54 protein-coding genes, 1 pseudogene and 1 riboswitch (1 of these 56 cut by a window edge) are annotated in these 56,107 nt (G+C 71.6%); of the genes and pseudogenes, 14 read left to right on the top strand and 41 right to left on the bottom strand.

Going from position 1 to position 56,107, the window contains the following annotated elements; translation table 11 throughout:
• The 13 genes from OM076_RS30050 to rpmE form a co-directional block, all read right to left on the bottom strand.
• Positions 1-1,048, bottom strand: the 5' portion of a protein-coding gene (locus OM076_RS30050) for a response regulator (RefSeq protein ID WP_270043825.1). The gene continues 893 nt to the left of window position 1, outside the view; the window shows 1,048 of its 1,941 coding nt (coding positions 1-1,048); it begins with the start codon at positions 1,046-1,048; the stop codon falls past the left edge of the window.
• Between the two features lie 22 nt (positions 1,049-1,070).
• Complete coding sequence (gene glyA, locus OM076_RS30045) at positions 1,071-2,354, bottom strand: serine hydroxymethyltransferase (protein WP_270043824.1); 1,284 nt, start codon at positions 2,352-2,354, stop codon at positions 1,071-1,073.
• 19 nt (positions 2,355-2,373) lie between these two features.
• The gene (locus tag OM076_RS30040) at positions 2,374-3,387 is read right to left on the bottom strand and encodes a YncE family protein (protein ID WP_270043823.1); all 1,014 of its coding nucleotides are present in this window, start codon (positions 3,385-3,387) and stop codon (positions 2,374-2,376) included.
• 97 nt (positions 3,388-3,484) lie between these two features.
• Positions 3,485-4,258 carry a Sua5/YciO/YrdC/YwlC family protein gene (locus OM076_RS30035; RefSeq protein WP_270043822.1) on the bottom strand — a complete coding sequence of 258 codons (774 nt, stop codon included), beginning with the start codon at positions 4,256-4,258 and terminating at the stop codon, positions 3,485-3,487.
• Positions 4,258-5,559, bottom strand: a complete 1,302-nt coding sequence (locus OM076_RS30030; protein WP_270043821.1) for an AAA family ATPase — start codon at positions 5,557-5,559, stop codon at positions 4,258-4,260. Before OM076_RS30030 ends, OM076_RS30035 begins: the two co-directional genes overlap by 1 nt.
• A 23-nt stretch (positions 5,560-5,582) precedes the next feature.
• Positions 5,583-6,245 (bottom strand): tRNA (adenosine(37)-N6)-threonylcarbamoyltransferase complex dimerization subunit type 1 TsaB, encoded by a 663-nt coding sequence (gene tsaB, locus OM076_RS30025; RefSeq protein WP_270043820.1) that lies wholly within the window; start codon positions 6,243-6,245, stop codon positions 5,583-5,585.
• Positions 6,242-6,736 carry a tRNA (adenosine(37)-N6)-threonylcarbamoyltransferase complex ATPase subunit type 1 TsaE gene (gene tsaE, locus OM076_RS30020; RefSeq protein WP_270043819.1) on the bottom strand — a complete coding sequence of 165 codons (495 nt, stop codon included), beginning with the start codon at positions 6,734-6,736 and terminating at the stop codon, positions 6,242-6,244. The genes tsaB and tsaE overlap by 4 nt, the downstream gene beginning before the upstream one ends.
• Positions 6,733-7,740, bottom strand: a complete 1,008-nt coding sequence (gene tsaD, locus OM076_RS30015) for a tRNA (adenosine(37)-N6)-threonylcarbamoyltransferase complex transferase subunit TsaD (protein WP_270043818.1) — start codon at positions 7,738-7,740, stop codon at positions 6,733-6,735. The genes tsaE and tsaD overlap by 4 nt, the downstream gene beginning before the upstream one ends.
• Positions 7,727-8,356 carry an L-threonylcarbamoyladenylate synthase gene (locus OM076_RS30010; RefSeq protein ID WP_270043817.1) on the bottom strand — a complete coding sequence of 210 codons (630 nt, stop codon included), beginning with the start codon at positions 8,354-8,356 and terminating at the stop codon, positions 7,727-7,729. Before OM076_RS30010 ends, tsaD begins: the two co-directional genes overlap by 14 nt.
• Positions 8,357-8,369: 13 nt before the next feature.
• Positions 8,370-9,197: a peptide chain release factor N(5)-glutamine methyltransferase gene (prmC, locus tag OM076_RS30005; RefSeq protein ID WP_270043816.1), complete on the bottom strand. Its 828-nt coding sequence runs from the start codon at positions 9,195-9,197 to the stop codon at positions 8,370-8,372.
• Positions 9,194-10,243, bottom strand: coding sequence for a peptide chain release factor 1 (gene prfA / locus OM076_RS30000; RefSeq protein WP_372518094.1), 1,050 nt, complete (start codon positions 10,241-10,243; stop codon positions 9,194-9,196). The genes prmC and prfA overlap by 4 nt, the downstream gene beginning before the upstream one ends.
• Before the next feature lie 19 nt (positions 10,244-10,262).
• Entirely contained in the window at positions 10,263-11,117 is an 855-nt protein-coding gene (locus OM076_RS29995) for a DUF1385 domain-containing protein (protein WP_270043814.1), read from the bottom strand.
• 122 nt (positions 11,118-11,239) lie between these two features.
• Positions 11,240-11,452, bottom strand: a complete 213-nt coding sequence (rpmE, locus tag OM076_RS29990; protein ID WP_270043813.1) for a 50S ribosomal protein L31 — start codon at positions 11,450-11,452, stop codon at positions 11,240-11,242.
• 21 nt (positions 11,453-11,473) lie between these two features.
• Here rpmE and OM076_RS29985 point away from each other — a divergent pair, with 21 nt between their 5' ends.
• Complete coding sequence (locus tag OM076_RS29985; protein WP_270043812.1) at positions 11,474-12,262, top strand: alpha/beta fold hydrolase; 789 nt, start codon at positions 11,474-11,476, stop codon at positions 12,260-12,262.
• Here the strand turns inward: OM076_RS29985 and OM076_RS29980 are convergent.
• Entirely contained in the window at positions 12,246-12,974 is a 729-nt protein-coding gene (locus tag OM076_RS29980; protein WP_270043811.1) for a CARDB domain-containing protein, read from the bottom strand. The genes OM076_RS29985 and OM076_RS29980 overlap by 17 nt on opposite strands.
• 51 nt (positions 12,975-13,025) lie before the next feature.
• Between OM076_RS29980 and OM076_RS29975 the strand changes: the two genes are divergently transcribed.
• Positions 13,026-14,255, top strand: a complete 1,230-nt coding sequence (locus OM076_RS29975) for a Zn-dependent hydrolase (protein WP_270043810.1) — start codon at positions 13,026-13,028, stop codon at positions 14,253-14,255.
• Here OM076_RS29975 and OM076_RS29970 read toward each other — a convergent pair.
• Positions 14,219-15,226, bottom strand: coding sequence for a TIGR03842 family LLM class F420-dependent oxidoreductase (locus OM076_RS29970; protein WP_270043809.1), 1,008 nt, complete (start codon positions 15,224-15,226; stop codon positions 14,219-14,221). The genes OM076_RS29975 and OM076_RS29970 overlap by 37 nt on opposite strands.
• A complete protein-coding gene (gene hydA / locus OM076_RS29965) occupies positions 15,226-16,608 on the bottom strand; it encodes a dihydropyrimidinase (protein WP_270043808.1) in 1,383 nt (460 codons plus the stop codon). Before hydA ends, OM076_RS29970 begins: the two co-directional genes overlap by 1 nt.
• Before the next feature lie 51 nt (positions 16,609-16,659).
• On the opposite strand from hydA, the gene OM076_RS29960 reads away from it, so the two are divergent.
• Complete coding sequence (locus OM076_RS29960; RefSeq protein WP_270043807.1) at positions 16,660-18,855, top strand: hypothetical protein; 2,196 nt, start codon at positions 16,660-16,662, stop codon at positions 18,853-18,855.
• Here OM076_RS29960 and OM076_RS29955 read toward each other — a convergent pair.
• From OM076_RS29955 to icmB, 6 genes are read right to left on the bottom strand one after another with little or no spacing between them, the layout of a single operon-like run.
• The gene (locus OM076_RS29955; protein ID WP_270043806.1) at positions 18,848-20,548 is read right to left on the bottom strand and encodes an electron transfer flavoprotein-ubiquinone oxidoreductase; all 1,701 of its coding nucleotides are present in this window, start codon (positions 20,546-20,548) and stop codon (positions 18,848-18,850) included. The two genes, OM076_RS29960 and OM076_RS29955, sit on opposite strands and share 8 nt — an antisense overlap.
• 6 nt (positions 20,549-20,554) lie before the next feature.
• Positions 20,555-21,523, bottom strand: a complete 969-nt coding sequence (locus OM076_RS29950) for an electron transfer flavoprotein subunit alpha/FixB family protein (protein WP_270043805.1) — start codon at positions 21,521-21,523, stop codon at positions 20,555-20,557.
• Entirely contained in the window at positions 21,520-22,314 is a 795-nt protein-coding gene (locus tag OM076_RS29945) for an electron transfer flavoprotein subunit beta/FixA family protein (RefSeq protein WP_270043804.1), read from the bottom strand. Before OM076_RS29945 ends, OM076_RS29950 begins: the two co-directional genes overlap by 4 nt.
• Positions 22,315-22,369: 55 nt before the next feature.
• A complete protein-coding gene (locus OM076_RS29940) occupies positions 22,370-22,876 on the bottom strand; it encodes a TetR/AcrR family transcriptional regulator (protein ID WP_270043803.1) in 507 nt (168 codons plus the stop codon).
• Positions 22,857-23,177, bottom strand: a complete 321-nt coding sequence (locus tag OM076_RS29935) for a DMT family transporter (protein WP_270043802.1) — start codon at positions 23,175-23,177, stop codon at positions 22,857-22,859. The genes OM076_RS29940 and OM076_RS29935 overlap by 20 nt, the downstream gene beginning before the upstream one ends.
• A gap of 39 nt (positions 23,178-23,216) precedes the next feature.
• Positions 23,217-23,621: a coenzyme B12-dependent isobutyryl CoA mutase small subunit gene (gene icmB / locus OM076_RS29930; RefSeq protein WP_270043801.1), complete on the bottom strand. Its 405-nt coding sequence runs from the start codon at positions 23,619-23,621 to the stop codon at positions 23,217-23,219.
• 120 nt (positions 23,622-23,741) lie between these two features.
• Here icmB and OM076_RS29925 point away from each other — a divergent pair, with 120 nt between their 5' ends.
• Positions 23,742-25,613: a PAS domain S-box protein gene (locus OM076_RS29925; protein ID WP_270043800.1), complete on the top strand. Its 1,872-nt coding sequence runs from the start codon at positions 23,742-23,744 to the stop codon at positions 25,611-25,613.
• Positions 25,610-27,352, top strand: a complete 1,743-nt coding sequence (locus tag OM076_RS29920; RefSeq protein WP_270043799.1) for a PAS domain S-box protein — start codon at positions 25,610-25,612, stop codon at positions 27,350-27,352. The genes OM076_RS29925 and OM076_RS29920 overlap by 4 nt, the downstream gene beginning before the upstream one ends.
• Positions 27,353-27,463: 111 nt before the next feature.
• Here the strand turns inward: OM076_RS29920 and OM076_RS29915 are convergent, their stop codons facing one another.
• Entirely contained in the window at positions 27,464-29,920 is a 2,457-nt protein-coding gene (locus OM076_RS29915) for an FtsX-like permease family protein (protein ID WP_270043798.1), read from the bottom strand.
• 1 nt (position 29,921) lies between these two features.
• Positions 29,922-30,644 (bottom strand): ABC transporter ATP-binding protein, encoded by a 723-nt coding sequence (locus OM076_RS29910; RefSeq protein WP_270043797.1) that lies wholly within the window; start codon positions 30,642-30,644, stop codon positions 29,922-29,924.
• 132 nt (positions 30,645-30,776) lie between these two features.
• Between OM076_RS29910 and OM076_RS29905 the strand changes: the two genes are divergently transcribed.
• Both OM076_RS29905 and OM076_RS29900 read left to right on the top strand, forming a co-directional pair.
• Positions 30,777-31,121 (top strand): response regulator, encoded by a 345-nt coding sequence (locus tag OM076_RS29905; RefSeq protein ID WP_270043796.1) that lies wholly within the window; start codon positions 30,777-30,779, stop codon positions 31,119-31,121.
• A complete protein-coding gene (locus OM076_RS29900; protein WP_270043795.1) occupies positions 31,118-31,780 on the top strand; it encodes a response regulator transcription factor in 663 nt (220 codons plus the stop codon). The genes OM076_RS29905 and OM076_RS29900 overlap by 4 nt, the downstream gene beginning before the upstream one ends.
• Here OM076_RS29900 and OM076_RS29895 read toward each other — a convergent pair.
• From OM076_RS29895 to OM076_RS29880, 4 genes are read right to left on the bottom strand one after another with little or no spacing between them, the layout of a single operon-like run.
• Positions 31,752-33,461: a sensor histidine kinase gene (locus OM076_RS29895; protein ID WP_270043794.1), complete on the bottom strand. Its 1,710-nt coding sequence runs from the start codon at positions 33,459-33,461 to the stop codon at positions 31,752-31,754. The genes OM076_RS29900 and OM076_RS29895 overlap by 29 nt on opposite strands.
• 48 nt (positions 33,462-33,509) lie before the next feature.
• On the bottom strand, positions 33,510-34,634 hold the full coding sequence (locus OM076_RS29890) for an acyl-CoA dehydrogenase family protein (protein WP_270043793.1): 1,125 nt from the start codon (positions 34,632-34,634) through the stop codon (positions 33,510-33,512).
• A complete protein-coding gene (locus tag OM076_RS29885) occupies positions 34,631-35,431 on the bottom strand; it encodes an HAD family hydrolase (protein WP_270043792.1) in 801 nt (266 codons plus the stop codon). The genes OM076_RS29890 and OM076_RS29885 overlap by 4 nt, the downstream gene beginning before the upstream one ends.
• 7 nt (positions 35,432-35,438) lie before the next feature.
• Positions 35,439-36,611, bottom strand: coding sequence for an acetyl-CoA C-acetyltransferase (locus OM076_RS29880; protein WP_270043791.1), 1,173 nt, complete (start codon positions 36,609-36,611; stop codon positions 35,439-35,441).
• 27 nt (positions 36,612-36,638) lie between these two features.
• Between OM076_RS29880 and OM076_RS29875 the strand changes: the two genes are divergently transcribed.
• Positions 36,639-38,081 (top strand): leucyl aminopeptidase family protein, encoded by a 1,443-nt coding sequence (locus OM076_RS29875; protein WP_270043790.1) that lies wholly within the window; start codon positions 36,639-36,641, stop codon positions 38,079-38,081.
• A 121-nt stretch (positions 38,082-38,202) separates the two neighbouring features.
• Here the strand turns inward: OM076_RS29875 and OM076_RS29870 are convergent, their stop codons facing one another.
• Entirely contained in the window at positions 38,203-40,005 is a 1,803-nt protein-coding gene (locus tag OM076_RS29870; protein WP_270043789.1) for a methyl-accepting chemotaxis protein, read from the bottom strand.
• A 102-nt stretch (positions 40,006-40,107) separates the two neighbouring features.
• Here OM076_RS29870 and OM076_RS29865 point away from each other — a divergent pair, with 102 nt between their 5' ends.
• Both OM076_RS29865 and OM076_RS29860 read left to right on the top strand, forming a co-directional pair.
• Complete coding sequence (locus tag OM076_RS29865; RefSeq protein WP_270043788.1) at positions 40,108-41,505, top strand: hypothetical protein; 1,398 nt, start codon at positions 40,108-40,110, stop codon at positions 41,503-41,505.
• Positions 41,505-42,890: a pyridoxal phosphate-dependent decarboxylase family protein gene (locus OM076_RS29860; RefSeq protein WP_270043787.1), complete on the top strand. Its 1,386-nt coding sequence runs from the start codon at positions 41,505-41,507 to the stop codon at positions 42,888-42,890. The genes OM076_RS29865 and OM076_RS29860 overlap by 1 nt, the downstream gene beginning before the upstream one ends.
• On the opposite strand, the gene OM076_RS29855 is transcribed toward OM076_RS29860, so the two are convergent.
• The gene (locus tag OM076_RS29855) at positions 42,874-44,307 is read right to left on the bottom strand and encodes an Ig-like domain-containing protein (protein WP_270043786.1); all 1,434 of its coding nucleotides are present in this window, start codon (positions 44,305-44,307) and stop codon (positions 42,874-42,876) included. The two genes, OM076_RS29860 and OM076_RS29855, sit on opposite strands and share 17 nt — an antisense overlap.
• A 53-nt stretch (positions 44,308-44,360) precedes the next feature.
• Positions 44,361-45,335 carry a methylmalonyl Co-A mutase-associated GTPase MeaB gene (gene meaB / locus OM076_RS29850; RefSeq protein WP_270043785.1) on the bottom strand — a complete coding sequence of 325 codons (975 nt, stop codon included), beginning with the start codon at positions 45,333-45,335 and terminating at the stop codon, positions 44,361-44,363.
• 78 nt (positions 45,336-45,413) lie between these two features.
• Between meaB and OM076_RS29845 the strand changes: the two genes are divergently transcribed.
• Positions 45,414-46,037 (top strand): acyltransferase, encoded by a 624-nt coding sequence (locus tag OM076_RS29845; protein WP_270043784.1) that lies wholly within the window; start codon positions 45,414-45,416, stop codon positions 46,035-46,037.
• A gap of 10 nt (positions 46,038-46,047) precedes the next feature.
• On the opposite strand, the gene OM076_RS29840 is transcribed toward OM076_RS29845, so the two are convergent.
• The 4 genes from OM076_RS29840 to OM076_RS29825 form a co-directional block, all read right to left on the bottom strand.
• Positions 46,048-46,674: a transglycosylase family protein gene (locus tag OM076_RS29840; RefSeq protein ID WP_270043783.1), complete on the bottom strand. Its 627-nt coding sequence runs from the start codon at positions 46,672-46,674 to the stop codon at positions 46,048-46,050.
• 63 nt (positions 46,675-46,737) lie between these two features.
• Positions 46,738-46,899, bottom strand: a riboswitch (cyclic di-AMP (ydaO/yuaA leader).
• A gap of 19 nt (positions 46,900-46,918) precedes the next feature.
• Positions 46,919-48,235: a 1,4-alpha-glucan branching protein domain-containing protein gene (locus OM076_RS29835; RefSeq protein ID WP_270043782.1), complete on the bottom strand. Its 1,317-nt coding sequence runs from the start codon at positions 48,233-48,235 to the stop codon at positions 46,919-46,921.
• Positions 48,232-48,993 carry a class I SAM-dependent methyltransferase gene (locus OM076_RS29830; protein ID WP_270043781.1) on the bottom strand — a complete coding sequence of 254 codons (762 nt, stop codon included), beginning with the start codon at positions 48,991-48,993 and terminating at the stop codon, positions 48,232-48,234. Before OM076_RS29830 ends, OM076_RS29835 begins: the two co-directional genes overlap by 4 nt.
• Complete coding sequence (locus OM076_RS29825; RefSeq protein WP_270043780.1) at positions 48,990-49,451, bottom strand: DNA glycosylase family protein; 462 nt, start codon at positions 49,449-49,451, stop codon at positions 48,990-48,992. The genes OM076_RS29830 and OM076_RS29825 overlap by 4 nt, the downstream gene beginning before the upstream one ends.
• Between OM076_RS29825 and OM076_RS29820 the strand changes: the two genes are divergently transcribed.
• A complete protein-coding gene (locus OM076_RS29820) occupies positions 49,440-49,799 on the top strand; it encodes a hypothetical protein (protein WP_270043779.1) in 360 nt (119 codons plus the stop codon). The two genes, OM076_RS29825 and OM076_RS29820, sit on opposite strands and share 12 nt — an antisense overlap.
• Here OM076_RS29820 and OM076_RS29815 read toward each other — a convergent pair.
• Positions 49,796-51,118: a cryptochrome/photolyase family protein gene (locus OM076_RS29815; RefSeq protein WP_270043778.1), complete on the bottom strand. Its 1,323-nt coding sequence runs from the start codon at positions 51,116-51,118 to the stop codon at positions 49,796-49,798. The genes OM076_RS29820 and OM076_RS29815 overlap by 4 nt on opposite strands.
• 39 nt (positions 51,119-51,157) lie before the next feature.
• Between OM076_RS29815 and OM076_RS29810 the strand changes: the two genes are divergently transcribed.
• Positions 51,158-51,781, top strand: a complete 624-nt coding sequence (locus OM076_RS29810; RefSeq protein WP_270043777.1) for an LON peptidase substrate-binding domain-containing protein — start codon at positions 51,158-51,160, stop codon at positions 51,779-51,781.
• Here OM076_RS29810 and OM076_RS29805 read toward each other — a convergent pair.
• The 4 genes from OM076_RS29805 to OM076_RS29790 are packed head-to-tail and all read right to left on the bottom strand — an operon-like array spanning position 51,771 to position 54,642.
• Positions 51,771-52,304: an ankyrin repeat domain-containing protein gene (locus OM076_RS29805; protein ID WP_270043776.1), complete on the bottom strand. Its 534-nt coding sequence runs from the start codon at positions 52,302-52,304 to the stop codon at positions 51,771-51,773. The two genes, OM076_RS29810 and OM076_RS29805, sit on opposite strands and share 11 nt — an antisense overlap.
• A gap of 1 nt (position 52,305) precedes the next feature.
• Positions 52,306-52,719 carry a hypothetical protein gene (locus OM076_RS29800; RefSeq protein ID WP_270043775.1) on the bottom strand — a complete coding sequence of 138 codons (414 nt, stop codon included), beginning with the start codon at positions 52,717-52,719 and terminating at the stop codon, positions 52,306-52,308.
• Positions 52,716-53,090: a hypothetical protein gene (locus OM076_RS29795; RefSeq protein ID WP_270043774.1), complete on the bottom strand. Its 375-nt coding sequence runs from the start codon at positions 53,088-53,090 to the stop codon at positions 52,716-52,718. The genes OM076_RS29800 and OM076_RS29795 overlap by 4 nt, the downstream gene beginning before the upstream one ends.
• A 13-nt stretch (positions 53,091-53,103) precedes the next feature.
• Positions 53,104-54,642 (bottom strand): Na+/H+ antiporter, encoded by a 1,539-nt coding sequence (locus OM076_RS29790; protein ID WP_270043773.1) that lies wholly within the window; start codon positions 54,640-54,642, stop codon positions 53,104-53,106.
• Positions 54,643-54,662: 20 nt separating this feature from the next.
• On the opposite strand from OM076_RS29790, the gene OM076_RS29785 reads away from it, so the two are divergent.
• Positions 54,663-54,890 carry a sulfurtransferase TusA family protein gene (locus OM076_RS29785; protein ID WP_270043772.1) on the top strand — a complete coding sequence of 76 codons (228 nt, stop codon included), beginning with the start codon at positions 54,663-54,665 and terminating at the stop codon, positions 54,888-54,890.
• 29 nt (positions 54,891-54,919) lie between these two features.
• Here OM076_RS29785 and OM076_RS29780 read toward each other — a convergent pair.
• Positions 54,920-56,107: pseudogene (locus OM076_RS29780) on the bottom strand (hypothetical protein); the annotation flags it as partial.

The raw sequence follows: 56,107 nt of genomic DNA, 5'->3' as shown, positions 1-56,107 counted from the left end.
GGTCGATGACGCGCGGGTGCAGCACCTGCCGGCGGCTGAAGGCGAGCAGCTGGTGCGTGAGCGCGGCGGCTTGGGCGGCGGCGCGGGAGATCTCCGCGGCCTCCTCACCCCCGTCGCGATGCTCGAGGATCTCGGCGTAGCCCGCGATCACGGTCAGCAGGTTGTTGAAGTCGTGGGCGACGCCGCCGGCGAGGCGCCCGATCGCCTCCATCTTCTCCGCGTCGGCCAGCCGCGCCTCGAGCCGCAGGCGCTCGGTGACGTCGTGGGCGAGCACGAGCGCGGCCTTGCGCCCTTCGAACGTGATCCGGCCGGCGGTCACCTCGACCGAGATCAGCGAGCCGTCCTTGCGCACGTGGCGCCAGACCTTCGCGTTCGGCGAGCCGGGCCCGCCACGGGCCTTGACGTCCTCGAGCATCGCCGGGACGTCCTCCTGCGGGCGGATGTTCGTGATCCGCATGCGCAGGAACTCGTCTCTCGAGTAGCCGTAGTGGCGGATCGCGGCGTCGTTGACGGCCACGAACGCGAGCGTGTCGGCGTCGTAGACCCACATCGGCATCGGGCTGGCCTCGAACAGCATCCGGTAGCGCTCGGCCGAGCGCTGCACCTGGATGGCCGCCGCGGTCCGGCGCGCGATCTCCCCCGCGAGCTCGAGCTCGAACGCCGTGTAGCGCTGCTCGACGGACAGCAGCGTGAGCGCGCCGAGGATGTGCTCGCCGCTGATGAGGGGCACGCACAGCATCGAGCGCAGCCCGAAGCGCTCGGCGTCGGTGACCAGCTCGGGCTCGCCGGTGCGCATGACGATCGCGGGCCCGTGCGGCGCGTCGGCGCGCAGCGGCGCGTCCGCGGGGACGCTCACGCGGTGGGTGAGCACGCCCTCCAGGTCGGCGACGTCGAAGATGCACCAGGTCGCCAGGCCGGGCGCCAGCAGTTCCGCGACGTGGTGCAGCGTGTCCTGCCGGTGCAGGCCCGACCCGAGGATCTCCCCGACCCGGGCCAGCAGCGTCAGCCGCGACAGGGCCCTGCGCTCGTGATCTTCGCTTCCGCTCACGGCCAACGCCGTGAGCGTATCTCTACACCGTGGCGGGGGTGCCCAGATGCGCGTAGAGCGGGAAGCGATCGACGATCGCCGTCACGCGGTCGGCGAGCTCGGTGCGCGCGCCCTCGAAGTCCGGCTGCAGCGCGCGGGCGATGATCTTGCCGACCTCGTGGAAGTCGTCGTTCTGGAGCCCGCGGGTCGCCAGCGCGGGCGTGCCGACGCGCAGGCCGCTGGTCACCATCGGCGGGCGCGGGTCGAACGGCACCGCGTTGCGGTTGACCGTGATGCCGATCGAGTGCAGGCGATCCTCGGCCTGCTGGCCGTCGAGCTCGGAGTCGCGGAGGTCGACGAGGACCAGGTGAACGTCGGTGCCACCGGTCAGCACGTTGACACCGGCGGGGAGCAGTTCCTCCGCCAGCGCCTGGGCGCCGGCGACGGTGCGCTCCTGGCGCTCCTTGAACAGTTCCGAGGCAGCGATCTTGAACGCGACGGCCTTGGCGGCGATCGCGTGCTCGAGCGGGCCGCCCTGCTGACCCGGGAAGACCGCGGAGTTGATCTTCTTCGCGTACTCCTCGCGGCAGAGGATCACGCCGGAGCGCGGGCCGCCGAGCGTCTTGTGGACGGTGCTCGTGACGACGTCGGCGTACGGGACCGGGCTCGGGTGCACGCCCGCGGCGACGAGGCCGGCGAAGTGGGCCATGTCGACCATCAGCAGCGCGCCGACCTCGTCGGCGATCTCGCGGAAGCGCGGGAAGTCCAGGACGCGCGGGTAGGCCGACCAGCCGGCGAGCAGGAGCTTGGGGCGATGCTCCTTGGCCAGGCGCTCGACCTCGTCCATGTCGATCCGGTGGTCCTCAGGGCTGACCTCGTACGGGACGATGTCGTACAGCCGGCCGGAGACGTTGATCTTCATGCCGTGGCTGAGGTGGCCGCCGTGCGGGAGGCTGAGCCCCATGATCCGGTCGCCCGGCTGAAGCAGCGCGTGGTAGACCGCCGTGTTGGCCTGCGCGCCCGCGTGCGGCTGGACGTTGGCGTGCTCGGCGCCGAAGAGCGACTTCGCGCGGTCGATCGCCAGCTGCTCGATGACGTCGACGAACTCGCAGCCGCCGTAGTAGCGCTTGCCCGGGTAGCCCTCGGCGTACTTGTTGGTCAGTACGGAGCCCTGACACTCGAGCACGGCCTGCGGCACGAAGTTCTCTGAAGCGATCATCTCCAGGGTGCGCTGCTGGCGCTCGACCTCGTGGCCGATGGCCTCGGCCACCTCGGGGTCGACCTCGGCAAGGGGACGGTCGAAGTAGTCGGGCTGCAGGGCGGTCATAACACCTGACGGTAGCGAATCAGTGGGTCGCCTTCTCGCGGGTTCGGTCGGCATCCACGTGGTGTGAGATCTCGACCTCGAGCGGCTCCGCGGCGGGGTGGGCGCGCAGCCGGCGGGCGAGCAGTCCCAGGCCGCCGAGGACGGCCACGCCGAGCGCGATCGCCGGCCAGGTGACGCCCCCGTCGTCCTTGGCGGGAGCGGGTGTGGGAGTGGCCCGCGGCGTGGGTGTGGGGGTCGGGGTGGCGACGCCGGGGGCCGTCGCGAGCGCGAACGTCTGCAGGTCGATCGTCGCCGCGGCGCCGACGTGCAGCCGGTTGCCGTCCAGCCGCAGCCCCGCGCTGGAGAAATCGCCGGCCGGGAGGTCGATGCAGCGCGCCTGGGCCGTCTCGGTGTCCAGCGCGTGGACGAAGTTCTCTTCGCCGGTGTAGAGCGTGTAGGCCCAGCGGCCGTCGGCGCTCATCGTCCGCGCCAGCGGGATGCCGCCCATCTTCTCGTCGGGCTCGCGCGGGTCCATGATCGGCTTGCCTCGGAGTTGGCCGGACGGGACGTCGAGGGCGAGGACGTCGTAGTGCACGAGGTTCGCGTTTCGGTAGCGCAGGACGTAGAGCGTCGCGCCGCCGGGGGAGATCGCGTCGACGGCGAGGAAGCCGGGCAGGTTGATGCGGTTGCGCACGGCGAGGGTCTGCGTGTCGAGCACGAGCAGGCGGGTGGACTTCGGCGGGTAGGTGCGCGTGATCCGGGCGAGCACGAGCGTCCGGCCGTCCGCGGAGAGCCCGGTCGTCGAGCCGTCGTAGGCGGCGCCCGGCACGCCGTAGTGGCCGTCGAGCACGCGACCACGCTGGACCGTGCCGCCCTCTCGCCGCTCGATGCGCGTGTTGCCGCCCGCGGCGACGGCGACGTAGCTCACCGGGGATCCGGTCGTGCTGATCCCCTGGCCGCCCTGGACCGGCGGGACCGGCCCACCGGCGGCGAGAGCGCTCCCCGGGGCCACCAGCCCCGCCGCACACACCGCGATCACCCATGAACGTCGCATCGCCGCTCCTCTCTCTGACATCTCCTCTACGTCTGTGAGGCGTCAGAGGTTCCGGCTTGTCACAGAGCGAGCGCCTCGCGCCAGTATCGCCGTGGTGTCAGCCGCCCTCGGGCGGCTCGTCGGGCCGGAAGACCCGGTGGTAAGCCAGACGGAGACCGACCTCCTCGATCTCGTCGAAGCTGATGGCGCCCACGCGTTTGACCCACAGCGCCGGCAGGTCCTCGAACGTGCATTCGACGACCACCGTGCTGTGGCCTCGCGTGGGGGGAATCTCACTCCGGACGGCCACGATCGGCCGTTCGTAGCCGACCTGCGCGGCGCCTTCGGCGACGCGCCGACACGATGCGTCGAACTCCGTCAGGGGCGTGCCGTCGGCAGCGCGGATCGCACAGGTCGTGACCGGAAAGTCCAGCGCCTCCGACGTCTGGGTCTCGATGACGCTCTCGGTGAGCCGGATCCCGAGCCGTCTGCGTCCTCGCAACTTGTGGCTGAGCATGACCGGCCCGAGCGCCACGCGATCGCGTCCGGCGAGCGCCGGCAGGCGTGGCTTTCTGATCGGCGCCACGAACGTCAGCGGGCCCGGGACGAACGCCTCCATGAAATGCCCTCCGCGAGGGCTGATCTCCGCGACCGCCCTCGCCATCTGGAGCGACCCGACGGCGAGCGACATCTCGAGGTTCTTCCGATCGAGGATGCGATCGATGTCGTCGGTGACGTGATTCTCAGTCGGGCAGCAGGCGAGTGAATAGGCCGTGTCCGACGGCAGGATGCACAATCCGTTGGCGCCCGCCAGCGCCTTCTTGACGACTTTGAGCTGCTCGCGCCCGAGTCGTGCGCCACGTTCGACCTCGATGATCGGTTCGATCGCCATCAGAAGACCTTCTCGATGCCGAGCCGGGCGATCCGGACCATCCGGCCTTGCGGCGTCATCTCGATGGTCTCGTCTCGGCTGGGGTCCTCCCCCATCGCCGGGCCGGCGAGGTTGGCCATCTGGAGCTCCTGCATCTCTTTGAGCATGGCGTCGGGTGACTTGAAGCCCAGCGCGCGAAAGTCGCTCGAGGAAGCGATGCCGTCGGGCTCCTGCGCCAGTTCATCGAACAGCCTCCACGCACGATCCCCCGGGTCTCGCGTGGCGCTGAGATGGTTGTCGGCCTCGAGCGCGAGCCACTTCCGCAGCAACTGGCTCTTGTCCGCCGGGGACTCAGGCCAGTCCTCGCGAGCGTCCAGCCACTCGCTGTATCGCTCGCAGGCGACGAGCGCCTCGCGCAGATGGCGATTGACCGCGCCATAGAGACGGAGGAACCCGTCCGGCTCCACCGGCGTGTAGTTCGAATCCTCCTGCGCGTAGACCTCCAGGCGACGTCCGACGACCTCGCCGACGAACGGTGCCTCGATCGGACCGATCTCGATCGGCGTGCGGACGATGCCGTGCAGCCGCTGCGACGACGCCGCGTCGCGGACCGTTCTGGGAGCGCCGCAGAGCACCCAGCACAGTCCGGCCTTCCTCAGCAGCGGATCGCGAATCTGTTCGAGCAGCGTCCGCGTCGAGGACAGGTCGAGCACCTCGAGATTGTCGATGACGCAGATGACACCGCCCTGCTGACGACTCGGGAAGCACTCGCGCAGGCACGCCTCGACACGCTCGGGAAAGCCCTCCTGCTTGAAGCCGTCACTCGTATTGGGACCTGATGTCATGTTGAAGGTGCCTCCGCCGAACGGAGTCGTGAGCCCGCCGCCCTTGCCGCGGACCTCGGGAGCCGTCAGCCAGCGGCCGATCGTCTCGATGCCGGAGTTCGCGAGGCCGGCTTCCCGGAGTCGCTCGCGGTGCGTGGTCAAGGCGTTCGCCACGGAATAGAGCACTTCGTGCCTGAACGCCGTCGGTCCGGTGTCCGTCTGCAGCTGGAAGGGTTTGGACGCGGACAGGAACAGCTGCTGTCCTCGCCCCATCGGGAACTCCTCTTCGAGCGCGTGCTGGGCGACCGCGATCAGACTCGATTTCCCGACGCCGTAGGCGCCTTCGACTGCCACGACGTTCGCGCTTGACTTCAGTTGCTCCTTCAACTGCCGCAACTGTGCGTCGCGACCGACGAGCAACTTGTGGCCGACCTCGCTCGCAGGGAGCTCCGACGAGTCGTACGGATTGCTGCGAAATCCGAAATCGAGCCAGTCCACCTGGCGGACTCTACGGTTTGGAGTTACGGCGCGCTATCGCGGCTGGAGTACTGAGCGACCGCGGCGCCAATGCCGCACGGCTCGAGGAGCTCCGGGTGCGTCGTCTGCAGGCGCAGGTGCGCGCCGGCGGTCGGGAACACGCCCGAGTGACGAGCCAGGACCGTGCCTTCGAGCGCGTCGAACGCGGTGAAGCCCTGTCCGTAGAGGCGGACCGGGCCGGAAAGGCCGGCGATGAATGCGCGCAACTCCTGGTTTTCGAGCGTGCGCGGTGCCCCGCCTCGGGCCAGCACTCCGGCGGTGCTGACGTAGTCGGCGGCGTAGACGCGGCCACGGCCGGCCTCGATCGCGACGACGAGACGATCCTCGTCGGCGGCGACCTCGGCGGCGATCGAGTCCAGGCCGGACACGGTCGCCATCGGCGTCTGGCCGGCGTAGGAGAGGACGTTGGCGAAGGTGACCGCGCTGCGGGTGCCGATGAACGAGCCCGGGCCGATGCCGACGACGATCAGGCCGAGGTCGGAGGGCTTGAGGTCCAACGCCTCCAGCAGCCGATCCGTCATCGGCGCCAGCGCTTCGACGGCGTTCGCGCGGGCCTGCCTCTCGATAGTGCCCTCGGCGGTGTGGAGGGCGCAGCTGAGCAAGCGGGTCGACGCGTCGACCGCGAGTGCGGGTAGGACCGGGGTCACCGGGCCGCGCTGACCAGTTGCTGCAGGCGCAGCCACCGGCGTTCCCACTCCGCGCCGGCGTAAGTGAGCGTCAAGCGGCGGTCGTCGTCGCCGTCGCCGAGCTCGAATTCGATCCGGAGATACGGCGGGTCGACGACGTCGAAGCGGTCAGCCCACTCGATGACGGTCACGGCGCCGTCGGCGTACTCGCCGATCAGCAGCTCGTCGGCCTCGTAGCGCGCATCGAGGCGGTAGAGATCGAAGTGGTTGAACGGCAGGCGGCCGTCGTCGTAGGCGGCATGGACGACGAACGACGGGCTCGTGACCACCTGCTGGACGCCGATGGCCCGCGCGATCGCCTTGGCGAACACGGTCTTGCCGGAGCCGATCCCGCCGTTGAGCAGGATCACGTCGCCCGACTCGGTGAGCTGCCCGACGGCGGCGGCGAAAGCGTCCGTCTCCTCGGCGCCGGCGGTGGTGATCACCGCTTGTTGCAACTGCTCCATGCTCATCCGCCGGCGGACAGTAGCGCGAGGCGCGGGTGGATGCCCAGGGCGGGGCCGGCGGCGTCGCCGCGCTCGAGGTGCCACCAGGCAGCGGCGCCGATCATGGCGGCGTTGTCGGTGGCGTACTTCAGCGGGGCGAGCATCAGCTCGACGCCAAGCGGCGGGATCTCGGCCTGCAGCCGGTTGCGCAGGATCGGGCTGGCGGCGACGCCGCCGACGACCACCGCGCTCTTCGGGCCGCACTCCTCGATGGCGCGCAGCAGCTTGATCAGCAGCACGTCGCAGCAGGCGGCGGCGAAGGAGGCGGCGAGGTCCTCGAGGTCGAAGGCGCCGGCCTCCACGCGACGGCGCACCGCGGTCTTCAACCCCGAGAACGAGAAGTCGTAGCCCTGCGCGGCCAGCGGGCGCGGGAAGGCATAGCGGTCATCGCCCTTGGCCGCGAGGCGGTCGAGCACGGGCCCGCCCGGGTAGCCGAGCCCGAGCTCGCGGGCGATCTTGTCGTAGGCCTCGCCGACGGAGTCGTCGCGCGTCTGGCCGAGTAGGCGGTACTCCCCGCGCTCGGGCGCGTGGACGAGCATGCAGTGCCCGCCCGAGACGAGCAGGATCACGGCCGGGTACTCGACCGGCTTCTCGCCCAGTTCGGCGGAGAAGAGATGGCCTTCGAGGTGGTTGACGGCCACGACCGGCAGATTCCAGCCGAGCCCGAGCGACGTGGCGGCCGACACGCCCACGGCCAGTGAGCCGGGAAGCCCCGGCCCGACGGTCACGGCGAGCGCGGAGAGGTCGGCCGCGGTCACGCCCGCGGTCGAGAGCGCGTGGTCGATGACGCCGACGATCCACAGCGCGTGTTCGCGGCTCGCGAGCTCGGGGACGACCCCACCCCACTCGGCGTGCATATCGATCTGGCTGTGGATGATCGAGGACTCGACCGTGCCGTCGCGGCGCACGACCGCGGCTGCCGTCTCGTCGCAGGACGTCTCGATGGCGAGCAGCCGCTCAGGCGCTGACACGGGCCAGGACTCGTTCGACGTCCGCGGCGGGGACGGCCGCCTCGCGCTCGATGATCGGCACGGGAAGGTTGACGTTGACCAGGGTCGAGGAGACGACCGAGAGCGGGCCGCCGTCGACGGCGATTCCCGGCTGGCCGGCGAGTTCGCCGAGCGCCTCGTCGAGCGTACCGGGCGTGTCGTGGCGATGCCTGTTGGCGCTGGTCATCAGGAACGGGCCCAGCGTCTCGGCGAGACCGAGGGCCAGGTCGCTCGCGGGAGCACGCAGCCCGATCTCGACCCGGCCGCTGAGCCAATCGGTGGCCTCCGGGTCGACGCCGACGGCGATCGTCAGCGGTCCGGGCCAGAACGCGTCGGCCAGGGCGGCCGCGGCCGCGGTCCACTCGACGCCGAGCGTCGCCGCCTGGGCGAGCCCGGTGACGATCACCGGCAGGCGCACGTCCGCGGGCCGGTCCTTGAGGCGGAAGATCTCGGCTGCGGCGCCGGGATGCCGCGGATCGCAGGCGAGGCCGTAGACGGTGTCGGTGGGCACAAGCGCGACGCCGCCGTTGCGCATGACCTCGGCAGTCTGCTCGACCAGCTTCTCCAGTTCCAGGTCATTCAGGGCAGCGCGGAGCACGACGGCGAGCAGGTTACCGAGCCCGCTGCGCCACGAGCACCCGCTCGATGCCCGCCAGGTCTCTCACGCGCTCCATCGACACGAAGCCGGCGGCGCGCGCGAGCTCTCCGATCGCGTCCGCCTGACCCTGCCCGTGCTCGAGTGCGAGGAACGGCGCGCGGACGTCTTTGACCAGCATCCGGATCACGGACAGGCCGTCGATGTCGCCGTACAGAGCCAGGGCGGGTTCGTACTGCGTGATCTCCGGCGCGAGCGCCGCGTGCTGCTCGACGTAGGGCGGATTGGAGACGACGGCGTCGACCTCGAGCCCCGCGGTCAGGTTGCCGTGCACGAAGGAGACGTCGAGGCCCAGCCGCGCGGCATTGGACCGGGCGACGTCGAGCGCGTCGGCGCTGACGTCGGTTCCGAAGACGATCAGGTCCGGCCGCTCGTCTTTGAGCGCGAGCGCGACCGCGCCGGAGCCGGTCCCCACGTCGGCCACCCGCGCACCCACGGGCAGCGAGAGCGCCGCCTCGACGAGATGCTCGGTCTCGGGGCGCGGGATCAGCACCCGCCGGTCGACCTGCAGATCCAGCCGCCGGAAGCCCTTGAAACCCGTGATGTAGGCGACCGGCTCCCGCATCCGCCGGCGTCGCGACGCGTCGATGAACCAGCGCGCCTGCTCACCCGTCAGGTCGCGGTCCGGGTAGGCGATCAACATCCCCCGGTCCACGCCCAAGGCGTGCGCCAGGAGCACTTCGGCGTCCAGCCGCGGCGTCTCGACGCCCGAGGCCGACAACGCGATCAGCGCCGAATCGAGCGCCTCGCGGACCGTCGTCGAAGCGAGCGGGCGCCGCGTCATGCGCCGCCGGCCTGGTCCTCCAGCCGGCGTCGCTTCTCGGCGTCCTGCAGCGCGGAGGTGAGCTCGTCCGGCTCGCCCGCGAGCACCTGGTCCAGGTTGTGGACGCTGAAGTTGATGCGGTGGTCGGTGATGCGCCGCTGCGGGAAGTTGTAGGTGCGGATCTTCTCGGCGCGGTCGCCGGTGCCGACCTGGGACTTGCGCTCGGCGCTGAGCTCCGCCTGCTGCTTCTGCAGCTCGGCCTCATACAGCTTCGCGCGCAGGAGCTTCATCGCCCGCTCGCGGTTCTGCAGCTGGGACTTCTCGTCCTGCATCGAGATCACGATGCCGCTCGGCTTGTGCGTGATCCGGACCGCCGAATCGGTCGTGTTGACCGACTGCCCGCCCGGCCCGGAGGAGCGATAGACGTCGATCTGCAGGTCGTTCTGATTGATGTTGACCTCGACGTCCTCGACCTCGGGCAGCACCGCGACGGTCGCCGTCGAGGTGTGGATGCGGCCCTGGGACTCGGTCTCGGGCACGCGCTGGACGCGGTGGGTGCCGCCCTCGAACTTGAAGACCGAGTACGCGCCGTCGCCCTTGACCTCGAAGGTGTAGGAGCCATCGCCGGCCTCCATCGTCTCCGCCTTGTAGCCGAGCCGTTCGGCGTAGCGCTGGTACATGCGAAACAGGTCGCCCGCCCAGATGCCCGCCTCGTCGCCGCCCGCGCCGCCGCGGATCTCGACGATCACGTTCTTGTCGTCGTTGGGGTCCCGCTCGACCATCGCGAGCCGGATCTCCTCTTCGAGGCGCTCGATCCGCTCGCGCGCGCTGTTGAGCTCCGCGCGCATCTCCGGGTCCTCGCCCTCGGCGAGCAGCTCCTCCGCGCCCTCGGCGTCGTTGACCGCGAGCCGCCACTCCTCGGCCAGCTTGGCGGCGGGCGCGAGGTGGTTGAAGGCGCGGCCGGCGTCGGCGTAGCGCTGGCGATCGGCGATCACGTCGGGATCGCCCATCTGCGCCTGCGCCTCGGTGAAGCGCGCTTCGATCTGCTCGACCAGTGACTCGATCATGGACATGACGTCCAGGAGTCTAGGCGGCTACTTCGACCCCCACCCGGTCCTCGGCGGACGCCGCGCGCGGGTCCTCGACGGCCAGCACGGCTTCCAAAGCGGTGATCGCGACCTCGACCTGCTCGTCGTCCGGCTCGCGGGTCGTGAGCTTCTGCAGTTGCATGCCCGGCCAGATGATCAGCTGGACCCAGGCGCGGCCACGGTTGCGCCCGGCGAACTTGATGACCTCGAAGGAGAGGCCGGTGACCAGCGGCACGCCGATCACCCGGGTCGCGAGCAGGATGTACCAGGCCGGCAGGCCGACCGGGGCGAAGACGAAGATGGCGACGATCATCACCACGAGCAGGAAGCTCGTGCCGCAGCGGGGATGCAGCCGCGAGAATCCCTGCGCGTTGGCGGGCGTGAGCGGCAGACCCGCCTCGTAGCAGGAGATGACCTTGTGCTCGGCGCCGTGGTACTGGAACAGGCGCTTGAGGTCCTTCTGGCGCGAGAGCAGCGTCAGGTAGCCGAGGAAGATCGCGGTGCGCACGCAGCCCTCGACCAGCCAGAACAGCACCGAGGAGCCGAGCCAGCCCTTGATCAGGCTGGTCAGGACGACCGGGACGATGAAGAACAGCCCGACGGCGAGCACGAGCGCGGCGACGATCGTCAGCCCCCACTGGCGCTTGGTGATCGGCTCCTGATCCTCCGGCGCCTGGGCGTTGGCGGAGATCTCCAGGGCCTTGAAGCCGATCGACATCGACTGCCCGAGGGCGACGACGCCACGGATCACCGGCCAGCGCAGCGCACGGCTGCGGCGGGTCCAGGAGACGACGGGGTGGGACTCGACGGCAATCTCGCCGTCCTTGCGGGTGGCCACCGACCAGGTGGACACGCCACGCATCATCACTCCCTCGAGGACGGCTTGACCGCCGACGGGGGCATCGCGCTGTTCCGGGCTGCTCACTCACATAGTGATCGGCAGCCCGGCGCGCGAACTTCAACCACGGCGGGGCGCTATTTACGTGCGCCAGACTTTGCGAGCTTGCGCTGGAAGCGCTCGACGCGTCCGCCGGTATCGACGAGCTTCTGCTTGCCCGTGTAGAACGGGTGGCAGTTGGAGCAGATCTCCACGTGGATGTCGCCCTTGGTGGAACGGGTGGTGAACTCGTTACCGCAGGTGCATCGAACGTTGGCGACCGCGTATTCGGGGTGGATTTCGGTCTTCATGGTTCCTCCTATTGTAGGCGCGTGTACCAGCCCTCCCCACTGCACTTCGCCGAGCTCGGCGAAGGCTCCCCGATCGTCCTCCTTCACCCTGGTCCGGGGCTTGATGGATCGGTCTTCCTGCCCGGCGTAGAGCGGCTCGCGGCCGCGGGCCACCGGGTCATCCTCGCCGACCTCCCCGGCAACGGCCGCTCCCCCGCGACCGAGTGGACCCTCGCGGCGCAGGCGGAGGCCGTCCAGGGCCTCGCCGACTCGCTCGGCCTGCGCGACTGGACGCTCTACGGCCACTCGTTCGGCGGCCACGTCGCGGCGCAGCACCTCGTCTCGTTCCCCGACGCGGCGGCGCGCCTGATCCTGGCCTGCACCGACGTCGACGAGGAGGGGCCGGTCGAGTTCGATCCCTTCTTCGGGCTCCCGGACGACGTCGCCGCCCGCATCCGCGTCGCGTTCGCGAACGAGAAGACGGTGCAGACGGCCGAGGAGTGCCGCGCGGTGTGGCTGGAACAGCTCCCGCTGTTCTCGAGCCAGGACATCTCGCCGATGCTGGCCGACGTGGTCTTCTCGCCCGAGGCGCATCACCTGCGCGACTGGGGCGACCTGCACGCGCTCCCGGCGCTGACGGCGACGCAGAAGCCCGTGCTGGCGATCGGCGGCACCCACGATCGCCCGTTCCCGCCGCCGTTCGCCCGGCGGATCGCCGATGCGGCACCCAACGGCGAGCTGCTGCTCGTCGAAGGCGGGCATTTCCCCTTCGCCGAGGACCCGGAGAGCTACTGGACCGCCGTCGCCGGCTGGCTCAGCAGAACGAGCTGAACGCGTTGTTCTCCTCGTCGGCCTCGTCGACCTCCGAGCGCGAGTCGGCGACGGCCTGGATCGGCGTGCCCGCCGCGCATGCCGATCCCGCCGGCGCCGGCGTCATCACGGTCACCGGCGTCTGCGGAGCGAGCCCGGAGACGTCGACCGTCGCGATCATGGTGCCGTCGACGAGGAAGGCGACGCCGAACGGGCCGGCCGCCTCACGGCCGCGGTTGTAGACGATGCCGACGTAGGACCCGTCGTCGAACGTCACGCTGCGCATGACGAGGTCCGGCCGCGCGTCGGGCTGCTTGCACAGCGGGGAGATCGCCCGCTCGGTCCGGATCGTCTTCCCGCGCCGGTCGCGCCAGCGGAAGTCGACGACCGCCCGGTAGCTCGCGGGCGCGAGCAGGTCCTGCACGGTCTTGTCGTACGTGTACTTGCCGAGGCCTGCAGGCGCGGTGATCCACTCGCCGAAGTTCGGGACGTCGAGCTTGCGCCAGCGCGAGTCGTCGGGCGTGAACGCCTGCAGCGTGAAGCGCATCTGCATCCTCGGCGCGGCCTTGAACACCCGCACCTGGCCCTCGAACGTCGCCTGCCGCGTGTCCTTCATGCAGCTGACGAGGGTCGCCTTGCCGTAGGTGAGCTGCGGCGCGCGCGCCTGCGCACCCGCGGCGAGCAGGCCGAAAAGGGCAACCGAGACCCCGATGATGCGCCCCCAGCGAATCATGCGACCAAAGAACCCCGCACACGCACCGGAGTTGCGCCTATCGTCCCGCGCATGCCTGACTTCGACTGGGAGCGTCCGCTCAAGGACCTGCACGAGCTGGCGGAGCTGACGGGTGGACCCGACGGCGCGCGGCGGTTGGCGTGGAGCGAGGACTGGCGCGGGGCGCGCGAGTGGCTGCTCGGCAAGCTGGCCGAGACCGACGCGACGGTGGAGCGCGACGTCGCCGGGAACCTGTGGGCGACGATCCCCGGCGAGCGCGACGAGATCGTCGTCGTCGGCTCGCATATCGACGCGGTGCCGCACGGCGGGTGGCTCGACGGCTGTCTCGGCATCCTCGCGGCGGTCGAGGTCCTTCGCGCGCACAAGGGCTCGACGCCCGCGGTGACGTTGAAGCTGGTCGACTGGGCCGACGAGGAGGGCGCGCGGTTCGGGCGCTCGCTGCTCGGCTCATCCGCCGCGGCGGGAACGCTCGACCCCGAGGCGGTCCGCGGCTTGAAGGACAACCAGGGCATCGCGCTCCCGGACGCGCTGAAGGAGAACGGCATCGACCTGGACACGATGGGCGCGGCCGAGCTGCCGGAGATCGCCGCCTACCTCGAGCTGCACATCGAGCAGGGCCCGCGGTTGGAGGAGGCGGGCAAGCCCGCGGCGGCGGTGATCGGCTGCTTCGGCGTCGAGCGTCACAGCATCACCTTCACCGGCAAGGCCAGCCATGCGGGCAGCACACCGATGAACCTGCGCCACGACGCGTTCCTCTCCGCCGCCCGGTTCGGGCTCGCGGCGCGCGAGTCCGCGATCGAGCGCGGCGGCGTCGCCACGGTCGGCACCGTCACCGCCGACCCCGGCATCCCCACCATCATCAACCGGGTCTGCGAGGTCACGCTCGACCAGCGGGCGTTCACGCCGCAGCAACTCGTCGACATGCTCGCCGACGTCAAGGCGGCCGCGGCCAGGATCGGCGACGAGGAGGGCGTCGAGGTCGAGTGGAAGCGGATCTGGCAGATCGACCCGATCCCGTTCGACGCAAGGCTCGTCGACCTCGCCGCCCAGGCCGTGGGCGAGATCACGGGCGACGAGGACCCGCCGCGGCTCCCGTCCGGCGCCCTGCACGACGCCGCCGAGGTCGCGCGCCGCTACCCGACCGTCATGGTCTTTTCGAGCTCGACCAACGGCGTCAGCCACTCACCGCTGGAGGACACGCCGGAGGACGATCTGCGCATCGCCCTCCGCGCCTACGGCCGCCTCTACGAGTTGACCGCGGGGATGATCTCCGCGCCGTAGGCCTCGAGCGTCTCGTCCTGGCCCTCGGTCATCAGGTAGACGATCCACTCGTCCACGCCGATCGCCTGCAGGCCGCGCAGCTTCTCCACGCACTGCGCGGCCGAGCCGATCACGCAGAAGCGATCGCAGATCTCGTCCGGCACGAACGAGCCGTGCGCCGCGCCCACCCGCGAGTGGTCCTTGTAGTCGTAGGCATCGCGGCCCTTGATGTAGTCGGTCAGCTCGCGCGGGATGTCGGACGTCTCGCCGTGCACGCGGACGATGTCGGCGACGTGGTTGCCGACCATCGCGGGGAACCAGCGGACCTGGTCGCGGGCGGCGGCGATGTCGTCGGAGACCTTCGAAGGCGCGCATACGAGGCACTTCAACGCCGCCGGATCGCGCCCGGCTTCTTCGGCGGCGCGGCGCGCCGTGGCCATCGTCCACTCGATGATCGCGGGGTCGGCGAGCTGGATGATCACGCCGTCTCCCACCCGTCCCGCCACGCCCAGAGCCCGTGGTCCGTAGGCGGCGACGTAGAGCGGGATCTCGGGCTTGTCCTGCGCCCACTTGAGCTGGATCTCGGTGCCCTCCCACTCCACGGGGCGCCCGTTCATCATCGCCTTGATCATCCGCAGCCGCCGCTCGAACTCGGCGATCTTGGTCGGCTGGCGCCCCATCACCCGCACCGCGGAGTCCCCGCGCCCCATCCCCATCACCATGCGGCCGTCGGAGATGTCCTGCAGCGTCGCGTGGGCGCTCGCCGTGACGGCCGGCTCGCGGGTGACCGGGTTGGTCACGCACATGCCGATCCGCATCCGCGAGGTCTTCGCCGCGAGCAGCGTGATCAGCGGGTACGGCTCCTGCCACAGGATCGGCGAGTCGTAGGTCCAGCCGGAGTCGAAGCCGAGCGACTCGGCCTTGACGATCAGCTCGACGAGCCGCTGGTACGGCGGGTCGGGGAGGACGGTGACGCCGAATTGCAAGCCCATCAGCTCGCCACCGCCGGCTCGAAGATCGAGCGCTTGACGAAGCGCCCGCGGCCGGGCTCCGAGACGACCTTGCCGTCCGCGTAGACGGTCTCGCCGCGCGAGAGCACGAAGCGCGGCTTGCCCTGGACCTCCCAACCCTCGAACGGGTCGTAGTCGACGTTCATGACGTGGGTGGAGGCCGAGATCGTGTGCTTGACGTCGGGGTCGAAGACGACCACGTCGGCGTCGAAGCCGGGCGCGAGCGCGCCCTTCTTGTCGAGTCCGAAGATCCGCGCCGGGCCCCAGGACCCGTGGCGCACGAGGTCCACCACGCTCATATGGCCCGCTCGCACGGACCGGTCGTAGAGCAGCGTGAGCCGGTGCTCGATCGCCGGCAGGCCGTTCGGGATCTTCGTGAAGTCCCCGAGGCCGAGCTCCTTCTGCTCTTTGAAGTTGAACGGGCAGTGGTCGGTCGAGATGCCCTGCAACGCGCCCTGGCGCAGCGCCTGGTAGAGCACGGCCTGGTTCTTCTCCTCGCGCAGCGGCGGTGAGCAGACGTACTTGGCGCCCTCGAAGTCCGGCCGGTCGAGATCGTCGACGGTCAGGTAGAGGTACTGGATGCAGGTCTCGCCGAAGATCGGCAGTCCGCGGTCGCGCGCCGCGCGGATCTCGTTCACCGACTCCTCGCAGGTGACGTGCACGACGAACAGCGGCCGCTTGGTCCACTCGGCGAGCCGGATCGCGCGCCCCGTTGCCTCGCCCTCGACCTCGGGCGGGCGCGACCACGCGTGGTACTTGGGGCTGGTGTTGCCCGCCGCCATCGCTTCCTTCTGGTAGCGCACCACCGCGTCGCCGTTCTCGCAGTGGACCATCACCAGGCCGCCGGTCTTGCCGGTCTCCTCGAGCACGGCGAGGAACTGCTCGTCGTCGACCATCAGCGCGCCCTTGTAGGCCATGAAGACCTTGAAGGACGTGATGCCTTGCTCCACGCAGTCGCCCATCTCGGCGATCACGTTCGGCTGGGCGTCGGTGATCGCCATGTGGAAGCCGTAGTCGATGTGCGCGGCCCCATCGGCGCGCCCGTGCCACTCCTCGCGCGCGTCCTTCAGGGACCCGCCGACGTACTGGATGATGAAGTCGACGATGCACGTCGTCCCGCCGGCGGCCGCGGCTGCGGTGCCGGTGTCGTAGTCGTCGCAGCTCCAGGTGCCGCCGAACGGCATCGAGAGGTGGGTGTGGTTGTCGACGAGCCCCGGCAGCACCAGGCAGCCGGAGGCGTCGATCTCTTCGTCGGCCGAAAGGCCGGTCCCGATCGCGGCGATCGACTCGCCCTCGATCAGCACGTCGGCATCGAACGCGTCGGTGGCGGTGACGACCCGCCCACCCCGGATGAGACGACTCATGCGCGAAGGCTAAACCTTCGGCGCCGTGAAGGCCGCTATAACGCGCCCACCATGGGTCGACTCCTGCTGATCGTCGTGCTTTTCCTCACCGTGTTCTCAGGTGTCGCGCAAGCCGCCGGCTGGTCGCCGCCGATGCTGATCGCACCGCAGCTCGTCACGACCTCGGTGTCGTGCCCGTCGGCGACGTTCTGCGCCGCCGTCGGGGGCGCGAACGCCTCGATCTACGACGGCGCGGGATGGAGTACCCCGGTTCCCGTCGGCGACGCTGCGGCGCTGCAGGCCGTGGCCTGCCCGGCGCCCGGGACGTGTACCGCGGTCGGCAAGGACGGGGTCGTCGCGACCCTTGCCGGCGGCAATTGGACCGCGGGCGTGATCGCCGGCGCCCAGTCGATCCCGGCGGTCTCCTGCCCGACGACGACGTCCTGCACGGCGCTGGACGTCAGCGGCGATGCGTTCGTGCTGGACCACGGCAGCTGGAGCGCCGGCGCGCCGACCGGTGCGACGGCCGTGGTCGCGGTCTCGTGCCCGTCGACTTCCTTCTGCGCCGCGCTCGAGCGCAGCGGCGGCGTGGTGACGTACTCCGGCGGGACGTGGGGCGCGCGGACGCCGGTACTCGGCAACGACGCGACCGCGATCGCCTGCTCGTCGGCGTCCTTCTGCGTTGCCGTCAGCGAGACGTCCACGTCCGTGTTCAACGGGTCGACGTGGGCGCAGAAAGGGCTGGGGCGGCCGGTGAGCTACTTCGGCACGGCGTCGATCTCCTGCCCGGTCGACGGGTCGTGCATCGGCATGACCTACGACGGTCTCGAGACCACCTATCGCAACGGCGCCTGGAGCGATCCCGACTGGGCCGACGACAACTACGACTACTACGACAGCGCGACCGGAGCGCGACCCGGAGGGATCTCCTGCCCGTCGATGACGTTCTGCGCGGCGGTCGACGCCAACGGCACCGCGGTGACGCTCAGCGGCGGGAAGTGGAGCGAGCCGGAGGCGGTCGGCGCGAACCTCAAGTCCATCTCGTGCCCGACCACGACGTTCTGCGCCGTGCTCGATTCCAACGGCCGGGCGCTCACCTGGAATGGGCACAGCGCGTCGCCGCCCACGAAGATCCAGGACGCGGTCAACCGAGGGGTGGCCGTCTCCTGCGCCTCGCCGAAGCACTGCGTCGCGATCGACCAGTGGGGCGCCGCGGTCACGTTCGATGGCGCGCACTGGGGGGCGCCGGTGGAGACCAGTGCCGAGTCCCTCGACCTTCTCTCGTGCCCCACGGAGTCCTTCTGCCTGGCGTACGACGGCTACAACAGGGCTTCCCGCACGCTTCGCAACGGCACGTGGAGCGCGCCGACGGCGGTCGGCAGCATCGGGTTCTCCGCCGTCTCCTGCGCGAGTGCGACGTACTGTGCCGCCGTCGACTATCTGGGCGACGTCACGACCTTCGACGGGTCGCAATGGAGTGCGCCGGTGCACGTCGACGACTACCCCCTGACGTCGATCTCGTGCCCGGCAGCGGGCTTCTGCGTCGCCTTGGACCTGGGCGGCAGGGCCGTGAACGGTCGCAACGGCGTGTGGAGCACGCCGAAGACCATCGGGTGGGGGTCCGGCGTCTCGTGCGCGTCGCCGTCGTTCTGCATGACCATCGGCGGGTCGGGCAGCACGCTGATCCACGACGGCACGAATTGGGACGCCCCGACGCCGATCGGCGCCGTCGGCGGCATGGACTTCATCTCATGCGCCGCGGAGGACACCTGCGTGGCCGTCAACCGGTCCGGCTACCTGGTGGCGTACGGCGAGCCGCAGCCGACGGCCACGCCGACGCCGACACCGACACCGACCGCCACACCGACCGCGACTGCGACGGCCACGCCGGTGCCGGCCCCCGAGGAGCTGCCCGCGGCCACGCCGACGGTGACGCCCGTTCCGGTCGCGCCCGCGAACCCGGTCGCCTCACTGCGCTCGGTCAAGGCCGCCGAGAGGGTCGTCACGGTCGCGGCGAAGTGCAAGGGCGACGCGAGGACCCGGTGCGTACTGGCCTTCACGCTCACGGCCGGCAAGAAGACCGTCGGCCACGCCACGTTGGTCCTCGCCGGCGGCGCGAGCAAGACCCTCACGCTCAAGCTCACCGCGGCCGCCAAGCGGTCCCTCGCCAAGGCGCACAAGCTCTCGGTCAAGCTCAAGGCCGAGCAGACCGTGGGCGGCAAGCGCGTGACCGTCTCCACGAAGACGGTCACGCTCCGCGTCAGGTGATCTGGTAGACCGGCCCGTCCCCACCCTCGGGTGGGGTCAGGCGCCCGCCCTTGGCGGTGATCGCGCCGCACTGCACGCAGTTGGAGGGGTTGACGATCAGGTCGATCATCCCCTCCTCGGGCGCGTCCTCGGGCACCTCGTAGACGCCCGCGGGGCACATCCAGGCCCAGCCCTCGCCCACCTCGCGCGGCACGCGCTGCTGGATGCGGATGTGCGAGGGCGCGTCGTCGCGCGTCGCGTTGCCGGTGAGGAAGACGCCGCTCAGCTTGTCGAACGTGTACTTGCCGTCGGGCTTGGGGTAGCGCTTCTCGCGGCCGGTGCCGAGCTTCAGCGGGGACTCGGAGTCGCGGTGCGTGGCCCAGTGCCCGCCCGGGAAGCGGCCCTTCGTGACCACCATCGCGTTGGTGATCGCGCCGCCCACGATCAGCCCGCGCGCGAACGGCTGCTTCATGTTGCGCGACTCGTAGAGCTCCTTGCCCATCTCGGAGGCGTAGATGTCCTTCTCGTAGGCGGAGAAGTCGCTCGAGCCGGCCTTGAGCTGCTTGTAGATCGTCTCCGCGGCGAGCCGGCCGGACTCGATCGCGTAGTGGATGCCCTTGAGCTTGGGGACGTTGACCATCCCGCCCGCGTCGCCGGCGATGACCATGCCGGGCGCGTGCAGCGTCGGCATCGCCCAGTAGCCGCCCTCGGGGATCGCCTTCGCGCCCCACGCGGTGCGCTTGCCGCCCTCGAGGATCTTCTTCACGAGCGGGTGCAGCTTGAACTCCTGCAGCACGTCGTGGACGGAGAAGCGCGCGTCGGTGTAGTCGAGGCCGGTCACGAACCCGATCGAGACCTTCGGCGTCTCGCCGTCGCGGTTCATGCCGTAGATCCAGGAGCCGCCGAACTCCTTCCACTTGCCGCTCGCGCGGAGTGGCCAGCCGAGCGTGTGGACGATCTTCTCGAACGGCTTCTCGACCTCCCACACCTCCTTGACGCCCAGCGCCCACACCTGCGGGTCCTTAGGCGCGAGGTCCAGCACCTTCAAGGCGGCGCCGGTCAGGTGGCCCCAGTTGCCCTCGGCGAGCACGGTCGCCTTGGCGATCACGTCCGAGCCGGGCTCGAAGTTGCCCTTCTCGCCGCCCTGCTTGTCGCGGCCCTTGTCGCCCGTGCGGACGCCGACGACCTTGTCGTCGTCGACGAGCAGCTTCGCGCCGACCGTCTCGGTGAGCACGTAGGCGCCCATCTCCTCGGCCTTCTCGCCCAGCCAGCGGTTGACCTCCGCCACTGAGACCACGTAGTTGCCGTGGTTCTTGAACGGCGGCGGGGTCGGCTTCAGCGGCACCGCGCGCTTGCGGTTGAGCATGAAGTAGACCGTCTCGCGCTTGACCTCGCCGTAGTGCGGCCACGAGTCGTCGTCGGGCAGCAGCTCGCGGATCGCGGACGGGTTCATCACGCCGCCGGAGAGCTGATGCGCTCCGGCGACGCGGCCCTTCTCGATGACCGCCACCGGCACCTCGCCGAGAGACTCCGTCAGCTCGGGGTCATCCTCGAGCAGCTGGAGCAGCCGGATCGCGCAGGCGAGCCCGGCCTGGCCGCCGCCGACGATCGCGACGCCGACCTCGATCCGCTCGTCCTCGGCGTCCGTCGGCGGGCCGGCGAACTCCTTGGCGGAGTCGACCGGGGGCGGGAATTGGCTGGGGGCGGCGGACATCGTGCGTTAGCCCTTCTTGGCCTTCACGGCCTCGGTGAGCTTGGGGACGATCTTGTTCAGATCGCCGACGATGCCGAGGTCGGAGAACTCGAAGATCGGCGCGTTGGAGTCCTTGTTGATGGCCACGATGTTCTCGGAGGCCTGCATGCCGACCTTATGCTGGATCGCGCCGGAGATGCCTGCCGCGAGGTACAGCTTCGGGGCGACCGTCTTGCCGGTCTGACCGATCTGGGCGGAGTAGGAGTACCAGCCGGCGTCGACCACCGCGCGGGTCGCCGCGACGGCGCCGCCGAGCGCGCCCGCGAGCTCCTCGAGCGCGTCGAAGCCCTCCTTCTTGCCGAGACCGCGGCCGCCGGCGACGAGGATGTCGGCGTCCTCGATGTTGACGTTGGCGCCGCGCTGCTCGCCACGCTGGACCATCTTGGCCTGCAGCGAGTGGGCGCGGAACTCGACGTTGAGGTCCTCGACGGTCGTGGTCCCGCCGGTTTCCTTCGTCTCGAAGGCATTGAGGCGGCCGATGATCACGCCGACCTTGGAGCGGTAGTGGACCGAGCTGATCTGCGAGTCGCCCAGGATCGGGCGCTCGGCGACTAGCTTGCCGTCCTCCACACGGACGTTGGTGACCTCCATGCAGACGCCGGCGTCCAGGCGCGCGGCGAGGCCGGCGCCGATCTCGAAGCCGAGCAGGCCGCCGCCGAAGAGCGCGTAGCCGAGGTCGTTGGCCTCGATCGCGGCCGCCATCGCGTCCACGACCGGCTGCGCGAGGCCTTCCGGGCCCTCGACGCGGTAGACCTTGCTCGCCCCGTAGTTGCCGAGCTGGGAGACCAGCTCGTCGCTGACGCCCTCGCCGACGACGATCGCGTGGCACTCGGTGCCGAGCTCGGCCGCGAGCTTCGCGCCCTCGGACACCGCGCCGAGCGAGTTCTTGTTGAACGCGCCGTCGTAGTGCAGCGCGTAGACCAGGATCCCGCTCATGACAGAAGCTTCCTCTCGTCCAGCCACGCCACGATCTTCTCGACCGTGTCGTTGGTGTCCTCGTCCTCGATGATCAGGCCCGCGGACTTGGCGGGCGGGGCGGCGAAGTCGGAGCAGTGGGCGCGCGCGTGCTCGAAGCCGACGCGGTCGGCCTCGATCCCGGCGTCGGTGGCCGACTTGGTCTCCAGCGGCTTCTTCTTGGCGCCCATGATCGCCTTCAGCGACGGGTAGCGCGGCTCATTGATGGCGTCGCCGACGGAGATGACGGCCGGTAGCGCGACCTGCACCGTGTCGTAGCCGTACTCGGCCTGGCGCTCGCAGCGCAGGCCGCCGTCCTCGACGTCGATCTTGATCACCTGCGTGAGGCTCGGCATCGCGAGGTGGTCGGCGACGACGGCGCCGATCGTGTAGCACTCGCCGTCGTCGGACTGCTGGCCCAGCAGGACCAGGTCCGGCGCCTCGGCCTCGAGCACCTTGGCCAGCGCGTAGCCGGTTCCGTTGACGTCCGAGCCCGCGAGCGCGTCGTCGGTGAGGTGCACGGAGCGGTCAGCGCCCAGCGAGACGGCCTTCTGCAGCGCGCGCGTCGCGGTGCTCGGCCCCATCGTCACGGCGACGACCTCGTCGACACCGAGCGCGCCGCCCTCCTTGAGCTGCATCGCCGCCTCGATGGCGTGCGTGTCGAACGGGTTGAGGGTCTTCTCCCCGCTCCGGTCCAAACGCCCCGTCGAGCTGTTGATGCGCTTCTCGACGGCGGCGTCCGGGACCTCTTTGACCAGGACGCAGATCTTCACAAGTCACCTCATATCAAGAACGAACGTTCGGCATCCTAGCGCGTTGACTGACCAGTCAATCCAGTGGTTCGGCCAGGTCCAACAAACGTTCGAGAACCTGCTCTCGCAGGGTTCCCGTCGGAGGCCCCATACCCAACAATTCCGCCAGCCAAAGCCCATCGGCGGCCAAACGGGCAACCGTGGCATCGACCGGATCGCGCCCTTCGCGCTCCACCCGATCCTGCCAGATCCCGTACTGCTTGCGCACCGCGACGAGCAGCGAGGGGTCGCCGATCAGCGCCGCGAGCATGCCCAACTCGTTCCCCGCGGGCGCGGAGGCCTTCACGTACCCGCGCACGAAGTCCGGGTCTTCCTCGTCCATTTCCTTCTGGAACTCGGCCAGCCAGCGCTCGATCAGGCCCTCGACGAGGTCGCGCTTGGACTTGAAGTGGTAGAGCAGCCCGCCCTTGGAGACCTCGGCCTCCAGCGCCACGGCGTCGAGCGTCAGCGCCTGGGCGCCGTCGCGCATGACGACGGCGCCGGCGGCGTCGAGGAGTCTGTCTTTAGTGCGTGCCTGCGGCATTCAGCCCCACGACGCCGAGGATGATCAGCCCGAGCGAGGCGATCTTGAGGACGTTGGCGGTCTCGCCGTAGAGGGCGATGCCGGCCAGCGCGATCGCGGCCGTGCCGACGGCCGACCAGATCGCGTAGGTCGTGCCCACGCTGAAGTGCTTGAGCACCAGGGCGAGCAGGAAGAACGAGATGCCGTAGCCGACGACCACGATCGCCGCGGGTAAGGGTTTGGAGAAGCCCTCGGAGGACTTCAGAGCAAGCGTGGCGATGACTTCGGACGCGATGGCGAGTGCGAGATAGATGGCGGTCATGCCCTCCACTGTACCGTCCAGACGGTACAGTTCAAGGCGTCACGGCGTGACCGCGCCCTCGATGAAATCGATGATCGCCTGGGTGGGCGCTCCCGGCGTGAAGACCTCGGCCACGCCCAGCTGCTTGAGCTCCGCGATGTCCTGATTGGGGATCGTCCCGCCCACGGTGACGACCACGTCGCCCGCGTCCTGCTCGCGCAGCAGTTCGATCACGCGCGGGACCAGCGTCATGTGCGCGCCCGAGAGGATCGAGAGCCCGACGGCGTCGGCGTCCTCCTGCAGGACGGTCTCGACGATCTGCTCGGGCGTCTGATGGAGGCCGGTGTAGATGACCTCCATGCCGGCGTCACGGAGGGCGCGGGCGATGATCTTCGCTCCGCGGTCGTGTCCGTCGAGGCCGGGCTTGGCCACGACGACGCGGATTTTCCTGGTCGATGGGGCCATGTCTCGGATATTACGAGGACTTCCTCGTTTTTGGCGAACGGTTGATGAGCGCAGGCGGAACCGACAAGCTTGGCGCGGTTGCGACCACCCGCTCACCCAGACGCTGCCGCGCTGCTCAGGATGGAGCACGCCGTCGTGCGCGTGCTCGCCACGGCCGCGGGCGAGCGCGAGGCCTATCCCGGGCTGCTGGCCGCGATCGGCGAGTCGCTCGGCTGCGCCGGAGCGATGTGGCTCCCGGGCGAGGACGACGAGTTCCACTGCGTTGAGACGTGGCCGGCGGGCGCCGCGCTCGGCGCGGCGCTGGTCGCCTCGGCGGCTGCGAGCGGGCCGGTGTCGGCCGAGGGAACCTTCGCGTTCCCGCTCCGCGGCGTGGGCGTGATGGCGTTCGCGACGACCGGGCCACTGGCATTCGACGACGCGATGCTGGCGACGCTCGAAAGCCTCGGCACGCAGATCTCGGTGTTCGTCGAGCGCTGCCGCGCGGTGCAGGCGGTGCAGACCTCGGAGGCACGCAAGACGGCGATCCTCAACGCCGCCTTCGACAGCATCATCACGATGGATCACCTGGGCAACGTGGTCGAGGTCAACCGCGCGGCGGAACGCACCTTCGGGTACCGCGCGGACGAGATGATCGGCCGCGAGCTGGCGGCGCTGATCGTCCCGCCGTCGCTGCGCGCGGCGCACCGGCGCGGAGTCCGGAAGTACTTGGAGACCGGCGCGACCTCGATCGCCTATCACCCGCTCGAGCTCGAGGGGATGCGCAAGGACGGCAGCGAGTTCCCGTGCGAGGTGGTGATCACGCGCGCCGATCTGCCCGGTCCGCCGCTCTTCTGCGGCTACCTGCGCGACGTCACCGAGGTGCACGAGCGCGAGCGCGACCAGCAGCGGCTGATGGAGGAGCAGGCGGCGCTGCGGCGGGTGGCGACCGCGGTGGCGGAGGGATCGGGGGATCCGCGGCGGGTGTTCGGGGTCGTGACCGAGGAGGTCGCGCGGCTGCTCGGCGCCCAGAGCTCGAACATGGTGCGCTTCGACGCGGGCGAGATGGCGACCGTCGTGGGTGGCTGGAGCGAGGCGCCGGTCAGCAACATCCCCGTCGGCGAGACGGTGCGGATGGACGGCGACACGGCGTCGGCGCGCGTGTACCGGACGGGTGCGCCGGCGCGGATCGAGAGCTACGCCTCGCTCGACGGCGAGCTCGCGGAGTCGCTGCGCTCGCTCGGCTTCCAGAATGCGGTCGCGGGCCCGATCTTCCTCGAGGGTCGCCTGTGGGGCGCGGTGATCGTGTCGAGCGTGGAGCCCGAGCCGCCGCCACTGGGCGCGGAGCAGCGGATCGCCGACTTCGCCGAGCTGGCCGCGCAGGCGCTCGCCAACGCGCAGTCGCGCGAGGAGCTGGCCGCGTCGCGCGCCCGCATCGTCGCGGCGGGCGACGAGGAGCGCCGGCGGCTGGAGCGCAACCTGCACGACGGCGCGCAGCAGCGGCTCGTTTCTCTGGCGCTGACGCTGCGGTTGGCGGCGCGGCGACATCCGAACGACGCGGACCTGGCGCGGGCGGGCGGGGAGTTGACGTTCGCGCTGGAGGAGCTGCGCGAGCTCGCGCGCGGCATCCATCCCGCGGTACTGACCGAGCGCGGGCTGGAGCCGGCGGTCGCCTCGCTGGCGGCGCGGGCGCCGCTGCCGGTGGAGATCTCGATCGATCTGTGCGAGCGCTTGCCCGGACCGGTTGAGGCAGCGGCCTATTACGTCGTGGCCGAGGCGCTGACGAACGTCGCCAAGTACGCCTCCGCGTCCGTGGTCTCGGTGGGCGTGGGGCGGTCGGACGCGCGGGCGCTGATCGAGGTGCGCGACGACGGGGTGGGCGGGGCGGTGGCCGGGCGCGGGTCCGGGCTGCGCGGGCTCGCGGACCGGGTCGAGGCGCTGGGTGGGCGCTTCGCGCTGGAGAGCCCGGCCGGCGCGGGAACGACGCTGCGCGCCGAGATCCCTTGCGGGCGATGACCGCGGCCGAGCTGCTGCGCAGCGTCACGGGGGCGCTCGCCGCCTCCGCTTCGGACGCGTTCGAGGAGGATCTGCCGGGGGTGCTCGTGCGCGGGGACGAGGGTGTTTTGCGTTGGGATGGCGGGACGCTCAGGGTGCCGATCCCGGGAACGGGCGCGCTGCTGATCGAGACCGGACCACCGGACGAGGCGCTGCGCGCCGCGGCCGAGAGCGTCGCGTCGCAGGTCGCGCTGTTCGCGTCGCTGCGCGAGATGGAGGCGCGGCGGCGGGCGATGCTCGACGTCGCGTTCGACTCCGTCGTGACGATGGACGCGTCGGGGGTGGTGCTGTCTGCCAACCGCGCGGCGCAGCGGCTGTTCGGCTACTCCGCCTCGGAGATGGTCGGTCACCGCGTCGCGGAGTTGATCATCCCGCCGTCTCTGCGCGAGGCGCACCGGTCCGGGTTGGAGCGCTACCTGCGCACGGGGCGCGGGCCGGTGGTCGGGCGGCGGGTGGAGCTCACCGCGATGCGGTCTGACGGATCGGAGTTCCCGGTCGAGGTGGTCGTCACGCGGCCGCAGATGCCGGGGGCGCCGGTCTTCTACGGCTACCTGCGCGATCTCACCGCCCGCTACGTCGCCGAGGCCACGCTGCACCGGCTGGCGGACGAGCAGGCGGCGCTGCGGCGGGTGGCGACGGCGGTCGCGGCCGAGTACGACCCGGCGCGGCTGTTCGGGCTCGTGGGTGAGGAGGTCGGGCGGCTGCTCGACGCGCGGACGGCGCACATGTTCCGGTTCGACCCCGACGGATTGGCCGGGACGATCATCGGCGGGTGGGCGCTCTCGCCCGAGCACGTGCTGCCGCCGGGGACGCGGATGCCGCTCGACGGCGACACGGCGGTGACGCGGGTGTGGCGGACGGGGCGGGCGGCGCGGATGGACTCCTACGCGGGTGCGGAGGGGGAGCTGGCGGCGACGATGCGCGGGTACGGCGTGCGGGCGGTCGTCGCCGCGCCGATCTTCCTCGGCGGGGCGCTGTGGGGCGCGGTCGTGGTCTCGACGATGGACCCCGAGCCGTTCCCGGAGGACGCCGAGCAGCGCATCTCCTACTTCGCCGAGCTGGCCGCGCAGGCGCTGGCGAACGCGCAGGCGCGGGAGGAGCTGGCGGCGTCGCGGGCGCGCATCGTCGCGGCGGGTGACGCGGAGCGCCGGCGGCTGGAGCGCAACCTGCACGACGGGGCCCAGCAGCGGCTGGTGTCTTTGGCATTGATGCTGCGTTTGGCGGCGCGGCGGCATCCGGACGACGCCGATCTGCTGCGGGCGGGCGACGAGCTGACCTCTGCGCTCGCGGAACTGCGCGAGCTCGCCCGCGGCATCCACCCGGCGGTACTGACCGAGCGCGGGTTGGAGCCCGCCGTCCGCGCCGTCGCCGACCGCGCGCCGCTGCCGGTCGAGCTCTCGGTGTCGATCGGCGCCGAGCGCCTGCCCGGCCCGGTCGAGGCCGCCGCCTACTACGTCGTCAGCGAGGCCCTGGCCAACGTCGCCAAGTACGCCGGCGCCTCGGTCGTGCGCATTTCCGTGGACCGCGTCGACACCACCGCCCGCATCATCGTCTCCGACGACGGCGCCGGCGGCGCCGACCCCGCCGGCGGCTCTGGCCTGCGCGGCCTCGCCGACCGCGTCGAGGCCCTCAACGGCCGCCTCACCATCGACTCCCCCCTCGGCGCCGGCACCACCCTCCGAGCCGAAATCCCAACTTAACGCCCACCTAAGGGGCCAGACCCCTTAGCTGGCGTTTAGGTTGCGTGGCGGCCGAGAACCGGCGTTGCGCGGCCAAACGCGACCTAAAGGAAACCTAAGGGGTCTGACCCCTTAGGTGTGCTTTAGGTTGGTGGCGAGGGCCGTGAGGAGGCCCAGGGCGAGGGCTCCGGCCGCGATCGCGGCGAGGATCGTCGCCGGGATGGCGAGGGGGATGCCGGTGAGGCCGAGTGGGATGCCGTGGACGGAGATGGCCACGACGGCGGCACCCGCGAGGAGGGCGACGAGGGTCGTCGGGATGCTCTCGAGGATCGCGGTGCGCAGGCGCTGGCCGCGGGTGCCGCCGAGGAGGCGAATCGTCGCCAACTCGGCGCGGCGCTCAGAGGTCGCCATCCGGGCGGTGTTGATCAGCGCGAGCGCCGCGAACAGGGCGGCGAGCCCGACGATCATCCACACGCCCCACGAGTTCTCCTGCCCGATGGCGTGGACGCGGGTGCGGTACCCGCCTCGGGTCAGCACCTCGACGCCGTTGCGGCCCTTCGCGTAGCGGTCCAGTGCAGCGCGCGAACCGGCGACGAAGATCGCCGCGGTGGGCGCGGGGGCATCGGCGAGCACGACGTCGCCCAGTCCCGCGGCGCGGGTGTAGATCGCCCCGACGCGCAGCGTGTGGCGCGACTTGTCGGCGAGGCGGGCGACGAACGTGTCGCCGACCTTCAGGTCACCCGTCTGGGCGAACACGTGGCTCACCGCGACGGTGTCGCCGTGCACGCCGCGCAGGTCCCCCGACGTGAACTGGAGGTCGAGCGTGGGCTTGCCTGTGGCCTTGAGCCCCGCGGCGGGCCACGGAGCGTCCTCGGCATAGACGGACTTCTCGGGGTAGATATCGGTGGTCCGCGCGGACGCGATCCCGGCAATGCCGTCCAGCTTCGCGAGCCGCTCGGCCGTCCCGTCCGGGAGCGGCGCGCCGTCGCGACCGGTGACGACGAACGGCGCGGTCACCCGCTTGGCGGTGACGCGCTCCGCGTCACGCTGCCCGCTGGTCTGGACGATGCCCTGCGTCCCCGCCAGCATCGCCACGAGCACGACCGGGGTCGCCAGCGCGGCCGTCCGCCAGCGGTTGGCGGCCAGCCCGGTCGAGGCGAGCAGGCCGGACGCGCCGAAGCGCCGCAGCGGCCACGCGAGCAGTGCGGCGGGCACGCCGAGCAGGGCGCGTCCGAGCAGCCCGACGCCCGCCGCCAGCAGCATCCCCTCGAGGATCGCGAACGCGACCGCCCACGTGCCCTTGAACAGCAGCGCCATCGCGACGCCGCCACCGAGCAGGAGGACGCCGACGCCGAGCTGCAACACACCCGGCCGCGCACGTTCGATCGCTGCCTCGCGCAGCGCCTCGGCGGGGCGGGTGCGACCGGCGCGGCGAGCCGCGGCGAACATCGCGACCTGCGCGACGAGGATCCCACCGCCGAACGCCGCGACGAGCGGAATCCACGACGTGCCCGGCGCGAACCCGGGCGGCACCGCACCATGGTCGGCCATCACGTCCACGATGGCGTGGGCGAGCGGCTTCCCGGCGAGGATGCCGAAAGCGCCGGCGACGACCGACACGATCAGCGCCTCACCCGCGATCAGCCGGCGAACCTGGTGCGGCGCGGCGCCGAGCGCGCGCAGGACCGCGATCTCGCTCCGCCGCTGGACGATCGCGAGCGAGAACGTGCCTGCGACGACGAACAGCGCGACCATCGCGCTGATCCCGCCCATCGTCCCGAAGATCGCGATCAGGGCGACCCGGTCGGCCGCGCGCGAGTCGCTCGCGTCGGCGTCAGCGGCGTGCGCGCGGTCGAGCACCTTCAACCGCGGGTCGGCGGCGATGCCGGCCGCGGTCCGGCGAGCCGCCACGAGACCCGCCTCGCGGTTCATGTATGCATCTGGTGTGCAACTTGTACACCGGGGTCTGACCCCGGTATGCGACTTGGATGCAAGGGCGATCGCGTTGACCTTGCCCGGGTGGCCGGAGAGGCGGGAGGCCACGGCGTCGGTGAAGAAGAGGGTGGGTGGGCCGGCCGGGCCGCGGACGGTGCCGGTGACGCGGTAGGTGGACTCGCCCGCGGGCGTCGCGATGCGCAGGTGTGAGCCGACCGGCAATCTCGTGTCGGCGACGACGTCGTGCGCACCCGCCGGCGCGTGGCCGGACACGAGCGTGTACGGCGTCAGCGCCGCGCTCGCCCACCCGTGGGCGCTGAGCGGATCGGGGCTCACGGACCGGCCCGCGGCGTCGAACGCGCCGACCGGGAAGGAGACGTCGCCGACCCCGCCCGCGAATTGTCGTACCAGCGCCGCGTCGAGCAGCGGCGCTGGAGCGACGTCCGCCGACTCGTCCTCGGCGGTCGCGATCTCAGGATCGGCCTGGACGACCGCGTCGGCCGCCGCGAAGCGTCCCGGGCCGGGCGCGCTCAACGCACCCGCCATCAGCAACCCGGCGCCATAGGCCAGCGTGACGCCCAGCCAGAGGGCGACGAACGCGCCGGCGAGGGTCCCGCGGTTCGCCCGCAGCGTCTGCAGAGAGATGCGGAACACGTCACTCCCCCAGCCCGGTCATGCGCTCGGCGACCTGCTCGGCCGTCGGCGCCACGAGCTCACCCGCGAGACGGCCGTCGGCCATGAACACGACGCGGTCGGCGTACGCCGCGGCGCTCGGGTCGTGGGTGACCATGACGAGCGTGCGCCCGCCGCGGTCCACGGTGTCGCGCAGCAGCGCGAGCACCTCCCGCCCCGCGCGCAGATCCAGAGCACCGGTCGGCTCGTCGGCGAACAGCAGCTCCGGCTCGCCGACCAGAGCGCGCGCGATCGCCACCCGCTGCTGCTGACCCCCGGAGAGCTGCGCGGGACGATGCCCGGCGCGATCGGCGAGACCGACCGCCGCCAGCGCCGCCGTGACCTGCTCACGACGCAACCGGCGCCCCGCCAGCCGTGACGGCAACGCGACGTTCTGCGCCGCGGTCAGCGCGCCGAGCAGGTTGAAGGATTGAAAGACGAACCCGAGTCGCTCGCGTCGCAGGCGCGCCAGTGCCTTCTCGCCGAGCGCGCTGAGCTCGACATCGCCGAGCCGCACGCGTCCCGACGTCGGCCGGTCCAACCCCGCGGCGGATTGCAGCAGCGTCGACTTGCCGGAGCCCGAAGGTCCCATGACGGCCGTGAAGGTGCCGCGCTCGAAGCTGAGGGTGACGCCGTCGAGCGCGCGGACCACGCCGTCGCCGGAGCCGAAGTCACGAGTGAGGGAGTCGAGAAACAGAGCAGTCATGGTCTGAGACACTCTCCCGCCGCCGGCCCGCCCTGTCGCTGGGGCGCAGAGGAGTCCCGCGGTTCGGGAAACCGGCACCGACCTCCGGTAAACCCCCTACCTAAAGGGGACTGTCCCCTTTAGGTTGTGAGCATGGCCCGCACCGTCCTCATCGTCGACGACTCCACCGCGTTTCGCATGTCTGCGCGGATGCTGCTGCAGGCCCGCGGATACGAGGTCGTGGGGATGGCGGGCGACGTCGCTTCCGGTCTCGCCGCGGCGGCCGAACTGCACCCGGACTGTGTGCTGCTGGACGTCAACCTCCCCGACGGGGACGGCGTGCGCTCGGCGGGGCGGTTCAACGGCGCGGTGGTCGTGCTCGTCTCGACGCTCGACGCATCCGCCGTGGGCGACGTCGAGGCGTCGGGGGCGAAGGGCTTCGTCCCGAAGGCCGAGCTGGCCTCACCCCGCCTCGTCGAACTGCTCGGCGCGCCATGACCCGGGTCGTCATCGCCGAGGACCAGGCGCTGCTGCGCCAGGGGATCGTTCGCCTCCTCGCCGACGCGGGCTTCGAGGTCGTCGCCGAGGCCGCGGATGCACCCGACCTGTTGCGCAAGGTCGCCGCCCACAAGCCCGACGTCGCGATCGTCGACGTCCAGATGCCGCCCGACAACACCGACGACGGCCTGCGAGCGGCGATGGAGATCCGCGCCGCCCACCCCGGCATCGGCGTCCTCGTCCTCAGCCAGTACGCCGAAGAGCGCTACGCGGTCGACCTGATCGGCGACGACGCCGAGGGCGTCGGCTACCTGCTCAAGGACCGCGTGACCGACTTCAAGCTCTTCGCGGACGCCGTCAAGCGCGTCGCCGCCGGCGGATCGGTGCTCGACCCGACCGTCGTCGCCCACATGTTCGGCCGCCGCCGCCGCGACGACCCGCTCGACGGCCTCACCCCGCGCGAGCGCGAGGTGCTCGAGCTGATGGCCGAAGGGCGCTCGAACAAGGGCATCGCCGAGGCGATGGTCGTCACCCCGCACGCCGTCGAGAAGCACGTGACCGCGATCTTCACCAAGCTCGGCGTCGGCGGCGGCGCCGAGGACCACCGCCGCGTGCTCGCGGTGCTCCAGTTCATCCGAGGGGGATCCGGGCGCGGATGAGCGTCCCCGCGCCGCGCGGGGACTCCACCTCGAGCGTCCCGTCGAGCGCGCCGACGCGATCCCCGAGACCGCGCAGTCCGCTCCCGCCCGCGGCGTTCGCGCCACCCACGCCGTCGTCGCGCACGTCCACCACGGCGCAGCCGTTCTCGCGCCGCACCTCCACCCGCGCGTACGTCGCCCCCGCGTACTTCGCCACGTTCGTCAGCGCCTCCGCGACGACGAAGTAGGCCGCGGTCTCGACCGCACTCGGGAGCCGCTCCGCCAGCGCGCTGTCCAGCTCGACCGGCACCGGCGCCCGGCTGGCCAGGGACTCCAGCGCCGCGTCGAGCCCCCGTTGGGAGAGCACCGCGGGATGGATGCCGGAGGCGAGGTCGCGCAACTCGCCGACCGCCGCCTGGGCGTTGGCGAACGCGCTCTCGACCAGCTCCAGCGCCCCGTCCGCGTCGGCGGGAAGCCGTTCGCGCGCGAGCTGCAGCTCGATCATCAGCGCCACGAGGCGCTGCTGCGCGCCGTCGTGCAGATCGCGCCCCAGTCGCCGGCGCTCCGCGTCGCCCGCTTCCACCAGCCGCGCGCGCGAAGCGCGCAACGCCTCGACCTGCGCCCGCAGCTCGACCTCCAGCCGCGCGTTCTCCAGCGCCAGCACGGCGGCGGCGCTCGCCTCGACCACCAGCTCGGGCGTCTCCGACAAGACCCGCGCGTGCAGGAGCGCGCCGACGCGCCGCCCCTCGTGATCGATCTCCGTCAGTTCGCGCTCGCCGGCCTCGATCGGATGCCCGGCACGATCGACGTACCCGCGCTCGGGCAGCCAGTAGGCGACCTCGAGCGTCGGATCGCCGAGCGCGTCGGCGAGTGCATCGCGCAGGTCGCGGTCGCGCGCGAGCTGCTCGATCAACCGGCCGACGGTCGCGGTGCGGAAGAAGCGGGTGCGCACCAGACCGAGCAGGAACGCCGCCGGGAGCAGCGCGAACGCGGCGATGAACGCGATCTGCGCGGCCATCTCGCCGGCACCGGCGGACTGGGTCGCGGCGGTCGCCAGGCCGAGGACCATGATCACCGCCCCGAGCAGCAGCACCGGCTCCAGCCCGCGGCGTTGGGCGTGGTTGGACGCGCGCCAGCGGCGGAGCAAGAGGACGACCGTCAGCGTCACCGCGACCACGGCGAACACGCCCTGGACGGTCTCGATCACGCTCGCGATCGACCGGTCGTCGCTGATCAGGATCGGATTGCTCGGGCAGTCGTCGCCCAGGTCAGACCCGCAGGTGCTGAACAGGACGAGCACCGGCTGCAGCACGCCCGCGACGTAGCCGAGCGCCGCCACGATGCGCGCGCCGCGCGTCTCGAGCCGGCCGGACGGGAACGCGAGCAGCAGGTGGATCAGCAGCGAGATGATCACCGTGTCCGCCGTCGCGCCGATCGCCCACAGCACTGGTACGTCGAAGAGCGAGAAGCCCGTCAAGGCGACGCCGACGCCGACGATCGTCATCAGCGCGCCCGTGCGATTGTCGGGGCGGCGCAGCCAGGCGAAGGAGCCGACCGCGACGAACCCCCACGCCAGCGCGATGCCGAGGTACGGGACCGCGCGCCCACCCGGCGGCAGGCGGTCGAAGCCCGGCGTCGCCACGAGGATCACGGTCCCGATGGCGAACGTCGTCACGCAGGCGGCGGCGATCGTCAGACGCATCGCCGCCGAGCCTACGGGGCCGGGCTTACTTCATGAGCGTCAAAAGCCCTATCCGCCGCGCATCGCCTCGCCCAGCAGGGCGCGGGCGATCACGAGCTTCTGGATCTCGCTCGTTCCCTCATAGATCTCGGTGACCTTGGCGTCGCGGTAGTAGCGCTCGGCCGGGAACTCCTTGGTGTAGCCGTAGCCGCCGAGGATCTGGATCGCCTCGCCGGTCTGGCGGCGGGCGACGCCGGAGGCGAAGAGCTTGGCCTGCGCGCCCTCGACGCTGTGGGGCTTCCCGCCTTCCTTCAGGCGGGCGGCGCGCCAGACGAGGGCTCTTGCGGCCTCGACCTCGGTCTGCATGTCGGCGAGCTTGTGCTGGATCGCCTGGAAGCGGGCGATCGGGCCGCCGAACGCGTTGCGCTCCTTGGCGTACCCGGTCGCGAGGTCGAGCGCGGCCTGGGCGATGCCCACCGCCTGCGCGGCGATGCCGATCCGGCCGCCGTCGAGCGTGCGCAACGCGACCCGCATGCCGTTGCCGGACTCGCCCAACCGTTCGGCGGGCGTGTCCTCGAAGGCGAGGTCGGCGGTGGAGCTCGAATTGAGCCCCATCTTCTCTTCCTCGCGGGTCACGGCGAAGCCGGCGGCGCCGGCGCGGACCAGGAAGGCGCTCGGCTTGTCGCGTTCCTTGGCGAAGACGATGAACGTCGAGGCGAACGAGCCGTTGGTGATCCACTGCTTGGCGCCGGTGATCCGGTCATCCGACACCCGGGTCCGCATCGCGCCGGCGTCACTTCCCGACCCCGACTCGGTGAGCGCGAACGCGGACAACTCCTCGCCGCTCGCCAGCCTCGGGACGTGCGCCTCGATCTGCTCCGCGGAACCGTGGTTGAGGATCGGCAGCGTGCCCGCGCTCGTGTGCACGGCGACGGTCACGCCCACACCCGCGTCGGCGCGCGAGAGTTCCTCCAGCACGAGCATGTAGGCGAGGAAGTCGGCCCCCGCGCCGCCGTGCTCCTCCGGCACGCACACCCCCATCAGCCCCAGCTCACCGAGCTCGCCGAACAGCTCACGCGGGAAGTGATGGTCGCGATCCCACTGCGAGGCGAACGGCGCGATCTTCTCGTCGGCGAACCGCCGCGTCAGGTCGCGGATCTCACGCTGGTCGTCGGTCAGCTCGTGGACGCTCACGTGCGCACCGCGCGCTGCACCGCGAACCCGCCCACGAGCGCCGCCGCAGCAGCCACCCGAATCTTCCGCCCGAGCCGCTCGAAGCGCATGATCTCCCACCCCTCCGCGCGCGCCACGCGCGCCAGTTCCTTGTCCGGATTGACCGCGACAGGATGCCCGACGAGCCGCAGCATCGGCAGGTCGGACTCGGAGTCGCTGTAGGCGTAGGACGCTTCGAGGTCGATGCCCTCGCGCACGGCCAGGTCGCGGATCGCCTGCGCCTTGCCCTCGCGGTAGTTGAACGGCCCGCCTTCACGACCGGTGTAGACGCCGTCGATCACCTCGGCGACGCTGCCCACGGCGCCGTCGAAGGTGAGCACGATCGCCATCAGCTCGGCCATCTCCTGGGCGGCGGCGGTGCAGATGAAGATCGGCCGGCCCTCGTCCTGATGCTCGTAGGCGAGCTCGAGCATCCGCGGGTACAGCCGCGGGAGCACCCCTGCGAGCACGCTTCCGGAGAGCCGCTGCAGATCGCGCACCTTCGCCCCCTCGAGCATCTCCGACACCCGCGCGCGGATCGCGTCAGTGCCCGCGTCGGTGGAGCCTCTCAGCCGGAAGACGATGTTCTCGTAGGCGTCGCGGGCGATGTCGCGGCGCGAGAGCATCCCCGCCTTGTACGCCGCGCGGCCGAACTGGAACGACGACGAGCCCGCGATCAGCGTGCGGTCGAGGTCGAAGAACGCGGCCCCGTTCTCTCCTTCGCGTTTGATCGCGCCCCCGCCCGGAGGCGGGGGAAGGATGTGCGGGCGCTCGGTCAAGCGCAGCTCAGACGTGCACGATGACGGCGTCGCCCTGGCCACCGCCGGAGCAGATCGCGACGCAGCCGTAGCCGCCGCCGCGCCGGCGCAGCTCCAGCACGAGCGAGCCGATGATGCGGGCGCCGGAGGCGCCGATCGGGTGCCCGAGCGCGACCGCGCCGCCGTTGACGTTCACCCGTTCCTCGTCGATGCCGAGCATGCGGGTGGAGTTCAGGGCGACGGACGCGAAGGCCTCGTTGATCTCCCACAGATCGATGTCCCCCGGCTGCAGCCCCGCCTTGTCGAGCGCCTTCTTGGCGGCGTTGGCGGGCGTGCGGGCGAGCCAGGCGAACTCGTCGGCGACGGCCGCCTGGGCGATGATCGTGCCGAGGATGTCCTTGCCGTTGCGCTCGGCCCAGTCCTCGCTGGCCAGCACCAGCGCGCCCGCGCCGTCGTTGACGCCCGGGGAGTTGCCCGCGGTGTGGGAGCCGTTCTTGACCAGGCCGGGGAGCTTGGCCAGCGCCTCGAGGCTCGAGCCGCGTCGCGGCGCCTCGTCGACCTCGACCACCGTGTCGCCCTTGCGACCGCTGATGGTGACGGAGACGATCTCGTCGGCGAGGCGACCCTCGTCGGTGGCGGCGATCGCGCGGTCGTGCGAGCGCAGCGCCCACTTGTCGAGGTCGGCGCGGGTGATCTCGAGCTCGTCGCCGATCTCGGTCGCCTCGTCGAACATCTGACGGCCGCTGAACGGGTTGCGCAGGCCGTCCTCGATCATCGCGTCGAGCGCCTTGACGTCGCCCATCCGGAAGCCCTGGCGCGCGCCGGGGAGCAGGTAGGGCGCCTGCGACATCGACTCCATCCCGCCGCCGACCGCGACTTCCAGGTCACCCGCCCGAACGGCCTGATCGATCATCCCGACCGCGCGCACGCTCGAGGCGCAGACCTTGTTGATCGTCTCAGAGGTGACCTCGATCGGGATGCCGGCGTTGATCTGCGCCTGCCGGCTCGGGATCTGCCCCTGCCCCGCCTGCAGCACCGTTCCCATCACGACGTGCTCGACCTGCTCGGGCGCGATATCGGCGCGCTGGAGCGCCTCGCGGATCGCCACACCGCCCAGATGCGTGGCCGGGAGCGTCGAGAGGCCCCCGCCCAGCTTGCCGATCGGCGTGCGGGCGCTGCTCAGGATCACGGTTCGAGGCATGAGTCGAGTCTATTAACGTCCGCGCGTATGGATGTCGCAACGACCACGGATGCCCCACCTTCGAGCGGTGCCGACACGATCGTCGTCGGGGTCTTCGAGGACGAGGGGATCAAGCACGACCACGGTGGCGTGCTGCAGGCGCTGGTGGACTCCGGCGAGGCCAAGCGCGCCCTGCGCAAGCTGGCGGTGACGCACGCCGAGGGGCGGCGCTACATCGTCGCCGGATTGGGTGCGCGCAAGGACTTCGATCCCGAGCGGGCGCGGGTCGCCGCGGCGGTCGTGGTGGGGCGCGCGAAGGAGCTGAGCACGCGGGTGCTGTGCTGGGAGGTCCCTCACCACGTGACCGACGCGCACGTCGGCGCGCTGGTCGAGGGCACATTGCTGGCGGCCTACGCGTTCGGCGAGTACAAGAGCGAGACCTCCTCCGACTCGCCCGGGCTCGACACGCTGATCCTGAGCGCGCACGACGACGTCTCCGCGCCGGCGGCGCGGGCGGCGGTCCTGTCGGAGGCGACGAACTCCGCCCGCAACCTCCAGAACCGGCCGGCGAACGACCTCACGCCGGAGGCGCTCGAGGCGCGGGCGCGGGAGCTGGAGGGCGTCAGTGTCGACGTGCTCGACCGCGAGGGGATCGTCGCTGCGGGGATGGGCGCGTTCGCGTGCGTGGCGCAGGGCTCCCACGTGGAGCCGCGCCTGATCACGGTCCGCTACGAGCCCGCCGACGTGACCGGCCCGCTGCTGGGCTTCGTGGGCAAGGCGGTGACGTTCGACTCCGGTGGCATCTCGATCAAGCCCGCGGCGAAGATGCATGAGATGAAGTTCGACATGTCGGGCGGGGCGGCGGTCCTTGAGGCCGTCGGCGCGATCGCGCGGCTGGGGCTGCCGGTGCGGGTGGCGGGTGTGATCGGCGCGACGGAGAACCTCCCGTCCGGCCACGCCGTCAAGCCCGGCGACATCGTGCGGGCGAAGTCCGGCGTGACGATCGAGGTCAACAACACCGACGCCGAAGGCCGGCTCGTGCTCGCCGACTGCCTCGCCCACGCGATCGACCTCGGCGCCGAGCGCCTGGTCGACCTCGCGACGCTGACCGGCGCGATCGTCGTCGCCCTCGGCACGCCGTACGCGGGCCTGTTCGCCAACGACGACGGCTGGGCGGGTGAGATCACCCGCGCGGGCGAGCGCACCGGCGAATCCGTCTGGCGCATGCCGCTGCACCCGGACTACGAGAAGCTGATCGAAGGCCGCTACGCCGACATCGTCAACTCCCCGACCGACCGCGGCGGCAGCGCCTCCAGCGCCGCCGAGTTCCTGCACCGCTTCGCCGGCGACGTCCCGTGGGCACACATCGACATCGCCGCCGGCGCCTACGACAACGGCAAGCCCTACACCCCCAAGGGCGGCGCCGGCTGGGGCGTCCGCCTCCTCGTCGAGCTGGCGAACGGCGAACCGGCCTCCCCCGACATACATTAATCCCACCTAAGGGGTCTGGCCCCTTATCTCCGCTTTAGCTCGCGCGGCGGGTGGGAAACCGCCGCGCGAAGTCGAAAGCGACCTAAAGGGAACCTAAGGGGTCTGGCCCCTTAGGTGGGCGTTAGAAACGGAAGGAGCCGACGAGGCCGTCGAGGCGGGTGGCGGTGGCGGCGAGTTCTTGGGCGGAGGCCGCGATCTCCTGGGTGGAGGCGGAGGTCTCCTCGGTGGTGGCCGTGACCTGCTCGGCGGAGGCGGAGGACTGTTCGGCGACGGCCGCGACCTCACCCACGTCGGTCTGGATGCGGCCGGTGCCGTCGGAGATGCGCTCGACGGCGTCGGCGATTTCCTCCACGCGGGTGGTGACGTCGACGACGGCGGCCTCGATGTCGGCGAAGGCGTCGCGGGCCTGGGCGACCGTGCGGGCACCCGCCTCGGTGCGCTCGGCCCCGCCTTCGACGACGCCGACGACGCGCGCGGTCTCCTGCTGGATCTGGGCGATCAGCTCGGCGATCGAGCCGGCGGCGGCCTGGGAGCCCTCGGCCAGCTTGCGCACTTCCTCCGCCACAACGGCAAAGCCTCGGCCCTGCTCGCCCGCCCGCGCGGCCTCGATGGCGGCATTCAATGCCAGCAGGTTGGTCTGCGCGGCGAGCGCGGCGATCGTCTCGACGATCGACTCGATCTCGCCCGAGCGGACCGCAAGATCCTGGATCGCGCTGGTGACGTCCTTGGAGGACCGCTGGACGCCGGTCATGGCGTCGAACGCCTCCTGAGCGGTGACGGCGCCGGCGCGGGCGACCCCGCGGGCGGCGTCGGCGGCGCGGGCGGCCTCGCGGGCACGCAGCACGCTCTCACGGGCGACCGCGGCCGCCTCGGAGGCGATGTCGCGGACGGCCTCGACGCTGCGCGCCTGGCGCTCAGCGCCCGACGCGACCTCACCCACGGCGTTGGCGATCTCGCCCACCGCGGCGCCGGCCTCCTGCGAGGTGGTCGCCATCTGGCGCGACGCGGCGGCGACGGAGTTCGAGGAGCCGGCGACCTCGCCGATCAGCTCCGACAGCCGGCCGCGCATGTCGTTGTACGAGTCCACGGACACGTGCAGCCGCTCGCGGATGCCGTTGGTGGCGCGCGCGATGTCGCCGATCTCGTCCCCGCCGGGGGCCTCGATGGCGGGCGTGTCGGCCAGGACGGCGCGCGTCAGGTCCCCACCGGCGACCGCGTTCAGACCCTCTTCGAGCTCCGCGGCATCGTGGCTCTCGAGCAGGTTCAGCCGGTCGAGCACCTGCGCGGCCGAGCGGCGGATGCCGCGGCTGACGAGGAAGACGATGCCGGCGGCGAACAGCGTCGCCAGCAGGCCGGCCATCAGGCCGAAGGTCCGCGCGGCGTCCGCGGCGGACTTGGCGGTGGCGATGTCGGCGTCCTGGCGCTTCTGGACGTAGGCGCGGATCTGCTCCTGCGCCTTCAACGGGACACGGACGTACTTGTCGGCCAGAGTGAGGGCGGCGTGCGCGGCGGCGGTGTCGCCGCTCGCCATCGCCGGGAAGAGCTTGGTGTTGACGGTCTCGTCGTGGTTGTGGTCAGCGGCGGTCGCGCCTGCGGCGAGCTTGGTCACGACCGGGTCGTGCAGCTTCTCCACGGCCGCACCGCCACGCTCGCCCGCGGCCACACCCTCCTCCCACTCACGCTTGTAGCGCAGCTCGCCGGTGGCGACGTACAGCGCCTGGGCAGCCTGCTGCTGCCGTGTCCCGTCGGCCTGGTCGGCAGCACCCTCGAGCGCTGTCTTCCACCCGATCGCGCGCTCGTACGCGCCGCTGGCCTGCGAGGACTTGTGCAGGACGATGACCAAGGAGGCGAGCATGACGACGAGGACGCCGGCGAACGCGAGTCCGAGCTTGGCGCCGAGCCTGAGGCGGAGGGGGGTGCGCATGGTGGCGTGGTCATCGGCATGACCCGACGACGAGTTGAGCGATGCGAGTTTCCTGAAGAAAAGCGGGAGCTTCGGCCGAGCGCGCCGCCATCATGGGTGGCCGTGAGGCTCGCCGGACTCTGGATCCTCCTCGTTGCCGTCTACGCCGCAACGCTCGGTATTCCCGCCCAACCCGGGATGGACTACGCGGGCGCCGAGCCGCACCATCTGCTGGCCGCCGAGTCGATCGTGAGCGATCGGGACGTCGACCTAACCGACGAGTACGCGGAGCGGGCCTACGCGAGCTGGTACCCGCACGAACTGAAGACCGATGGGCAGGTCGTCGCCGGACGGTTGATGGAACCCCACGGCGTCGGTTTCGCGCTGCTGATCGCCCCCGCGTACGCGATCGGCGGGCCGCGGGCGGTACAGGGCGAGATGCTCGCGCTGCTGGCCTTCGCGTTCGTGCTGGCCGCGCTGCTGGCGCGGCGGCTGGTGCCCGAGCCGTACGCGACGGTGGGCGTCGGGCTCGTCGCCCTCTCTCCCCCCGCGCTCGCCGCCTCCACGACGGTCACTCCCGGCGTGCCCGCGGCGGTCCTGCTCTCCGGAGCCGCGCTGTGCGCGCTGGCGGTCCGGGAGCGACCACGGCTGCGCTACGTCTTCGGCGGCGCGCTGCTGCTCGCGGGCCTGCCCTGGCTGGGCTGGACGTTCGTGGCGCCCGGCGTGGTCGTCGCGTGGGCGCTGGTCGTCTGGACGCTGCGCGAGCGGCGGCGGATGGCCGCGCTCGTGGCGGGGGAGGCACTCGCGGCCTCGCTGGTCTTCTACGCGACGATCAACGACCGCTTCTACGGTGGCCTGACGCCGCGTTCGGCGGGGCTCACCGGCCCGCCGGAGTTCCCGGTCGGCTACGTCGAGCGCCTCCCGCGGCTGGCCGGCCTGTGGCTGGACCGCGACGCCGGGCTGCTGCGCTGGGCGCCGCTGCTCGCGCTCGTCTTCTACGCCGCCTGGCTGCTGTACCGCTCGCGGCGCGACCAGCTCGCGCGCGTCGCGCCGGCGCGGCGGGAGGCCGAGGCGTGCGCCGGCCTGCTGCTGTCGCTCGCGGGCGCGCAGCTCGCGGTCAGCGCGCTGCTCTCGACCGGCGGCCTGCGCGGCGAGTCCTTCCCGGGCGTCTCGGCCGTCGCCGCCCTGCCCGCGCTCGCCGCGCTGACGGCGTGGGGCCTGCGCCACGTCCCTCGCCCCGTGGCGGGCGCGCTCGGGCTCTTCACGCTCGGGGCGAGCACCTGGCTGGTCCTGGCCTTGCGCGGCGACCACCTCAAAGGCTGGCTCGAGGTCCACACCAGCGCGCCCTGGGGTCCGCCGGTCAACATCTTCCCGAACTTCACCGGCGCCGCCTACTGGCCCGCCACCCTCTGCGCCCTGCTGGTGGCGGGTGTGGCCTTCCTGTGGTGGAGTGAGCGCCGCGCAGCGGGCGAATGGCGCAAGGCCGCCGCCGCCTCGCGCACCTCCAAGGCCATGCACTAGTGGAATTCCTCACCTCCGATCCCGCTTCGCACGCGGCGCTGCGCGACGCCGTCAGCGTGACCGTGGACGCGCTCGTCGCCGCACTCGGCGTGCCCGGCCCGAGGTCGCCGCTGTCCACCGAGGCGCTCGCCGCGACCGCCGCCCGGCTCGACCCGTGCCCGCCCGACGGCGCGCCCTTGGAGCAGGTGCTCGAGGACCTGCGAGACGTGCTGGACGGCAGCCTGCGCCTCGGGGACCCGCGCACGGTCGCCCACCTGCATCCCGCCCCGCTGATCGCGAGCGTCGCGGGCGAGCTCGCGGTCGGCCTCACCAACCAGTCGATGGACGCGTTCGACGCCTCACCCGCGGCGACGTTCGTCGAGGACGCGCTGGTGCGCTGGCTCGCGCGCGAGCACGGGCTCGGCGACGCCGGCTCGGGCGTGATGACGATGGGCGGAACCGCCTCGAACCTGCTCGGGCTGCTGCTGGCCCGCGACCGGGCGGGCGAGAACGTGCGCGCCCACGGCCTGCCGCCCAACGACTGGCGGATCGTCGCGTCCGAGGCGAGCCACGACAGCATCCGCCGCAGCGCCGCGCTGCTCGGGCTCGGCACCGAAGCGGTGATCGGCGTCGAGACCGACGCCACCGGCGCGATGTCGCTGGACGCCTTCGACGCCGCCACCGCCGGCCGGCACGTGATCGCGATCGTCGGCACCGCCGGAACGACCGACCTCGGCGCGATCGACCCGCTGGACGCGCTCGCGGACCGGGCGGAACGGCGCGGCGCCTGGTTTCACGTCGACGCCGCGGTCGGGTCCGGTCTGGTCCTCAGCCCGCGCCAGAAGCCGCGCCTGAAGGGCATCGAGCGCGCCAACAGCGTCACGGCCGACCTCCACAAGCTGTGGTGGCAGCCGTTCAGCGCCAGTGCCCTACTGGTCCCGGACGTCGACGTCCTCAAGGCGGTCCATCACGCCAGCGTCTATCTCAACCGCCCCGAGGATGAGGCCGAGGGCCAGCTCAACCTCGTCGGCCGCAGCCTCGACACGTCGCGCCGCTTCGACGCGCTGAAGGTGCTGATCGCACTGCGGGCCACCGGCCGCCGGCGGCTCGCCGAGATGATCGACGAAGTCCTCACGCTCGCCCGGTACGCCGGCGAGGCGATCGCCCAGCGCCCGCAGCTCCAGCTGCTCACCACGCCTTCAACCGTCATGGTCGCGTTCCGCCACGCGGGCGACGACGAGACGAACATCCGCATCCACCGCGAGCTCTTCGCGTCCGGGCGCGCCGTGATCGGCCGCACCCGCATCAAGGGCGAGGTCAGCCTGAAGCTGACGCTGCTGAACCCGCACACGACGCGGGCGGACATCGACGCGCTGCTGGACGAGATCGTCAGCGCGGCAGGCTGACCGGCAGCCGCACGTTGCGGACGTCACCCGCCGCGTTGCGCACCCGCCCGACGACCCACACGGTCTTGATCTTCCCGCGCGGCTTGGACGGCAGTCGCAGCCGCAACGTCAACACGCGAGAGGCGACGAGCGAGCGCTTGACCTGCGGCCCCGTGAACATCCGCTTGGAACGCAGCTTCGCGGTGAGATGCACCGCGAGCGAGCAGTCCTGGTCGCAGGCGAGCTTGACGAGGGCGGTGCGCTTGCGGTCCAGCCGCGGGGTCGCGCGTGCGCTGAGGAACGGCGCGCCCTGGACGAGCACCGGCGGCCGCACGCCGACCAGCGGCGCCGGAGCCACCGGGCGCGGCACGACGAAGATCGTCACGCGATAGGTCTCGGATTCCACGACCCCATTGCTGACGCGGTAGGCGACCGTGTCCTGCCCCGAATAGCCCGCCGCCGGCGTGTAGTGCAGGTCCGTGAGCGTGCCGTGCTCCGGCTCCTTGGCGACGACGAGGTCGAGCCTACGGCCCGCGGGATCGGTGCACGGCGGGGGCGGAAGGTCGACCGGCTGGTCGGACTGCGTCGTCGCCGTGGCCGAGGTCGCGCTGCAGCGCGGCGCGGCGACCGACTCGCAGCTCGCGGTCACGGCCACACACGGCTGCCAGTCGACGGGGCCGACGCGCTCGGCGCCCGTCACGACCGTCCGCGGCGTACCGCCCGTGGCGGCGGCGATCCGCACCTCCGCGCCCGCGGCGTAGACGAGCGCGGTCGCGTCGGGCGACCAGCGCGGCGCTGCCGCGGGACCTTCGACCAGGGGCTTGACGGCACCACCGGCGGTCGGGATCGACGACAGGCCGCCGTCGCGCGCGAAGGCGACCGCGCTGTTGTCCGGCGCCCACGCCGGGACGCCCCTCACGGCGGGCGGCAGGTCGAGGCTCACTCCCGGCAGGACCAGCAGCCCCGCCACGACCGGCGCGAAGGCCGCCAGGCCGGGAGCCCAGGCGATGTCCGTGGTCCCGGCGAGCAGGTCGACCAGGAACGGGTCGAGCGCGGCGCCCGGGGTCGGCGCGACGCGGTAGGTCAACACGCCCCGCCGGAAGGCGATCGCGCCGCCGTCACTCGCCCAGGCGGGGTTCGCGTCGGTCGCGCCGGCGGTCACTCCGAGGATGCGACCGGTGGTGAGCTCGAGCACCCCGATCCCACCCGCCTTCACGAACGCGAGCCGGTTGCCACCGGGCGAGAACGCCAGCTCGGTGATCTGTCCCGCGTCCGGAACCGGCAGCATGCGCAGGCCGCTCCCGTCGGCGTTGAACGCCATCAGGCGCCCGTCGACGACCGCGGCCAGCTGGCCGTTCGCCGCCTGCGCGGAGGCAGGAACGAACCACGCCGCGAACAGACACGCGGCGCACGCCAATGCACGGAACGACCTCCGCATGGCGCGACTCTATGGGGCGATCCGGCGTTTGTAACGCCAACTGGACGAACGGCTCACCCGGCGTCGGGACGGGCGGCCTCACTGGGGTCGATCGCCCCGCGCGCGAGGATCGTGCTCGCGGCGCTCGCCGGGTCCAGCCGGCGGGCCACGACCTCGTCCAGCAACTCCTGCACCTCGGGGTCGTCGCGCAGCGTCGCCTCCAGCGCCTTGCGCAGTCGCACGGTGGCGATCCCGAGCACCTCGTTCATCAGGTTGCGGCGCCGGCGCTCGGACAGCGTCCCCTCGGCCTCGACGTGGGCGCGGTGCTCGGCCAGCTTCTCCGCGAGCACCTCGACGCCCTCGCCGCGCGTGGCCTCGGTCTTGATGATCGGCGGGCGCCAGCCCTCGTGCGGCGCCAGCGACAGGACACCGCGGATCTCGCGGACCATCGTGTCGGTCAGCGGGTGATCGGACTTGTTGACGACGATGATGTCGGGGATCTCCATCACGCCCGCCTTCAGCGCCTGGATCGAGTCGCCGGAGCCGGGGATCAGGACGAGCACGACCGAGTCGGCGTGGTCGATCACGTCGACCTCCGCCTGCCCCACGCCCACCGTCTCGAGGTAGACGTCGTCCTTGCCCGCGGCGTCCATCAGCAGCGCGGTCTGCAAGGCCGCCTCGGCGAGGCCGCCGAGCGCGCCGCGCGTCGCCATCGAGCGGATGAAGACGCCCGGGTCCAGGAAGTGCTCGGTGAGGCGGATGCGGTCGCCCAGCAGGGCGCCGCCGCGGAACGGCGAGGACGGGTCGATCGAGAGCACGGCGATCTGGCGGTCCAGCGTTCGCTGGTGCTTGATCAGCGCGCCGATCAGCGTGGACTTGCCCGCACCGGGCGGGCCGGTGAAGCCCACGATCGACGCGTTCCCGGTGTGCGGGTAGATCGCGCGGACGAGCTCCCACCCGGCGGGATCGTCGTCCTCCACGAGCGAGATGCCACGTGCCAGCGCGCGCTTGTCACCGCGCAGGAGTCGGTCAGCCAGCGAGTCCGCCATCAGGGCGCCGGAGGATAGTCTGGACGGCCGATGGCGACGGTTTCGTCCAGACCCGCTGCCGCGCCAGACGTCCATGGCGTGCCCGCCCCGCTCCACGGTGGTCCGCTGGCGCTCGCGCGCTTCATGCACAGCCACGGCATGCTGAACCGCAACTACGCGCGGCTGATCGCGCGCTGGGTGTTCCTCAAGCTCCGCTGGGGCAAACGGCTGCAGACCGACGGCCTGTGCTTCATCGCGCCTGACGTCAAGCTCGAGATCGGCCGCGACGCCGTCCTGCGGCTCGGCCGCTGGTCCTGGCTAGGACACGGCACCAAGATCCGCGTCCACGAGGGCGAGTGCGAGATCGGCGCGAAGACCGTCCTCGGGCAGGAGTGCACGATCTCGGCCTTCCAGCACGTCTCGATCGGCCGCGAGTGCGTGATCGCCGACCGCGTGATGCTGATCGACTTCGACCACGGCGTCGTCGAGGTCGAGCGCCCGATCCGCCACCAGGGCATCTACAAGCGCGACGTCCGCGTCGGCTCCAACTGCTGGATCGGCTACGGCGCGTGCATCCTCCGCGGCGCCACGGTGGGCGACAACGCGGTCATCGGCACCAACACCGTCGTGACGAAGGACGTGCCGGCCAATGCGGTCGCCGGCGGGACCCCGGCTCGCGTGCTGCGGATGCGCGACGAGCCGGAGACCCTCCGGTGGCAGTGAGGCTGAGGGGCTAGGAGCCGGCGGGCGGGGTGGTGGTGCCCGCTGCGGCCGGCGCAGCCGCGTCCGCGTCCAGCTCGGCCTGGACCTGCGCGGAGCAGGCCGGCCACGGCGCGAGGCCGCGCTGGTTGTAGAGGCCCGCGGCGAACATGTCCTGGACGTTCTCGTCGGCCTCGGCGGGATCGCCGGTGCCGCCCAGGGACTCCCACGTCGCCTGCGAGAACTGGTACTTGCCGCGGTACTCGCCGCTCGGGGAGATCGCGGCCGGGTTGCCGCCGGACTCGCACTGGGCGATCTTGGCCATCACGGCCGCGACGTCGTCGTTGCTGGCGGGGGTGGCGGCGTTCAGCGTGCTGTTCTGCGGCGCGCTGCCGAGGCCGAGGGCCTGCAGCGTGGCCGGGCCGGCGACGCCGTCGGCCTTGAGGCCGTGCGCCTTCTGGAAGCGCTTGATGGCCTTCTTGGTCTTCGGGCCCATCACACCGTCAGCCTTGATCCCGAGCGCCTTCTGGATCTGCTTGGTGGTGACCTTCTTGGGCTTCGGCTGGCTGGTGGCCGCCGTCGTTCCCCCACTCGCGTTCGCGCCGTCGGCGGCGGACGCGGTCGTCGCGACGGCCAGCAGTGCGACGACCGTCAGCGCCACCGCCGCCGCGCGGCGTACGTGAGGTAAGAACAAAAGCTCGACTTGCGACACGTCAGGTAACTCCCTTGGTCTCAATCCGCCTACGGGGTTAGCTGACGGGCTCGCGCGTAGACCTGCGCTACGCCGTCGTCATGACGGCGATTCGCCCCGGGAGCCTGACCAAGGCTCCATCGGTTCCCCCGCTCCCGTCCGGACAGACCAGACGGAACTCGGCTCTTATGACGGCGCCCACCTTACACGGCGCTTATGAAAATGATCGGCCGGTTCTGCGTGATGCTTGAACACAGGGCTGCACGAAGGCCCATTTCGCCAGCTCAGGCGCCAGATTGCGCAGTTCGTCGGAACTTTCTCCGGCAAGTGCCGCAAAGACGTTTTGATAATGCGCTTCAGCTCGCTCGCGCGGGTAGTCGCCCGCGGTCGCGCTGTCGATCAGGAACGCCCAGTCGGAGCTCTGCAGCGCGAGCAGTTCGCGCAGCGCGCGGTCCGACGGATCGGCGCCCAGCGCGGCGAGTTCGGCGCTGCGCTGGGTCCAGGCCAGCTCGCCCCGGCTCCACGTCCGCAGGTCGCGCCCCGCGCCCCAGCTGGACGGGGCGATCTCGCCCGGTCCGTCGGAGGCGTGATCGATGCCCACCGGCGCGACGTCGGCGAGCTCGAGCACCCGCTGCAGGAACGTCACGCCCTCGTGCCAGTGGTGGCCGAAGAGCTCGGTGTCGAAGGCGACGACGGCCGGCCCGTCGAAGCTCGCGACGAACGCCTCAGCGTCCGCACGGGCGCGCGCGGCGCCGCGCTCCGGGTCGTACGGCTGCCCGTCGTTGGCCCACAGCGCGTGGGCGCGCTCGGTCAAGCGGTGCGAGTCGCGGTAGTCGCCGTGCGACGGGTACCCGCGCGCATCCCACACGCGATCGATGCCGGCGCGGTCGAGCGCGACGAGGAAGATCCCCGCCTCGGTGGTGTACGGACCGGCCTGCAGCGACGCGCTCCAGTCGACGCACGTCAGGTGCACGCCCGCCTCCTCGAGCAGGCCGTCGAGCCACGGCGCGTGCGCGCACTCGGGCAGCCAGAAGCCGCCGTCCCACGTGCCGAAGCGACGCCGGTGCGACGCGATTCCCGTCTCCAGCTGCAGCCGCACGCCGGCGTCGGTCGCCAGCAGCGGGAGCACGGCGTGGGTCGCGGCGCTCGTCCAGCTGACGTGCGGGGCGAAGACCGCGAGCAGGTCGCCGCGGCGCTCCAGCGACTCCACCGCCGACTCGTAGTGCGCGGCCGAGTAGGCGATCTGCGCCGCCAGCTGCGGGTGATCGACGGCGTCAAGGCCGTGCGACGCGGGCCGGATCTCGCGCAGGAAGGTCAGGCAGCGCTCCAGCGCGCCCGGCGCCTCCAGCTGGTCGGCGAGCACCGGCGTGATCGACAGCGTCACCTTGCCGGGATGCGCGTCGAGGACGTCCAGCAGCGGGAGATAGCTGGTCGCGATCGCCTCCCACAGCCATTCCTCGCCGAACGGCCACGTCCCGAAGCCCTCCACATAGGGCATGTGGGTGTGCAGGACGATGCTGAGACGGTTCACGGGCGCAGGACGGCGAGCAGGTCGAGGCTGCGCTCCAGGCCGACCCGGCGCAGCGTGAAGTCGCGCGCGCTGATCGCGGGCGTGAAGCGGTCATAGAACGGCTTCGTGAACCGCAGGCCCTTGTGCACGCGGTCCCAGCCGAAGTGCTCGATCGCGACCTGGTGGGCGCGCAGCTTGCGCGCGTGGAAGAGGCCGAGCAGGTCGACCTGGCCGAAGTGGCGCTCGCACAGCTCGCGGTACTCGCCCGGCTTGTACTCGCGCACGTGCCACGGGTTGCCGGAGCGCTCGGCGCCCTTGGGGGCGAGCGTGAGCACGTTGGGGGTGGAGACGTAGGCGACGCCGCCGGGCTCGATCAGCTCGCGGACGTGGGCGAGCATCGCGTCCGGGTCCTGGATGTGCTCGATCGTCTGCAGGAACACGACGCAGTCGACGTCGCCCTGCCAGAGCTCGATCATGTTGCGCTCGAAGGCGACCTGCGTGTACTTCGCGCGGGCGTGCTCGAAGGCCTCGGGGTTGGCGTCGACGCCGATCACCGACGCCGCGGTCCGCGCCAGCACGGCGGACCCGTAGCCCTCGCCGCACGCGAGGTCGACGACCTTGCGCCCGTGGACGCGCTGCGCGATCCACTCGTAGACCACGAGGTGGCGCTGATACCAGTAGTTCTCTTCGGGGACGTCGGGCAGCGTCCGCTCGCCCGTGAGGTGCAGTGGGGCGACGCCGGGCGGCTGGTCGCGCTGGACATAGAGCTGATCGGTCATGCGTTGGCTCGCATCAGTACCGAAATCCACGTCCGGAAGGGCCGCCAGATCTCGGCGACTTCACCGATCGGCCGGCCGTAGCGCGCCTGGACGGCGTTCTCGAGCCGCGGCTCGCCCTTGGGCGCGACGTCGGTGGTGCCGACGGCGCGGATCAGGATCAGGCCTGCGTAGAAGGGCCCGATGCCCGGCAGCTCCTGCAGCTCGGTGTAGGCGACGTCGGGGTCCTTGGCGAGCAGCGGCTCCCGATCGAGCTTGCCCTCGAGCGCCGCCTGGGCGATGCCGTGCAGGCGCGGGATCTTGTTCGCGGGCAGACCTTGCAGCTCCTGGAGCTGAAGCAGTTCGTGCGGCGGCGGGAACGTCTCGCCGAGCGCGTCGCGCAGCTTCACGGCCTGGGCGTGGCCGGCGCGGGCGGAGATCACCGACCACGCCGCGGCCTCGTAGGGCGAGTGGAAGAGCACCGGCCGCAGGTACCCGCTGGCGCGCTGCAGCTCGCCCGCGATCGGATCGCGCTCACCGACCTCCGGATACGCGGTGCCGTCGTGGTCGAGCGAGACGATCCGCGCGGCCTGCTCGATCGCGCGCGCCTCATTGCCGGCTTCGACGGTGCCGTGGACCGTGTCGCCGTCCTGGGTGAAAACGACCCGCGCGGGTCCGCTCCAGTCGTCGACGAGGAAATGCAGCCGGAGCTCATCGTCCCCGATCTGGGCCTTGCCGGGCGGCCAGCCTGCGACGAAGCGGGCGGCGGAGGCGAGCGTGAACGGGCCCTTGGGTTCGAGCGTGAAGGCGGTGATGCTTCGGGAGCTTAGGAGCGTGCCGCGGCGTATGCGTCGAGCGTGCGGCGGCGCTCGACGGCATGGTCGACGATCGGGGCCTCGTGGCCCGCTTCCCAGGGCTTCGCGAGCTGGTTGAGTGGAACGTCGGAGAGCTCCGGGACCCACCGGCGTACGTACGTGCCCTCGGGGTCGTGACGCTCCTGCTGGAGCATCGGGTTGTAGAGGCGGCGGGTGACCGGCGCGGGGTCGACGCCCACCGAGGAGATCCACTGCCAGTTGCCGTTGTTGTTGGCCTCGTCGCCGTCGAGCAGGAGCTGCATGAAGTGGCGCTCGCCCTGCCGCCAGTCGATGTGCAGGTCCTTGACGAGAAAGCACGCGGTGATCAGGCGGGCGCGGTTGTGCATCCACCCGGTGGCCTTCAGCTCACGCATGCCCGCGTCGACGATCGGATAGCCGGTGCGGCCTTCGCGCCAGGCGTCGAAGTGCTCGTCGCTGCCGTCCCACTCGATGTCGTCGAGCTCCTTGCGATAGGCGTGCCGCGCATTGCCGGGGTTGTGGAGGAGGACGTGGGCGTAGAAATCGCGCCAGGCGAGCTGGCGGGTGTAGGCGTCGTGTCGTCCGGCCTTCGCTTCCAGCTCCCTTGCCGAGATGCAGCCGAAGTGCAGGTAGGGCGAGAGCATGCTCGTGCCGCCGGAGACCCGGTCGTGGTGTTGCGCGTAGGTGTCGATGCCGTCGCGCAGCCAGGCGTGCATGCGCTTGCGGCCCTCGGTCTCGCCGCCCTTGAGCGGGTCGGGGACGAGGTCTTGGAGTTTCAGGTCCGGGAGCTCACCCGCCCGCAACTGCGCGGGGATCGGGACGACCCGCGGCGCGCCGTGGAGCTCCCGCCGCGGCAGCTCCTTCCACGCGCGCCAGAACGGGGTGAAGACCGCGTACGGCTTCGGCTTGCCGATGTCGGCGACGAAGTTGCCCGGCGTGCGGCGAGGCTCGACGCCCACCTCGCGCAGCGCCGCCTCGACCCGCTGGTCGCGGCGCATCGCGAACGGCGAGGCGTCGGAGGCGAAGTAGACCGCGGTCGCGTCGCACTGTGACGCCAGCTTGCGCAGTTCCTGCTCCGGCGTCCCGCGGGCGATGACGAGGTCGCCGCCGCGCTGTCGCAGCGCGGCGCGAAGGTCCGTGAGGCACTCGAGCATGAACCGCGTCCGGCTGCCCGACGCGTGGCGGCCGAGCAGCAAGCGGTCGTCGAGGACGAAGACCGGCACAACGAGGTCGTGCGCGTCGAGGGCCGCGCGCAGCGGCGGGTGATCGTGGACGCGCAGGTCACGCCGGAACCAGACGAGGGCGGTCGAGGGCATCGATCCCAAGTACGGGGCGAGCCGTATTCTGGATCGACCGTGCCGCTGGTCCACGACTTCCCACTCTTCCCGCTCGGCCTCGTCGCGCTGCCTTCAGAGCTCGTGCCGCTGCACATCTTCGAGGAGCGCTACAAGGAGATGATCGGGCGCTGCCTCGAGGAGGGCTCCGAGTTCGGGATCGTCTGGATGGCGGACGACGGTCTGCGCCCGATCGGCTGCGCGTGCGAGATCGCCGAGGTGCTGGAGCGGCTGCCGGACGGCCGGATCAACCTCGTCGCCCGCGGGACGCGCGTGTTCCGCATCGACAACCGCCAGGACGACCTGCCGTACCCGGCCGGCACCATCGAGTTCCTCGACGACCGCTTCGAGGACGTCGACCCCCAGGCGGCAGCGGGAGCGCACATCGCCTACGCCGACCTCGTCGAGCAGGCGACGGACAAGGCGCCCGAGCCCGGCGAGATCGAGGCGATGTCGGCCTATGAGATGGCGGCGACCGTCGAGTTCGGGCTCGACGCCAAGCAGGGCCTGCTCGACCTTCGCTCGGAGAGCGCGCGCATGAAGCTCGTCGCCCGGCTCTGCCGCGCGGCGATCAAGCGCCTGGACTTCGTCGACCGCGCCGAGGCCCGCGCGCGCTCGAACGGCAAAGTCCACTTCACGGGCTGACGGCGCCGAACTCGCGCAGCAGCGCCTCCATCTCCGCGTCCTCGTGGTGAATGGCGGCTTTGAGCGGCGTGTAGCCGCCCTCCTGCTCGAGGTTGGGATCGGCGCCCGCCTCCAGCAGCGCGCGCACGGACGCGTGATCGCCGACCGCCACGGCGGAATGGATCGGGTGGACCTTGAACGTGTTCTCGTTGTCGGCGTCGGGGTTGGCGCCGGTCGCGAGGATCGCGCGCACCGCCTCGGCCCCGCCGAAGAACGCCGCGAGGTGCAGCGGCGTGAAGCCGTCCCCTCCCCGCACGCTCAGATCGGCGCCTTCGAGCGCCGCGACGTCGCCCAGCGCAGCCGCCTCGAGCGGGCCGACCGGCGCACCGGCGGCCAACAGCGCGGCGCGAGCGTCCGGCTTGCGGTGATAGAGCGTGAGCAGCAGCGCCGACACGCCGTGCTCGTCCGTCGCCGTGATCAGCTCCGGGTGGTCGCGCAGGAGCTCCGGCAGCTCGTCGGACGCGATGGCGGCGGTGATGTCCATGTCAGCTCCTCGATTTCCCGCAGACCTGCTTGGCGACGTCGGAGGTGTAGGCGGTGAGCCGGGTGAATGATGCGGGCAGCGGGCGCGAGGTGTCGGCGAAGGCGATGTCGCCGGCGGCCATCCGCGCCTTGTAGCTCAGCACGCTGTTCGGACCCGCGGGCAGCGTGAGGTTCAGCTCGGCCTGCGGGGAGAGATCGCGCGCGAGCTGGCGGGCGCGCAGCAGCAGGGTCGGCGGGAGCTCCTTCTTGACGCCGTCGCAGGTGACGAACCCGTCGTCGGAGACGACGAGCGTGATGTTGGCGTTGCGGTCCGCGCCGGAGCGGGTGACCTCGAACAGGTCGCCGGCGGGGCCGCCGCAGCCGGCGGCGACGATCACGAGCGCTGCTGAGCTGAGCGCGGCAAGCTTGCGCTTCATACGACGACGAGCTGGGCGCCGGCCACTTCGCGCAGGAAGCTCGGGGTCGAGAGCACGCCTTCGAGGCGGTCGGTGAGCGTCGCGCCCGTCGTCTGCACCGCCGCGGCGCACGCCCAGATCCGGCAGTTGGGCAGCTCCTCGGCGGCCGCGCGCAGCTCGATCAGCGTGCGGGCGAAGGCGTCGCGCTCGGCGTCGACGACGTGGGTCGCGGCGCGCGCCCGGGCCTCGAGCTCGGGGTCCAGCAGGGCGCCCAAGGCGCCGAACGTCGCGAGCCCGCGCGCCTCCTCCCCCGCCGACGCGGCGGAGACGAGCAGCGACAGGCCGGTGTAGAGGCGTTCCGGGTCTCCGGACTCGAGGATGGCGGCGAGCACGCCCTCCATCGTGTCAGAGCTGGATTCGCGCGCGGAGGCGGCTCTCATCCAGGTCGAGCTCGTGCTCGATCGCCTTCAGCGTCTCGGCGTCGAAGGCGCGCTCGGTGCGCATCGCCTTGAGCACGTCGCGCTCGGCGTCGATCATCTCGGCCAACAGGCGCCCGGCGTAGGCGACGTCGCTCTGGCCGCCCTCGTCGTGGTCGCCCTCGACCTTCGCCTCCAGGCGCTCCACCCGCGAGCCGTAGCGGTCGCGCATCCGTTGCACGACGTGCTCGGGCGCGTCGTCGGCGAGCTCGTCGAGGCGCTCGAGCCCGGCCTCGGTGATCCGCAGCCGCGCCTTGGCGGCCTCGCGCCGGTGCTCCTCGCTCTCCACCAGGCCCAGCCTTCTGACGAGCGGCGCGAGCGTCAGCCCCGGAAGCACCAGCGTCAGCACGATCACGGCGTAGGCGACGAAGATCACGAGATCGCGATCGGGGAAGGCGGCGGTCGGGATCGCGAGCGCCGCGGCCAGGGAGACGCCACCACGCATGCCGCTCCACGCGATCGCGATCCGCTCCGCTTTGGAGGTGTTCGACGGCAGAACGGAGGGCACGATCAGCATCCACAGGAACCGCATGCCCATGACGACGGCGAAGATCAGCGCGGCGTAGGCGATCAGCGTGAGCGCGGCCGCGTCCTCGATGCGCTCCAGGATCGTCGGCACCTGCACGCCGATCAGCAGGAACAGCAGCCCGTCGAGCAGGAACGCGGCGCTCTCCCAGAACGCGAGCGTGCGCAGGCGCGTGCTCGGCTCGATGATGTCCAGCGAGCGGGTGCCGATGAACAGGCCGGCGGCGACGGTGGCCAGCACGCCCGAGGCGCCCACCTCCTCGGCGGGGATGTAGGCGACGAACGGCGTGATCACCGACAGCGTGACGTCCAGCGACGGGTCGGTGACGATCCGCCGCAGGTGACCGAAGACCCAGCCGGCGGCGATCCCGATCGCGATCCCGCCCGCGGCCACCGCCACGAACTGCCCGCCGACGCCCAACGCGCTGCCCACGCTCCCGCCGACCGCGCCGATCGCGATCTTGTACGCCGTCAGCGCGGTGCCGTCGTTGACCAGCGACTCGCCCTCGAGGATCGTCTTCGTGCGCCCGGTGACGCCGAGGCGGTCGAGCACCGCGGCGGCGGACACCGGGTCCGTCGGGCCGAGCACCGCGCCGAGCACGAACGCCGCCGCCCACGGGATCCCCAGCACCGCGTTGGCGACCGCCGCGACGGCGACGATCGTGACCAGCACGAGCCCGACGGCCAGCAGCGTGATCGGCGCCCAGTTGGCGCGGATCTCGTGCGCGGAGACCGTGATCGAGGCGGCGTAGAGCAGCGGCGGGAGGAAGACGAAGAACACGACGTCGGGGTCGAGCTCGGGCGACGGGAGCCCGGGAACGAACCCGATCACCAGTCCGCCGAGCACGAGCGCGACCGGGTACGGGACGCCGCTGCGCAGGCCGAGGCCCGCGAGGACCGCGACGGCGAACAGCAGGAAGACGAAGAGCTCGATGTCGGCCACGGGCATCATCTATCCCGCCTGTGTCTGAATTAGTCGACGCCCGCGGGCTGCGCTGCCCGCTTCCGCTCGTCCGGGCGCGCGTCGCGCTGGCCGCTCTTGGCCCTTCCGAGTCGCTCGTGGTGCTCGCGACGGACCCGGAGGCGCCGATCGACCTCGCGGCGCTGGCGAGCGACGTGTCGCGGTCGTTTGTCGCTGAGCGGGTGGAGGACGGGTGGCGGTTCGTGCTCGGACCCGTCCAGAACCTCTGAACGCTCTCGTGGAGGCGCGAGAGGTGGCGCTAACCGCCGAGCAGTGAGAGGAGGCCGCTCGCGCTGCGCGGGTCGATCCCGTGGTCCTTCTCGAACTGTTTCGCGCGTTTGGGGTCAAAGAGCGCGAGCGCGAACTCCTCGCGTGAGGTGTGCGTCTGGCACGCGGCCTGGTCGAGCAGCTTGAGCGCCTCGGTCTGCAGCGCGCCGGCCAAGCCGCCGGCGTCGGGGATGTCGCGCTCTTGGCACGGGTCCGCGAGGACCACAGGCGCCGGCGCCTCGCTCGAGTGCTCGACCGCGTAGACGACGAACGTGCCCGCCGCGGCGGCGGTCGCGAGCCACACCGCGGGCTTGCGATACGCGGCCGCGAGCAGCGCGGCCGCGAGGACCGCGAGCGCCGCGGCGATCAGGTACGCCGTGCGAAACGCGTCCTGGATGGCGACGACCACGACGTCGTCGAGGCGCCCGGCGAGCCGGTCGTAGACGCCGGCGTCGTCGGCGAACTCCCCGCGGTGGCGCTCGATCGCGTTCTTGAGACCCTGTCGCGGGTTCTCGATGTCGACGTCGTCGAGCAGCGCGGGCGCCAGCTTGAGCTTCTGGAGCGGGTCGATCTGCGAGTCGAGCACGAGCGACGCGCCCTGCAACACAGCGCGGTCGGTGCCCGTGTGCAGCTTTGCGGTGGCGACCGGCGCGAGGATCGCGAGCACGACGACGATCCCGACGTGGCGCGCGACGAGGTTCCGCGCGGCCTCGTCGACGTTGCGCTCGGTCGAGAACGCCGGCAGCGCGAGCCCCATCCCCCCGCCCGCGAGGAGTTGCGGGACGATCGTCCACGCGATCGTCGGAGCGGGCAGGAACGCGAGCGCGGCCGCGCCGCCCGCGATGAGGACCGCCCCGGCGAGCGCCCGCGCCCGGACCTCGCCGGGGATCGCGGCGGCGGCGACCGCCGCCAGCGGCAGGACCGTCACGCCGAGCGCGGCCCGCCCCGGCGAGATCGCGAACCCGGCGACAAGCTCGATCACGAGCAGGAACAACACCGCCGTGAAGGCCGCGGCGGTGAAGGCGAGCGAGGCGAGCCAGGCGGGTGAGGCGGCGACGGTCGCCGCGGCGACGCGCGGGCGGGTGGGTGCGTCGTCCGAGGCGACGTCGGCGACACGGGCGCGGGCGGCCCCGGCCGCGGCGGGCGCAGGCGCGCGGGCCGGAAGCGTCGGCGCGGGGTC

It is taken from the genome of Solirubrobacter ginsenosidimutans (assembly GCF_027587205.1).
The sequence above is the reverse complement of the archived record's forward strand: the minus strand, read 5'-3'. Positions and strand labels throughout refer to the sequence as shown.

Excerpts from the sequence above, each read along its gene's own strand:
- glyA (WP_270043824.1), bottom strand. The coding sequence starts at position 2,354 with ATGACCGCCCTGCAGCCCGACTACTTCGACCGTCCCCTTGCCGAGGTC.
- OM076_RS30040 (WP_270043823.1), bottom strand. The coding sequence starts at position 3,387 with ATGCGACGTTCATGGGTGATCGCGGTGTGTGCGGCGGGGCTGGTGGCC.
- OM076_RS30035 (WP_270043822.1), bottom strand. The coding sequence starts at position 4,258 with ATGGCGATCGAACCGATCATCGAGGTCGAACGTGGCGCACGACTCGGG.
- tsaE (WP_270043819.1), bottom strand. The coding sequence starts at position 6,736 with ATGAGCATGGAGCAGTTGCAACAAGCGGTGATCACCACCGCCGGCGCC.
- prmC (WP_270043816.1), bottom strand. The coding sequence starts at position 9,197 with ATGACGCGGCGCCCGCTCGCTTCGACGACGGTCCGCGAGGCGCTCGAT.
- prfA (WP_372518094.1), bottom strand. The coding sequence starts at position 10,243 with ATGATCGAGTCACTGGTCGAGCAGATCGAAGCGCGCTTCACCGAGGCG.
- rpmE (WP_270043813.1), bottom strand. The coding sequence starts at position 11,452 with ATGAAGACCGAAATCCACCCCGAATACGCGGTCGCCAACGTTCGATGC.
- OM076_RS29980 (WP_270043811.1), bottom strand. The coding sequence starts at position 12,974 with ATGATTCGCTGGGGGCGCATCATCGGGGTCTCGGTTGCCCTTTTCGGC.
- OM076_RS29975 (WP_270043810.1), top strand. The coding sequence starts at position 13,026 with ATGCCTGACTTCGACTGGGAGCGTCCGCTCAAGGACCTGCACGAGCTG.
- OM076_RS29970 (WP_270043809.1), bottom strand. The coding sequence starts at position 15,226 with ATGGGCTTGCAATTCGGCGTCACCGTCCTCCCCGACCCGCCGTACCAG.
- hydA (WP_270043808.1), bottom strand. The coding sequence starts at position 16,608 with ATGAGTCGTCTCATCCGGGGTGGGCGGGTCGTCACCGCCACCGACGCG.
- OM076_RS29960 (WP_270043807.1), top strand. The coding sequence starts at position 16,660 with ATGGGTCGACTCCTGCTGATCGTCGTGCTTTTCCTCACCGTGTTCTCA.
- OM076_RS29955 (WP_270043806.1), bottom strand. The coding sequence starts at position 20,548 with ATGTCCGCCGCCCCCAGCCAATTCCCGCCCCCGGTCGACTCCGCCAAG.
- OM076_RS29950 (WP_270043805.1), bottom strand. The coding sequence starts at position 21,523 with ATGAGCGGGATCCTGGTCTACGCGCTGCACTACGACGGCGCGTTCAAC.
- OM076_RS29940 (WP_270043803.1), bottom strand. The coding sequence starts at position 22,876 with ATGCCGCAGGCACGCACTAAAGACAGACTCCTCGACGCCGCCGGCGCC.
- OM076_RS29935 (WP_270043802.1), bottom strand. The coding sequence starts at position 23,177 with ATGACCGCCATCTATCTCGCACTCGCCATCGCGTCCGAAGTCATCGCC.
- icmB (WP_270043801.1), bottom strand. The coding sequence starts at position 23,621 with ATGGCCCCATCGACCAGGAAAATCCGCGTCGTCGTGGCCAAGCCCGGC.
- OM076_RS29925 (WP_270043800.1), top strand. The coding sequence starts at position 23,742 with ATGGAGCACGCCGTCGTGCGCGTGCTCGCCACGGCCGCGGGCGAGCGC.
- OM076_RS29920 (WP_270043799.1), top strand. The coding sequence starts at position 25,610 with ATGACCGCGGCCGAGCTGCTGCGCAGCGTCACGGGGGCGCTCGCCGCC.
- OM076_RS29910 (WP_270043797.1), bottom strand. The coding sequence starts at position 30,644 with ATGACTGCTCTGTTTCTCGACTCCCTCACTCGTGACTTCGGCTCCGGC.
- OM076_RS29905 (WP_270043796.1), top strand. The coding sequence starts at position 30,777 with ATGGCCCGCACCGTCCTCATCGTCGACGACTCCACCGCGTTTCGCATG.
- OM076_RS29900 (WP_270043795.1), top strand. The coding sequence starts at position 31,118 with ATGACCCGGGTCGTCATCGCCGAGGACCAGGCGCTGCTGCGCCAGGGG.
- OM076_RS29895 (WP_270043794.1), bottom strand. The coding sequence starts at position 33,461 with ATGCGTCTGACGATCGCCGCCGCCTGCGTGACGACGTTCGCCATCGGG.
- OM076_RS29880 (WP_270043791.1), bottom strand. The coding sequence starts at position 36,611 with ATGCCTCGAACCGTGATCCTGAGCAGCGCCCGCACGCCGATCGGCAAG.
- OM076_RS29875 (WP_270043790.1), top strand. The coding sequence starts at position 36,639 with ATGGATGTCGCAACGACCACGGATGCCCCACCTTCGAGCGGTGCCGAC.
- OM076_RS29870 (WP_270043789.1), bottom strand. The coding sequence starts at position 40,005 with ATGCGCACCCCCCTCCGCCTCAGGCTCGGCGCCAAGCTCGGACTCGCG.
- OM076_RS29855 (WP_270043786.1), bottom strand. The coding sequence starts at position 44,307 with ATGCGGAGGTCGTTCCGTGCATTGGCGTGCGCCGCGTGTCTGTTCGCG.
- meaB (WP_270043785.1), bottom strand. The coding sequence starts at position 45,335 with ATGGCGGACTCGCTGGCTGACCGACTCCTGCGCGGTGACAAGCGCGCG.
- OM076_RS29830 (WP_270043781.1), bottom strand. The coding sequence starts at position 48,993 with ATGACCGATCAGCTCTATGTCCAGCGCGACCAGCCGCCCGGCGTCGCC.
- OM076_RS29815 (WP_270043778.1), bottom strand. The coding sequence starts at position 51,118 with ATGCCCTCGACCGCCCTCGTCTGGTTCCGGCGTGACCTGCGCGTCCAC.
- OM076_RS29805 (WP_270043776.1), bottom strand. The coding sequence starts at position 52,304 with ATGGACATCACCGCCGCCATCGCGTCCGACGAGCTGCCGGAGCTCCTG.
- OM076_RS29800 (WP_270043775.1), bottom strand. The coding sequence starts at position 52,719 with ATGAAGCGCAAGCTTGCCGCGCTCAGCTCAGCAGCGCTCGTGATCGTC.